The organism is Clostridium sp. AUH-JLR23 (assembly GCF_964238065.1).
In the GTDB taxonomy this organism is placed as follows: domain Bacteria; phylum Bacillota_I; class Bacilli_A; order Erysipelotrichales; family Coprobacillaceae; genus Allocoprobacillus; species Allocoprobacillus merdigallinarum.
This window is the reverse complement of sequence record NZ_CAXSKY010000006.1, coordinates 1-57,671: the sequence shown is the minus strand read 5'-3', so window position 1 is coordinate 57,671 and position 57,671 is coordinate 1. Positions and strand designations below refer to the sequence as shown.

Genomic DNA, 57,671 nt, shown 5'->3' with positions numbered 1-57,671 from the left:
TTTTGTTTTTCTATCTGTGTCATCTCTTGCTTTAAATCAGTTAATTTTTGGTGAATGATCTGCTTTTGAATTTTCATAGCTTCTTGTCCAAGATATGGTTGTTGATAGATTTTTGGATTGATAGCTCTTACAGCATAATTTTGATAAACCATGCATGTCTTTGTGATAGCAATTGGATATTGTGTCAAATCTTCAACATGTTCAACACAATGAACCTTATTTAAAATCATATTAGCATAATTTTTGGCATAGCTATTATAACTTGTCACAAACTGTGCCAGGCTATTTTCTGCTGTTTGAGAATATTTCTGTAAAGGAATCACATTTACAATACCGACACCAAAAATATGATGTTCTGCTTTATATTGTTCATAAATCTGCATGGCTTTTTGAAAATAAGCAGGTTCAATAATCAAATCAAAGCGTTGCGTATTGAGATAACCTTCAATAGCCTGACGCCATGATTCATCTGTTACTTCCAGATATTCACACAAAGGTTTGACTTCAACTTTTTGTTGAAAATATTCTTCCAGATTCACCGATAGAATATGAATCAGTTCACTGACTTCTTTGCGATAATAAAAACGATTACGATTCAAAAGTTCCATCTGTTTATTGAACTGTTGACTGGTCTCTCTAAGCTGTTTGAATTCATGATCATATTGAACCATTTTTTGCATATTGACATTTCGTCTTTCATTTAAATCATTACGGATATCAAAAAGCTGTTCACTTAAATACTGACTATCATAATCCTGATCTTGAATACGTTCAACAAAAGTCTCTTTCATCCTCAAGCGTTTTAACATCGCTATATCTTCCTGTAATTGTGATACATAGAGCTGATAGTCTTGAGATACCTGTTCAAAACGTCTTTGTTGCTGATGAAGATTTTCTTCCAGTTCTTTTTTTAAACGATAGCTTTCATTAGATTCAAGAGTACTTTCCAATTGAAAGACATCTTTTTGTAAACCATGCAACTGATTTTGAATCAAAGATATCTGTTGTTCCATATCTTGAATCATTTTTTTGTTTTTCGCAATTCCCTGTACCAATTGTCCTTTTTGATAATTTAAGCTTTCTATATAAAACACATCTTTTACAAATTCATAATTTTTTAAATGTTTCAGTGTTTTTTGATATTGTTGGTATGTTCTTTCAATTTGCTCTAATAATTCCATACGTTTTTGTTGTTCTTTTAAGACATCACTTAAATGTCTATAAGCATGAATATTATTACGTAAATCATCAATTTTGACAGGATCTTCATTCAATAAAAAATCATAAATAAAATTATATACCTGATTAATAGGCTTAAATGCCAGGGCTCGAGGTATCAGTTCAAAATATTTTGAAGAGACACCTAAACTTTGTCTAAAAAGTGAAGGAACCTGACTCTTCTTATCTGCAAAATTGGCTTTAAGCTTGCGTTTTTGTAATTCTTTTCTAAATTCGTTACGATTATAAATATGTCGTTTATGAATAAACAAATCATCCTGTATATTTTGGTCTAAAACTTGAAAAAAGAGTTCCTTTTTTATATTGGCCTGACTTAATTCAAGGACGACACCTATTAGTTGTGAACGTTTGGATGTTTCATCAAAATATTCTAAGACAATGTAAGAAACTACATCCCCAGTACGTAAAAATGGCTTACCTTCTCGTCCTAGTTTTCCACGCATATACCCTTCTATATTACGTTTTCCAGAATCATTAGCTGCACTGTTAAATTTGGCTTTCCCTGCAGTTAAAACATATTGAAGGGCATCCAGCAATGTTGACTTTCCTGTTCCATTTTCTCCAGTAATCACGACATTATTTTTGATTTCAATTGTTTCATTACTAAAAAGATGCCAGTTAATAATCTTCATCTTCACGAGCTTCTTCACTTTTGTCACCACCTTGTCTGCTGTATTCTGCTAATCGATGATCAATATCTTCTATCTGTTGAACTCGCAAAACATAGAGTATTGTTGGATAAATGATAATGATTGATTGATCATCATCACTTTGTCCTGTTGTGTCAATAATATGATAACGTCTTAAAATACGCAATATGTCTCTCATTTCACCTTTATTGATGCGTTTTTCAAATAATCCTGTGACAATCATAGCATCATGAAGTTCTTCCATTGTCATTGTAATCTGATCTATTAATGAAACTTCCTGCATCTTCTGATAATAGAATCTTCTTAAAAGCAATAAAACAATGGATTCATTTTTCTTCAATGTATAACGATTATAATTTTGTAAATTATATAAATTAATGACTTTATCTACTTGATGATGTTCTACAACATAATCCATTAATGCAAAGTATTGAACATATAAATCTAATTCACTAACAATTTTATAATAGTCATCCTGATCTTTAGGACGACTGGCACAGATATAATTATAACTCAATAATTTATTACACAAACGTGAAAACTCTTCTTTCTTTGAATCACTTAAACGTACATAGTGATTATAAAATGTTGTGGCCTGCTGATATTTATTCATGTCATCTCTCCTTTACCAAAAAGTCCTGAAAACGATAATGATTGATTATCACTTCTTCATTTAAAGGTTCTACCTGATATTTGGTCTGATAGCTAAATCCATAAAGATAAATAAAGACAAAATAAATCAAATCGTTTTGTGTCTCTAATGGTAATTGTGAACCTTTAAATGGTCCATCCTTTAATAATAACATCACTTTTTCTTCAATTTTTTTATGAGAATAATTTTCTGATCTTTTGATTCTTTCTATAGATTCCATTTTTTCCTTTTCATCTAAAATGACAGTATCTTCGATTTGTGTTTTCATTGGTTTACTTATTTGACGAGGAATATATAAAGAATCACGATTAATCATCTGATTGATATAGATATTACCTAAATCATTAACATCATTTCCACTGGCAATGGATTTTATGATATTATTGATTTTTCCTTCAATATCATTTTGATTGTTTAATAAGAATGTGATACGATGAATCGCTGATTCAATAAATTTATTATTCTTACTATCAATTTCCTGCATGATATCCTCAATATGTTCAAAAGATTGCATGATATATTCTTTCTGATTCATCAATAAATCATAAGCCTGATCATGTTCGATACCTTTTCTTTCCATAATATTATGAATAATCAAACTGACATAATCCTGATTATCCATCACTTCCTGAATACGTGAAAGAATGCTCTGGCGATATTTAGAAGGATTATCATAGGTTGTCAGATTGTAATAGGCACGATCAATGATTTTTGTCTGATATTCCTGCAGTAAAGAATTTAATAAAGCCTGCAAGTCATCTTTTATACCATCATCTAATAGTTTTTGAATATATTTTTTGATATTGGAATTCAAATTTTTTAATTTATGAATTAAATCTTTGGTATTTTCATAAGCTGTTTCAAAAATCAAATCACCTCGATGAATATCAAAGTTTTGAAATGATGTATAAATATTATATATAAGTCCTGAATATTCTTCACTTTCTCTCACATCTTCTAAATGAAACAAACAATCCATAATCTGAATACTATAATCTTCAAAAGTAATAAACACTTCATAATTTTCCCCAACTTCTTCATGAATCCATCCACAATCCTTTAAACGCTTTAATATATACAAAGCCTTATCTCTAGAATTGTTCAAACTTTCTTCACTGTCAATCGTAGTAAGATGTGTTTCAAAGTAATCTTGAAATATCGTTAATAGCTGTTCCCTTGTACATGAAAAAGAAAGATCATTTTGAAATGACTGATAAGCTAAATAGACACAATCTGACAATATACGCTTATTATCACCTATAAAAATATAGAAAAATTGATTTGGTATCACATCAAATAAATTATGCATAAATCTTCCCTTTCTCTCAATTATTCATATTATAGCATATAATGACATATAAAACCGTTCTTTTCAAACGGTTTTATAAAACAAACGTAAATTTTGTGATAAAGAAAGCAAATTCTTAGATTTCATAATTTTGCAAATGTTTATTATGACTATAGTATTATGATAACAATAAAATATATTTATTTCATATTCACTGTCCTGATGAATACGGAGAACCTTTATCATGTGAATTTTTCAGTTCAATGAAAAATTGTAACGAAATGTTAAGTAAGCATATCAATTATTAAAAACCCAAGAATAAGTTATGTCTCGTGTGATTATGAATATTCTCATCAAAGATTCTATCATTATTGTATTCGGCAATCGTTATAATCAGTTTAACATAGAAGAATCTGTCCCCTATTTAAAAGAAAAATATCATTTATTAGAATTGTATAAAGATAAAATGGAACTATGTGTCCAATAAAAATAGGCAATTGAAAATAATATCAATTTACCTACTTTTACTGTTTATTCGTCAAATGGCACGTCATATTTGCGACACCATCTGATTGCAATATTTCTATATTCTTGATTTAAAAAGCGATACCAGTCATCTTGAATTTGATGTTGATGTATTAAATTTTTAAAACGTCGAAAAGCTCCTTTGCCACAAATAGCTTTACTTAAGATATTTTGCATATTTTGATCTGAAAGCTGGGCAATAAACATTTCCATAATATGATATTCATTAATCTCATAACGTGCTGGTAAAGAAATATAATCATCATCAGTAAAAACAATTTCTTTGACATCATAATCGATTTCATCATAGACAGGTAAAACTTTTCCATCAGATTGACGATAAACCCATATTGTCCAATCATCTGACATTTCAATGGCTTCAATGATTTGTGAAAGCTGAGCCTTTACTGGTTTTTTTATTTGTATTTCTTCAATCATCGCATGTCGCTGAGGATAAAGTTGTTCTAATTCTTCAACGATTTGATGAGAAAGTTGCTCATCATAATCATCAATTTTAAAAATATAAGTTGCTATATTTTGATAAAATTCCCTGGTTCCTCTTTGTTTTAAACTTTCCATAATAAACTCTTTATACAAGGATAACATTTTTGATGTCTGTTCTTTAAAAAGAATATCTTCATACTTTCTAATTTCAATCATATCATGACTTTTTATAAAATAATTCATTAAAGAATCATACATCTTCTCTTCAGCATAAATAGCACAAAGATTGACTTGTTGTTTTTCTAAAGAGTGAATCACTTCTTGTTTTATTTGTTCCCATTGCTGTGAAGGGCAGATTTCTTTTAACTGATGATAATATTGAATTTGACCAGAATATTTATGACAAAGTAATTGTATATAAACTTTCATAAGTTTATCGTTTTGTTGTGTTTGCTGATAGATTTCTATTAATAACTTATAGAACTCTATATGATCCATCTTCTTTATTTCTTGAAGACACATATTTTCTGCTTTTTCATATTGTTGAACTTGAATATAGAATTTTATCAGTTCAATAGCAAAATTTTGATCCTGTGAATATTTTTTAACCATATCTTGAAATGATGAAGATTGGTAATAATAAATAATATAGATATATTTTTGATAAAATGGTTTTAATGAAAAACGAGTAAATCTTAAATTGATTTTATTTTCAAGTTGTTTGATAATACTTTCAAATGAATAGTTTTGTTTATAGAGATGATTCATAAAACGATAAATGACAGGTTGATGATATTGAATGCAAAGATAATCATAAAATTCTCTTTTTTCAAATTGAGTAAGAGTATATTTTTCTATGAGTTCAATCATGTTAAAAAAGAAGTCTTCTTGAAAAGATTCTAAAGTCGGAAAAACATTAAGCATATGACAAAGTGCTTCATTTGCTAAAGTTGGAATAGATTGTTCCTGGTGAAAATCTTGAAGGTTTTGAATGGCGAAATATATTTTTTGATAATTCTCTTGTTGAATATGATGAGATAAAGATATGTGTGTACGAATCATATTTTGAATAGATTCTAATCTTTGATCATTATGTAAAAGGTTCAAAAAAATCTGATATGTTCTTGAATCTTGTATAGCCATAGAAATGATATCTAAAATATCAGATTTTGACTTTTTCTCTAAAGGCTCTAAAATTTCATGCCCTTTATAAACTCCTGGCTCGTAGAAATCATAACCCTCTTCCCAATCATCATCGTATTCTTCATCATCATATTCATCGTAATCATAATAATCATCATACTCATCTTCCATATCTCCCATTACAGCTTCTACACCAAAAATCTCCAATAATACAGCCGCTTCATGTTTACATCTCTTTCCATCTTGAGCATATGGACATGTACAATGCATTTGTGTAACTTTAAACTGATCAGAAATCTGTATCTCAACCTGATAATCAGTTGTTCCTTTTACAGTTCCTTTATAAACTTGTCCTTCTTTCACAACATTGTAAACAGAACCATCTAAATAATATCGATAACCTCGTTCCAATATTCGTTTTGCAAAAAGATTTCCATATAGCATATGCATTCCTCATTTCTTTGATATGTATTTTACTTCTATTTTCAACATTCACCTTAAAGATAATTTTAAAATAAAAGAGTAAAGAATTCAATTTAGGAAAAGTAATTCTTTACCCTTTTCAACACATTAATAATCTTATTCCCTCGTAACTATTTCTGAAAGTATCGATTCTAATCTTGAAATAATTCCAGTAACCAGTGCATTCCCCATCATAAAGTATCTTCTCTTCAAAGGCATTCCAGTATCTGTCCAATCATCTGGAAATCCTTGTAATCTTTCCGCTTCTATTGGTGTAATAAATCGTTTAGCATTTAACACCTCATCCATAATAATATGTGTACTTCTATTAACACTCGATTCACTCGTTAACATAGTTCTACCAGGTAAATCTAAGCTATCATATGGAGACATTGAACCTTCAGTATATAAATATTCACTTCCATCAGGAGCCTTTCTTTTTTTACTTTTTGCACCTCTTAATTCTTTAAATTTTTCTATTTGATTTTCATTTAAAACAAAATCTTCAAGCTTACTCTTTTCATCAAGAATATCTCTCAATGGTATAAAGCGTTCATATTGTGGCTCTATTCTTTTAGTAAAAACATTTCCATTCATCATAACACCTGCATTTTCAAATGTTTGATGAAATTTTTCAGTCATAACAACAGTATCTTGATAATCATTTTTTGTTATACTAAATTGATGTTCTTTGTTATCCAAAGTTTTTTCAATATTTATAGGAAAACTTCTAGCAAAAACACCATTTTCATAAATTATATCACTTAAATTCATATTAAGAAAATTTTGATTATAAACCGTATTTCTTTTCCATGCAAATATATATACTCTACGTCTTCTTTGTGCAAAACCATAATCAGCTGCATTAATAACACGCCATTCCACATTGTAGTTTAAATCATGAAGAGTTCTTAACATAATACCAAAATCTCGTCCTCTTTGTTTGGAAGGAGATTTTAATAATCTATCTACATTTTCCAATAAGACAAATGGAGTTTGTTTTGCTTTTAAGGTTTCCGCAATATCCCAAAACAAAACACCTTTTTTACCTTCTATTCCTTTTTCTCCTGACAAAGATCTAGCAACTGAATAATCTTGACATGGAAAACCACCAACTAAAAGCGCATGATTAGGTATTGTTTTTTTATCCACATCAGAAATATTAACATTAGAATGATTTTCACTTCCAAAACGAGTGCAATAGCAATCAAAAGCATGTTGAGCTTTTGTAGAAGGTTCCCATTGATTAGCCCATACAAAATCCCAATCACCATTTTCAATAGCTCTTCCATTAGCATCAAATTCTTGAATATGATTCAATCCAACACGGAATCCACCAACACCTGCAAATAATTCTACAACTTTCTTTTCCATGATATTCTCCTTCTCTTAATAGTTTTGCAGTAGCCCATTAAAATGTATATTCACTCACAAACATACGATAATTATTTTAACATTTTTTCAATCAAAGATCAAGCGTTAATTCATTGTTTTGGCAATTAATGATAGCATGGATTTTTTATTTCTTCAACCAGTTGTTCCATCCTATATTCAAAAACATCTCTTATTTCACACTCCCATACAACAATAACTCTATAATCCATATCTTCTAATTGTTTATAGTGTTTAATATCATTATCAATATTTCTTTGAATTTTAGGAATCCAATAATCTTGTCTAGATTTTGGTATAGTCGCATATTTACAATTATAGTGATGATGCCAAAAACATCCATTTACGAATATAGCAACCCTATATTTTAAAATGACAATATCAGGCGTTCCAGGCAATCTTCTATCGTTCTTCCTATATCTAAATCCATGGTGGTACAAATATTTTCTTACTTTTATTTCTGGCTTTGTATCCTTGCCTCTAATATGTGACATAATCTTAGAACGCATTTCTTTATTTTCCATAATTCAATCTCCAAATTGAAAACTTTTATCAGTATATCATTATAAATTCTTCAAAACATCTAATTGCGTGTACAGATAAGTATTATTAATCCAAAAACTTTGCGTTGTCATCCATTGTCCATCAGGCAATTCATTTGCATTTGACAAATCACCAATTTGAGTACCATCTTTAAATAGGAAAGCAGATTTTTTAGCATGTGGTCGTATATGTAAAATTGGGTTATCTTTTTTCTTAGGTAATGAATTTAAATAAATAATGCCTTTTTTTGTTTCTTTGGGCGTAAGAACTACTCCTTTAAGTATTGATTCTTGTATATTTTCCCAACCAGCTCTTACTATGTTATTCAAATCATTATATGGCATATTCCATAACTGAGATCCTGTTAATCTATAACAATCACCTTCAGCTTTATAAATTACAAATAAAAATTTGGTTGTATCAAAGTATTTGAATAAAGTTGAAGTTTCCCATGTTTCTTTCACTAATTCTTTAAATTTAAATGGTGGAAAGGACATATTCTCTTTTATTGTATTATTTTTTTCTATTCTAATCGCCTTAACGACAATACCAGCTTTTTCAAACTCCTCAGCGTGATTACCCTTTATCCCTAACATTAAATATGCTAGATGAATCCATTGGGCTTCATTGTTATTATATTCTCTTTGAAATAAATCACATAATTCTTTATCACTTTTTCCAACATATTTGGCAATCTTATTAGTAATATATTCTTCAAAAGTAACATCTTTTAAAATATTTTCATCTTTAACTATCGCTTCACAAGGCACTTTATTTTTTAAAATATAGTTCTGTAAGACATAATTCATGTAGCTTTGCTTAAAACAATAATTTCGTTTCTTAGCTGGTATATGTTCGCCATAATACTGTGGTTGCAAACTCTTTATCGCTGTACTCCCTTTTGTACAAGCTCCCAAATATAAAGTATCACTTTCACTTAACTCATGAGCTTTTCCTTGTTTAATTTTATCATTTATTTTCTTATAATCTTGAATAATAATATTTAAATCCTCTTGGGGAGGTGTAAAAAGATTAACAAATTTTATTTCATAATCTAACCTATCTTTTGATTTATCTCTTAAATACTGTACAAGTAAAATTAATTTCATTTTTTCCCATACATGACTGGCATAGAAATCATCAACAACAGGTTCTTTATAAGAAATATTTGTTATTGATAATCTTTCTCCTGCTCTATAACCACCTTTTTTATTTTGATCAATGCATGTTTGTTTTAATTCAATACCTACTTTTTCAAAATCTGCTCCTTGATGGCTATTTGGTTGATATCCAAAATAATATCTCTCTAAAAATCCTCCTAATTGCCCCTTCGCCTTAATATTAGTAATATACCCTGTTTCATTCTCCTTAACAGAGAAAACATTAGAATGTTTTTTAGTTTTTTCTTTTGGATTCACATAGAAACTCAAATCAGAATTATCAAATTCGTTTTTTATTTCTCTAAAAGTATGTGATTCTAATTTTTTTGCATAATTGTAAATACTATGAATATCATTATCATCATAATCGAAAAGCATTGTATTCCCACTCCTTATCCAATTTCTGTGAGTAAAATACCTTTATATCATTTTGGTAAGTTAATTCCATATGATTAATATATATTTTCATAAAAATAAGATTGACAAATATGAATTATTATAATAATTCATAACTATAGTATATATACTCTACAATAAACCATTTAATATAAAATCAATATCCTCCTCTTCAGTAGAAACTTTTTCTAAAACATTTCTATCAACAGCATCTAGCATTCTTTGTTCTTTATATAATAAACGATTATAAATTTTGTCATCCAAAGAATAATCATTTTCATCTATGCAGTAGTTAATTTCCATATAATAATATTGTGTATATTGACCTTTTGGCAACCCTAGTCGATGTATCCTATCTTTAGATTGTAGTAAATGAACCAGATTGTAGCTATATTCAAAATATATTGCATCATGGCAACACTTATGCAAGGATATTGATTCTGCCAATGTATGTGGATTTGTAATCAATACATCTATTTTACCTTCTTTAAATTGGGAAATCAAATAGTCCCTTTCTTCAACAGGAATCGCGCCATTAATTACACAATTTTTTATCTCCAATTCGTTTAAAAAATCCGAAAATTGATTCATTGTATCTTTAAATATGCACCACAAACAAAGGTTCTTACCACTTGAAACCAACTTTTTAATTTGGCTAATAGTTTCATTAAACTTTGTAGTCTTGTCAACTTCGTCAACGATGTTTTTCAGCTCACCATTAAAATCCACAAAATCAATGTCATTAATATCTTGCACGTTGATATCTAAAACTTTAGATAAATCTTCTGTATCTATTTTTTTTAATAATAAATGAGGATTGGATTCCATTTGTAATATTCTTATAATTAAAGCCAATGGATTTTTTCGATATGTGGCCCTCAAGATATATAGCATCCTATTTTCTAAGTCTGAGGCATCGTTCTTTAAAATAATATCTGGATTTGCTGGTGGAACCATAAGTTGTCGTTTTGTCGTTCTACAGAAAAATGGATACATTGCTCTATTAACCTCTTCCATTTTCTCTTCAGAAATATTTTTTAATTCTTGAACTGAATAATGAAAAAAAGTATTATATTCATCATTGAACAGGAGATGCAGGTTATTATAAATATCACAATAAGAATTAGGTATTGGAGTCCCTGTCATTGTTATAACTCTTGTTGCTTTACTTGCAACATTCAAGCAATTTTGAGCTATTTGACCAACTGGTGATTTAATTCTATGAACTTCATCAAACACTAACAGAACATGATTATTTATAATCTCTTTTAATTCATATTTTAAAGATCCAACTGATTCGTAATTAACCAGTATAAGGTTGTATTTTTTCTCAGGAAATACAAGTGCTGCTTTTTTCTTTTCTAACGTATTAAAACGACGATCATGAATATTTAAACATCTTAATTTTTTCTTTTCACCAAAGCAAGCTAAAAATTCATCAATCCAAGAAACAAAGGAATTCAGCGGCCCAATCATGACAATTTTATCCACTTCTTCATATTTATTCATATAAGCATACGCGCCATAAACGGAAGATGTTTTTCCTGAACCAGGAACTGAAAAATTGCTTGATTTACGCATCATGGCCATAAAGAAAGAATCCCACATTTGTTGTTCTCTTAGCTGTCTATCCATCAAACCATTAACTATTGACTTGTATTTTTCATATCTATCTAATAAATATGAATCTTTATTCTTTATGGCAACACCTAAATTACGACGCTTATCAATATACAGGTTATGCTCGTCAATATATTTTTGAAGTCTAGATGTAACAGAACACTTCAATTGCAATTTGTCACAAACATTAATAATTTTCCCAATTATTTTTTGATATTCTAGATATCCATATTCACCTTTAAAAGTGATATTTTTTTTCAAATCTATACTTTCAACATACCTACGAATATTTAATTTGAATTTTGGGCTATTAACAAATGCTCCCTTGTCTTCCAGTTTGTTATATCCCATCATTTTTCCGTCAACATAATCCAATATTAAACAATTATCCATCAAGTATACCTCATCCACAATAATTTTTCCCTTATTATAAGATAATATTTTATCATACAACTTGTCTGGTATGTTCATAACATAAACACCCGTCATCATATTATTCCATAATGCAGAAAAATATTTTTTCGTTTTATATATTTTTTCTTTATCAAAATTGCTCGATAACCAGCTGCAGGTCAAATCAAACGATTCATAATTATCTTGAATTGCTGCTTGTGATTCATTATTTGACCCTCTCATACAAATTTCATTTCCAAGCTCATCACAAAAAATAGCGCACTTGTCATGAAAGATTCCCTTTTTTGTATATGCAATCTTAATCTCAACAATTCCTTTTGCAATCAAATATGATAGATTTGATAGGTTTTGAATATCCTTGATTGTCAAAAAATCATCAAACGATTCTATCATACTATCTATAAATTTTTTGTTAATCTCGTAACCTTTTTTAATGCTTTCAAAATCTTCAGATGATATTTCATTTGATATAATTAATCTATATTTACCATTTTTATTTTCAAAGACTTCAAGTCCTTGAGCATATTGCGACAATGCTTTTCCTGTAAAATATGCACTAACTCTTTCCACTAAAATAGAATTAGAAAACACAGGAATATAGAATTCATTTAAGATATCGTCTTCATATGAATTATACACTGGCAAAAAATTATAATCATTCAGCATTTATAACGTCTCTTAAATTATTAATAAGTTCCTCAATATCATCACAAAGCGATTGCATTTCTGTCAATTGATTTGATTTCATTTTTGGAATAATGTCAAGGTTTATTTTTTCTAATGTCTGCAACGAATCTCTTAATTGTTTGAGTGGTTTTTCTTTCAATTCAGTCTTTTTTAGCCTTGTATCATATTTTTCTACATTTCTAGCCATCTTATCTACTAGTTTTCCATCCCCATCTTCTCTTAGTACTGTATTGATAGTCTCTCGAGATAATTTATCAGGAAGTGTATCTAACACTTCTTCTGCCAATTCGTTTTGAGATTCAATGAAATCATTTTTATATTCAGACAATAATATAGACTTAATTTCATTTCTAATATAGCGTGTGATATCATTTTCTGGTCTAAGTAAGATGGCATTGAATCCCACAATTTTAAAGTCTTCACGTTCATCCTCATTTGTTGCCTTGTTCATAATATTAACCAATTCAATCAAAGGTCCATCCAAATCCATTTCTCTAGCTAAATAATATTGTTTTGGTGCATTGATATATTCTAAAAAATCAACCATTAGTTCAGCTTCACTTTTCTTTTTCTTAAATTCACTGGGAGTCATGCCAGTTGAGTCTATATATTCTTGGGGTTTAATTAATTTTCTTTCAATAACATCATGATATAAACCAACAATTTTCTCAATAGGATCATAATCAACCTTAGATTCTTCACCATGTTGTATCATTAATTCCAGCAATTTTATTTGCTTGGCATTAGCATATATATCCGCATCTAAAATCACTGCTTCAAACCATTGAAAATCCAGAGAATTATCGCCATGTAACATTCTCAAACAAGTAAAACGACGATTACCATCAATAATTCTACCATCTTTTAAAACAACCCCTGCTTCTCTTTGACCAACCAAAGATATATTTTTTTTCGTTTTATCAATAGCATCCTTATTAGATTTAACAATAAAATCCTGAATAATATCATTATAATGTTCAATATCATTTACATCTAAATTACCATGTTCAGAAATATATTTGCTTATCCATGTGGCAATCCTATCATTTTGATCATTATAAAATAATTTATCAATTCTAATTTTATATACCTGATATGCCTTTGTTATTCCATCTATTGTCAACTTTCTACTAAGATCAGTAGGGACAACATATCCTTCATTTAATCCATTAAATAATTCAAAATTCATACTAAATTTCCTCCAAAAATAAATCATATGTTATGTAAAATTTATCCATAACATCACAGTAGTAACCGTTAAAGTGATGCATGGCATTTTTCAATTCAAATAATTCAAGCTCAATTCCATAATCTTCAATAAGAACATGATTCAGATTGTATCTGCTTATACTTTTTTCTTTTCTCAATATATCTTCAATTAGATTATTAACGCTAATTGACTGATCTGTTATCCCAAACAGAATCGTTCCATTAACAGATACCATCTGTACATCATTATCGTATATAAACATGCCTTTATAAAAACAATCTTTAAAATCATAGTCTTGAAATACATCTTTATAGCCATTCTTATAAGCATATTTCATAGTAAAAAATATAGTTTTTGAGAACATATTCTTTAGCTGATTTTTTAGATTGATAAGATTTTCTTTCGTTACACCAATTCTCTCATTCAATCTTCTATAACTAATATAATGATTTGGTTGATACTCAAAGATATCTAAATTACTTTTTAACTTATTTAAAACACCATTGAACGTCATATTATTCCAAAAATCAAGAAAATCGTTTTTATCAAATACATCTTTTTGACTTATGATTGATGTAAAGTATTCTTTCAATGTCGAATACTTTAAACTCAAATAATACTTTTCATATTTCTTGTATCCTATCATTTTTGTGTTGTACTGTGTCATTTTATTAAATGGCATACCCATAGACTCCACTTTTGATTGAAAATCTTTTAGACTGTAAAAATCATCAACTAAAATAGACTTTAATCTATTAATCTCTTCTAAAGATAGAGAATCATATGCAATAATTTTCCCATCTTCAATATATCTTGAATATGAAGAAGAAAGTATGGTACCAAAGGTGTCTTTTCGAAAACCATATTCTTCATATAAATACTCAAGATAATCATCAATTGTCTTTCCATAAAAGTTTTTAATTGTCTGACTCATTATAGCCTCTTTTGTAACACTATTAAACTCAATTATGGGCATTCGTTTAAAACAAATATATTCATAATTTAATAATCCATTTTCATAAAAATATCTTAAAATATTATGCAATTCATATTCATTTTTAATACCATAATCATTCATAACAACAATATAATCTTTAAAAATTTTTAACGAAGAAACGCACTTATATTTATAATTTGATAAATCAATACGCAACAAAAAATTTCCATCTATTAGTTTATCCATATCAAAATATCTAAATCCATTACGTCCAGAATTAACAATAAAATCCAATCTTTCCATTTTGGCTTCAAAATTTCTTTCACTTAAATTCGATTCTGGATACTCAGCTATAAACAATTGATAAATGCTTTCTTTCGAAAAATAATCATTTTGTTCTTCAACAATCTTTTTTATTTCATTATAATACTTGATACTTGTTTTATCCTTGTCAGGGTAAAGATAGTTGTCTATTTCTTGTTGAGTCAGTTTTTCTAATTTTAAATCAGTTTCAGTAATTTCTCTTTTCCCTGATTTGTATTTGGTAGATAAATAATTATACTCAACAGGGCAATATCCAAATAATTTATAATAATTTTTTCTAGTTATTCTACAGTTTGTATAGATTTTATAGTGAATGTCTTCATTTAGCAATGGGAATTTATCAATTTCTTTCGAAACTATTTGTCTTATTCTTTCTCTAGAAACATTATATTTCATTCCAATTTCTTGCAAGGTCTTTCCTTGTAATAATTTCATTTTTATAATATCAATTTTTGGATTTTCATTAATAGATTCTAAATATTCTTCCAGAGAAATTCTTACAACACTAAATCCTAAAGAAGTCGCTTCTATTTTCTTTGCCTTGATTAAATATGTTATAGCTTTATTTAAATCATCCATAGGGGTATTTAATTGTTTGCTTAACACAAATAAATTAAGTGGTTCCTTGGTATTGCTCAAAACCTGCATAATGTTATTAGCACAAAACTCACAAATATATTTCCTGTTTTTTTGTTCAACAACTTTTTGCCGTGCTTCACATATTTCCTTAACAATTAATTCTTTATTATTGATTTTAGTTGCTTCTTCAAAAAATTTATCAAGTACATTGTCTATTTTTTTGACAGTAGATTGATTAAATCCATATTTAATTTTCATTTGTTCATCATTGCAACTTGACAAATCAATCATTGTTATATTATTATTCTTTAAATTTCTCACCAATCCTTTAGATAACCCTAAATAATCAAGAATATGAACTGAACATTCCTTATATACTTCATCACCTTTTTTAGCAAGTATTCTCGATATTTTATTTACATGATATGAGCTGATGTGATAGTCTGCCATTTGTACTATCAACTCTATATCAGATGTTTTTATTTTATCCAAAGTGATGTTATATTCTATCAATTTATTGATAATTGAATATTTAACTCCATAATCAAATAAATTATTAATTCTAATAATCTCACCAAATTCCATATGATTCCTTCTTCCCCAAAACAAATTATTTGATTTTTCAGACATATTGATACGATATTATTCAATACAATATTAATCTAAACTTCCTAGAAATATATCATAATTTACAATTAGTCCTATCAAAAATTTCATTTAAAGTAATAATTTTTTCAAAAGCAAAACAAATTTTCTTTCATCTTTCAATCCATTGTAATCGTTAATATTTCAAACATTATTATAATTAAAGTAGCTATTAGGCAATATTTCTACATTTTTTACATAAACTATTAATTTTCTATTTGAAATATCATAATTATATTCTAACACCTTTTTTCTCTTTGTTAATAAAATTTACATAAATATTTTGCTGTTTTTAACAATATAAATCTTGATTTGACAAATGAGATACATGTACAGAAAAATCATTTAAATAAGTTAAACTAATATTCAACTTTCATACAACACAAAAATAAAATCACTTATATTATAAAAATATACATATACAAATTTATATTAATAAAAAAACCATATTCCTTGACATAAATATAAGAACACTTTTTTTCTTCGATAACATAGCCAATGCACTTTCATTCTTTCCATGATTTTAATAAAAAAGCTCATATTCATCTTCATATCCATATCTGTATATGAGAAACTCGTATTTGTTATGTCCCTCATTTTTTTCTTGTTGTCTTTAGGCTTATATCTGATTGCGTCATTATACGTTTTATAATTGTGACATTATCAAGCTACAAAAGACTCAGTTTTTGAATCTATCTCAACATTGATAATCATTTTGAGTTGTACTGAGAAGTTTGATTATGTTGTTGTGGTCCTCAATCAATATCGAATTAATCCTGTTCTTCTATCCTAAAACCGTATCTGAAAACTCAATCTTCTTTATTGAACATTATATGTATTCAATGTCGATATTTTCCAGTTCCTTCCTACTATTATCATGTGTTTCTTTTCTATAAAACTTTGAAAACTTTTCGTTAAGGTAAATAGTCTCTTTTACCTTATCTAGTTTCATTTTTTCTTCTTTATCCAGTGTTTCAAGAAATCTTTTAAGCAATTTATTGGAGATTTTTTGTATGTTTATGACATAAGCCTTTACTTGTGATATTCTTTTTGACACCAGAAGCATAAAACTTAGGACAATTCTTGACTTAAATTTATTTTATATGTTTTCCATAAATTATATGAACAAGTATATAATATCTTTTATTTCTTCATGATGAATCTTGAAGAAATAATTAGAGAATGTACGGTGTTAGTCTTTGAATCATATTCATGAATCGCACATATATTTGCTGTCCTTACTTTTGAATGTATATCTCTTATCAAAAAATACATATTCCAAATGAACTTCTTTAAATATTGACATACTTGCCATGGATGGAATCAACAGAAGATGAAAAAATATGATACTTTAAAATAGTCATTGAAAATGATTATAGAAAAATTCTTGAGCATTCCAAAAATATTCGATGCATCCATAAGAAAGAATGGCAGAATCTTTGCAGGAAAAAGGATTGTCCGCATAAAAAGTATGTAATGGACTGATAACAATATCTTGTCCTGTATCTAACGATACAAGGTATGCTATTGTAGACAGAATAGATGATGGTCTTTTTATAATATACCTTTTATCATTGATAAAGAATATAAACATACAGCACATTTCTATTTTTTTGAGTTAAAGTTCAGTTCGATAATGAAGTCATCATAGACATGATATATCTTAGTAAAATTGATATTTACACAATCTGTATCAAGATATTTTTGATATCATTTTCGCTTAACATGTTCTCACCTCCGTTTTATTGTTTACATCATCATTATAAGACGGTGAACATGAAAATACCAAAAAGTCATGTGGAAATAAAATGACACATGAAAAAGATCGTTTTGAAATAATACACAGAAAAAAATATGAAATGTTCCTACGAGTATTACACTTATTCTTCCAGTATGAAAGATGTGAATCATCAAGGCCAGAATGATCAGGATTGACGATTGCTTCAATGATGTTAGAAGAAATAGTTGTGGAATAGGGTACAAGAAAATCAGGAAGGATAGAATGAGTTCTTCCGCATTCCATGCAGATAATTCTTGTAATAGTAATCTTGAAAGTACAATTACTCATACAAAAAGATCTCTGGTAGTAGGCATGGAAACACCAGTGGCATTTTCCACAATAAGGGCAAGGAATCATATCCAAATTGATATTGGAAACAGACCGATTATAAATATGCTGAAGTAAATGACTTGATAGATGATGAATATGCTTAATATTTATTTTGATTTTAGTTATTATCATATTGTTCTTATGGGCGGAGATAATTAAAACTTTAGTCGAGAAATTTAATTATCTTTTTTTCTTTCTACAGATTTCATCATTAAGTGATGATAATAAAATTATATATCAAAAAAGAGAAACCACAAAATATATCAAACAAATAAGAGGAATAAATCAAAATTTTTAGGATTTGTATCTATATTAATAATATTTACAAAACTTCTTCCTATTATATTTGATTAATAAACTACCCCGTCGCAAATGTCCACCGGACATTTGCGACGGGGTAGTTCAAAACCTTTGTGATTACAACTTTAATAGTATTTGTTCATAGGAATCTTGTTTACCTTGATTTTTCACATATTCTTTTATTGTTTGCTCACTTACGTAGCGCCCCACGCTCGATGCAAAAAAACCGCCACTCCAAAAACTTCCTCCCCAAAGCTGTTTCTTCACTTCAGGATGTTCAGCAAATATGCGTTTTGCTGTTATACTTTTGATTGTTGTTATAATCTTGGTTGGACTATAATCTGGTGTTGATTGCACAAGAAAGTGCACATGATCTTTATCTGCACCTATTTCAAGAAATGTTTTCCAATCATATCTCAGCTCTATTCCTTCGCATATTTGCTTCAAGCTTTCATCCACTGTTTCTGTTATGACTATGCGGCGGTATTTTGTTGGACAGACGAAATGGTAAACAAGATTCGATACATTATGTGAATTATGAATATAAATACTATCTGGCATTTGTAATCACCCCAATGTTATTTTATAACATTGGGCACTACGCCGCAAGCAGCGGGGAAATGCCCAAGAGTAAAAAGTATTCACTGGATACTTTTTACTTATTATAAGAAATTCTAAAATAATCTAATGACTTTTTCATTGCATCCTGCGCTGTCAAGCATGTATCTCTAAAAAAACCTTTTTCTCTATACCATTCTTTAATTCCCCTATAATAAAACCACTTTAATTCTTCAGTAATAATAAAAGGTACAATATGGTGCTTTAGACATTCTTTAAACATAATAAGTCTTCCAATTCTTCCATTACCATCCTGAAAAGGATGTATTTTTTCAAACTTCACATGAAAATCTAATATGTCATCTAAAGATACATTTTTCAAATGATTATAGCTATAAAGAAGTTGTTTTATTTCTAATGAAACATTCTCTGGTAAAGTTGTTTCTTGTCCTCCTACCTCATTAGGTATTATTTTATAATCACCTACTTGAAACCAATCTTTCTGACTGTCCAAAGTTCCAACTTTCAACATTTTATGTAGCTTTTTTATAAAAGTTTCACTCAACTGATAATGAGCCTCTTCTATAATCATATCAATACATCTAAAATGATTTGTTGTTTCAATAATGTCATCAACATTAATAGCTTCTTTAGATACACCTATTGTATGTGTTTCAAAAATATACCTTGTTTGATCATGATTTAATTGACTTCCTTCAATATGATTAGAATTATAAGTCAAATCAATTTGTATCCTATGATATATGCCGCCAGATAAGTGGGAAGCTTTTTCTCTTTGTAAAATATCCAATAAACTTTGTTGCTTATTTCTTTGTCTAGGCTTTCTTTCAGGTTTCATAGCATTTTCAGGTATATTCCATGTTTTACCTGTTATAAATGCACCATCAATTCGTCCTTGTGCACAATAATTTCTTACTGTTCTTTCGGATAAATTCCATTTTTTTGCTATTTGAGATACTGATAAATATTTCATAAAATCACCATTTATATTATATACCTCTATCGGCAAAAAACAAACATTTTTTACATGTATATTTTTAAAATGTTTTGCCGATAAAACATCTTTAAAACACAATAAAAAAATCCCTTATTCATTAAGGGATTGTCATTGTTTATAATGATTTATATTAAACAAGTTCACTATCAAAATAATCAACATCTAATTGTTTGATTTCATAGGTTTTTACAACACTGACTCCTAGATTATATTTAATCATTAAGTCTGTTAACATTTTTCCATCGACCAAAATCAATTTCACTTGAAGTTGTTTTTGAGCATAATCAATAGCTTCTCTTGTAAATGTTGATGTTGTAATAAATAATCCTTTTGTGCCTCCTTGACCAGCAACTGCACCATAAAATTTTTGAATTTCTGGTCTACCTACAGCACTTCTATTCCATCTCTTTGCCTGAACATAGATATTACTAAAACCAAACTTATCTTCTTTGATGATTCCATCTATACCTTCATCTCCACAATAATCTGTTGAAATAATAGAGTCCTCATCATATGCATATCCCATTCTATCTAACAAATCTAAAACAAGTTTTTCAAAAAAGATAGGTTCTTTGGAAAGAATCATATCTAATAATTCATCACTTAATCGTGAAGAAATCATTTTAATAGACTGATCAATATTTTCTAATGGTGTAGGTTTTTTGTTTTCATCTTTCTTATCATCATTTTCATTATGACGATTTACAAAATCTCTAACATCATCATATTGCATTAAAAACTGATCATCTATATGAACTTGCGATGCTAATACTTTTTCTCCTTGAGGTGTAATCTGATAAACACCTCTTTCAACCGATCTAATTAATCCTGCTTTTGTGAGATAAGTTTTTGTCCATCCTATACGTTGATAAATAATTGTTTTATTACTATTTTCAAGTGTTTGTCTTCTTTCATCTTCAGATAAATTGAGTACATCTGAAACTTCTTGAACAATATCACGTACTCTTAATTTCTGATGTTTATTTAATACATCTAAAACTTCATTATACATTTCATTATATTGTGGTATCATTTATAATCTCCTTCACTTCTTTACAAGATATATAATACTTCTACTTTATTTTATAAATACTATGATCGGCATCTACAAATGTATCATAATAACTCTTTATCACTTGCTTAAAGTGGGCATCTCTTTGATGACATCTACGAATCTGGTCTTTTAAAATAGCATTGATATCATAATCTTTCATAAATTCTTCAACACTATTCATATGTCTTAATTTTCCATATTCTACTAAAGATTCAATAATTCCCAATATCTTTTCCTGAGCTTTGTTTTTTGGAACGTAATCAATTTCATCTATTCTATCCATGATAAACCATGGATCACATAACGTTTCTATATCATAATGCTTTTTGACTATTTTACATATGAGTTCAAGCAAAGCATCAGAATTCAGCATTTGTGCCCTATCATCAACAACTTCCCAACTAAGTCGATCTTTTTTAAAAAAATAATCATCAGTATCTGTTACACTCATATATTCTTTATACTTAATCAATATTTCTTGTTCAGTATACTGAAAACCCAACTTATTGATTTCTTTTAATAAGTCATCAATAGATAATATTTTTCAAATACTCTTCTCTTTGCTGATATCTCATAAAACCATCTTGCATTTGTCTCAACATTGCCATTTCTTCTTCGTAACTTAACTTCATATTAAACAACCCCTTTTTAATTCTATCATTATTATAACAGATTTTTCTTCTATATCATCTGATTTCCTTCGTTTTTTTGATCCAATAAATATTGAAAAAAGATCATCACAATAAATGATCCCTTAATAAGTTGATGTAACACTTTTTAATATTTTCCATATACCCTTTGTTTTTTTCCTTTAATTTTTTCTGCTTTATATTCTAAAGTTAAAAAGAAATCAATGATGATTTCTTTTTATTTTTCATAATGCTTTTTCGCAAGTTCTTTTAATTCTTCAGAAGTCATCATTTTTGTTTCTTGTCCTGTACATAAGGCTTCAAAATTACGATAAATATGTTTACTTATAATTTCTTGTGCAGGTTTCGCAATCAATGCTCCTAGTGCTTTCGCAATAAAATGAACACCTGTATTAATTTGAACTTCAATATCCAACTGTACTTCCTGATCATCTAATGGTATAAGTGTCAAATAAATAAAATCATGTTCATGCTTTTTTTGACTTGTACCTTCTATAACGACCTTCTTTTCTGCTTCATCGAAAGATGCTGTATAAACTGTGACAGAGTCAGATTCCTCATTATGTGCTTCCCACTGTGTATCAGAGATAACTTTTACAGTACTTCCTGGCTCAACATCTAATTGACTTGCTTTATGTAAGGCTTCCCAGGCAACATCCATTGAAAAATGAAATTTCTTTGAACTACTTAACTTCATAATATTCCTCCCTTAGTTATTATTCTAGCATAAAAGAGAAAACATAGATATCAAAATCATTTTTTGATTTTCCATTTAATCTATTTTTTTAAGATTCAATGCTTCAATAAACAATGTAACACCATCAACCAATAAGTAAAAAGCAATGATGTAATTGATTGCTAAAGCAGCAGTCACTGGCAAAATAAAGAAAATAATAGCAACAATAATCATGACAATACCACTAAGTGTATATGGTTTTGTATCCATAATTCTAAAATATTTTAATCTTTGTGCAAAAGCAATCTTTTCTGCACCATAAAACAATAAAATGAATGCAAGTATATATGTTAATGTCACTGCTGTCAACATAGATGGCATTATCATAATGAGTATACCAAATAAAATATGAATCATGCCATAAACAACATCAAATGGATTTTTAAAAAAACTGATACTCATATGATAATTGATAAGAGAATATATTCCATATCCAATCATCACAATACCTGCTATAATCTTGATAATATCATATATCTGAGAAGGGAAAAATAAACAGACAATACCAGCTAAAATCATGAGAATACTTAGCACAATATAAATAGTTTTCCATTTTTTTATTTTCTCATTCCAGTTATATTTAAATTCATCTATAAAATCAAAATCCCACATCATACAAATAACCTCCTTACAATTATTATTCTAATCCCTCATTGTGAAGATTAAATAAACAATCTTAAGGTTTTGTCTATGAAAGTATTATTTTATCTTATAAATGCTATAATCTGCGTCTTCAAAGGTATCATAATAACTTTGTAAGACTTTCTTAAAATGAGCATCTCTTTGATGACATCTTCTGATTTCATCCTTTAAAATGACATTGACATCATACATTTCTAACATGCCTTCAATTTTATATATATTTCTTTTTTTCGCATATTCTACAAGTGATTCTATGATCCCTAAGACTTTTTCCTGATACTGTTTTTTAGAAACATTATCAAGAGCATCTATTCTATTCATAATGAAATAAGGATCACATAATGTTTCCACATCATAGTTCTTTTCAATAATTTTACGAATCAACCATGTTAAAGCATCAGAACTTAAAAATCCTTTTTTATTTTCCAAACAATCCCATAGTTCTAAATCTCTTTCATAAAAATAATCATCTACATCTTTACTATTAAAGTATTCCTGATACTTATCAAGAATCTCCTGTTCACTTAAAATAATCCCATGTTTCGATAGTTCAAGTATTAAGTCATCAATAGAAATATTTTCATAATAATTCATTGTTTCCTTTAAACTTTCAAAAGCTTTTTGTATTTTTAACAACATTTCTAATTGTTTATTTGATTTCTTCATAGTTTACCTCTTTTCTTTTTGATATATTATAACAAAATTTTGATTAAATCATATCACCTTTAAGGAAATAAATCGTTTTATTATTCATTCTACACTTTTATTTGAAAACTATTTTTCCATCTTTTATAATTTATATATAAAAATAAGAGGTGATAAAATCATGATTATCTTTTTAACAAGTAGTCCTACTGGTCCATTAGATGGCAGTAGAATAGTAGATGGTTTAGATAAGAAAAATCATTTTGTAGAACAATTGAGAAAATATTGGAAAGAGCATAGTCGTTGTTGTATCATTGCCGCTAGTCCTGATGCCTATGAACAAAATGATGAGATGTGTGACTTCTTTAGAGAAACTTTTTTAAAAGAAAATTTTTCTATTCAATGTTTTGATCTGATTGATAGAAGATATAGTGACTTTACCAAAGATGAACTTCAACAATATGATGTTATTTTATTAGGCGGAGGTCATGTTCCTACTCAAAATCAATTTTTTAAAGATATTCAACTTCGAGAAAAAATTAAAGATTTTGATGGAATTATCATTGGTATTAGTGCTGGTAGTATGAATAGTGCAGACATTGTTTATTGTCAACCTGAAGAAGATGGCGAAGCTATAAATCCAAAATTTCAAAGATGGATAAGTGGTCTGAATCTCACAAAAACGAATATCATTCCTCATTATCAAATGGTTAAAGATAGATATTTAGATGGTATGAGATTATATGAAGAAATCACTTATAAAGATAGCATTGGTCATCCATTCATTGTATTAGTCGATGGAAGTTATTTACTCATTGATAAACATGAAACAATATATGGTGAAAGCTATCTCATTATTGATGAACATATTCAACTGATATGTCATGAAGATGAAACAAAATGCATAAATGAAATAATATAAAATCACATCATCAAAAAGTATATGGAAATGAGTTATTTCATATACTTTTTTGTTTTTCACCCTATTTAATAAGAATCAACAAACCTTTCTTTACAAACAAATACAATCTTTATATATGTATTTTATTTTTTGGTAATCGCCCATCTTTCAAGAACATAATCATCATAATATAATCAATAATTTCTAACAACAAGTTTATCCAATAATAAGTATACACAGAAATTAATTTACTCATTTCTAGAAACATCTCATACATCATATTTGCTTATCTTTTATAGAATTTACATTCTAAAAATCTATATTTCAAGATCCAAAACTTTCATAAAATACTGCTTTGAAGAAATTAAATGCAACAATCTAAACAGTTACAACATTTTCAACTAAATTTCAATACACTATATGTTGATATTAATCTCATCCAACAACGTGGTTGAACGGAGAAAGATGGCTATTTCAATACATCATATGTTGATATTAATCGGTCTTCAGAAATATCTATCCTACTGCCAACAACAATTTCAATACATCATATGTTGATATTAATCTGAAAGAACAGAAAAAGTTCTAAGGTTATTGGAAGAATTTCAATACATCATATGTTGATATTAATCTTTAAAAAGTATCCTGAAAGTGAGTTTGTTATATGATTTCAATACATCATATGTTGATATTAATCAGTTATTAGAAGAAACGAGAGACCAATTAAAAGACAATTTCAATACATCATATGTTGATATTAATCATTTTATGTTCCAACATCTTGCGAAGAACAAACATATTTCAATACATCATATGTTGATATTAATCATCCAATATAGGTTCGTTGAGATTATCCCAAGATGTATTTCAATACATCATATGTTGATATTAATCTTGATGGCAAAGAGTAAAATAGCAGGATTGGCAATATTTCAATACATCATATGTTGATATTAATCTAGATGAAAAAAAGCAGTCAAAAGAAACTGAAATCATTTCAATACATCATATGTTGATATTAATCTTCACAACCAAGAATTGACAGAGTGGTATTAAGACAATTTCAATACATCATATGTTGATATTAATCACTCAAATGGCTTATATCATGTTCCAATTTGAAGGATTTCAATACATCATATGTTGATATTAATCGAATAGAGAGGTTAGAAGATGGAAGAGAAATTCAAATTTCAATACATCATATGTTGATATTAATCAAGAACATGGACGGAACATTCAAGAAGTTTAGATTATTTCAATACATCATATGTTGATATTAATCGTGAAATAAGAAAAATGTTTGAAATTCATTGCCCATTTCAACACATCATATGTTGATATTAATCTACCTTATGGGCTAAGAAGTTAGGACATTATTATCCATTTCAATACATCATATGTTGATATTAATCCGATTTTAGCTGTGCCTCTTCGATAATTCAAGATATTTCAATACATCATATGTTGATATTAATCTTATTGCTTTAAAGCGTAAACATGCAAAATGTTTTATTTCAATACATCATATGTTGATATTAATCGATGTAGATGGCAGGAAAGAAGCATAGAAGATATGCATTTCAATACATCATATGTTGATATTAATCCCAGTAAAATCACTACCTTCTTATTTCAAAAAATGAAATAATAGTGATTATAACGATATTTTTTTAATTTTTTACCAGATAAAACAATAACATCTGATTATTTCCTCATAATTTAAATTTACACTGATATAATCAATGTTTTTTGAATTATAAAAAGAATAAACCCTGGTAAATTTAAATAATAAGATTATCACTTTCAGTTGTTTTATGACCTAAAATTTCTTCCTCAAACACACTATTATTGAATGTTTTAATAATACAAACAAAATCTTCCTCTTTATTTATAACGTCATTTAATTCATTTTTCAATAGTATAAGTTTTGAAGGTGTAATTTCTCCTCTAAATACTGAATATTGGTAATGGGATAAATATTTCTTACATATTTTAAAAACTTTTTGTACTCTTTTTTCTTTTATGTCATAAAAAACTATTGCATAATTATAATTGTACTTTTTCATCAACAACCTTCTTTCAATGAAAAAAATTCAAAATCTTTGTCTTCAAGTAGATATTTGATTAACTTATAACAATCCATCTTTATAGCTGTTTTATAAGTCATTTTACGTTTTAACTTCTTATGAAGGAAAACCATATCTAATCTTTTTTCAAATGCTTCAATAAAAATTTGTCTACCTTTATCATTAAGAATACAATAATTAACTTTCTTTTCAAAGTGCTCAGTAACTTTTAATTTTTTATTGTTAACAAGATCAAAGATAGTTTTAAAAACAATGACAGGTTTAAAAGATTCACTTATATCTAAGCTTAAAGAAAATCTAGCTTCACTTGGTTCATGTAAATAACTAATTGTCTGGTTTAAATGTGTCTGATAAATAATAGAAATACATTTTGTATATAAAAGAGAGTTGCCAAAAGAAATCAAAGCGTTAATAGGATTATCTGGTGGCCTTCTCACACGTTTATTCATTATAAAATCTTTAGGTAAGATATATTGAAATGAAGAATAAAACATTTGCCATAATGCTCCTTCTAAAAGCATCAATGCTTGTATATCTTCAACTTCAGTTAACTGTTCATGAAAATCTCTTCTTATCCAGTCTATAATTTTTTTAACTTCTTTATGATCATGTTTATAATAATGATAAAGTACCTGGTCAATATTCTTTGCAATTGCTGCAACAATCTTCTTTGCAATAATCAACCTTTTTGCAGAATTATAACTTTCCACTTCCTTTATCAATAATCTTCCACTTCTATACTGATCTTTAGGATAAAAAGTACCAGAATAATTTCCATAATAATTAAAGAAATGCACAACAATATGTTTTGTTGAAAGATAATCCAATAATTTTGTATTTATAGATATCTCATTCATACAATAAATTTCACTAATATTCTCAATAGGCAAATACACATTTTTACCATTTTTTCTAAAACATAATGAATTATCTTTTCGGCTTAATTCACCCATACTTGTAATATATTTTGTCTTTCCCATACACTTCACCTTATTTTATATAAAACAATAATCATAATAAGCACATTTCTTACAGTGTTTATTTACAACAACATTTGGAACTTCATGACTTTGTATGAGTTTTTTCACTTCTTCTATTTTATTTAATAACTCTTTTTCTATTTCCACATTTAATTCTACAATCATAACTTTTTTATCTTTATTTTTCTGAATAAACTCCAATTTTCCTTTTCTATCAATTCCTTTTTCTTTTAACACATATAAATAATAAATAAGTTACCATCGACTAGCTTCAACATCAGCATCACTTTTCTTTGTTTCAGTTAAATAATCTTTTGTTAATTTATCTAATTTAATATTGTCAATTGCTATTTCACTACTATCATCATCTTTATATTTTTCTTCATGCAATGCTTTACCAATCTTCACATCTTCACTATTATTTTCCATGTTTAATCTATTTGCATGAAGATAACATTGTCTAGGACAATGAATATAATAATTCATTAATGTTCCATTTATTTTCATAATCAAGACTTCCTTTAAAAATTATTCATTAAAGAATATCATAATCTATTTGTTCAAAGCGTTCTCTATTTAACTTACCATTTATGAAATAATCATCAGCATCCCAAATACAAAGAAGATCACCTATACAATCATTATAATGAATATCCATATTTTTAGAAAATTGATAAGTAAAGTAATGAAGTAGACTTCTAGTTTTTATTAACTCTATCTGCTTTTCAGCATAATCCATTTCATTATTTTCTAGCAACTCTTTATAACGATTCCATACTTCCAAACCATCAATTATTTTCCCATCATCAATTTCAATTTGTCTGCACAAAACCACAGTCACGATCCATTCATTATCATCTATAAGCTTCATTTTATTCGCAACCTCTCTATAATTCAATCTATAAACAATATCATCATAGAAATATTTCAATCCTTCTCTATCTGTATTTTGATTTCTATTAACCTTTAATGCATTTAAAACTTTTGTATAATAAAGAGAAAAATTTTTGTCTTCAAGAATCATTCTCATCTCTTGATTTTTTAATGTTAATGAATTGTCTGATCTATAATCATAACGATAAATAGTATGAAAATTATCAATATCAAAGAAATATATATCCCCACTTCCTAAATGTGATCTATTGATTCTACCAGAAAATTGTTCTTCATTATCTAATAATGAAATATTTTTATAACCTATATCCATATCAATATCAACACCTGCTTCTATAACTTGTGTGGCAACTAAAATAATCGGTTTTGTTGTTTCTTTACGAATCCTAGAAAGAATTCTCTGTCGTTCTATCATAGAATCATCACCAGTCAAACATTCAATAATAACATTACTTTTATGTGATTCTAAAAGTAGATAATAAAATTGATGAGCACTTTTTTTAGTAATAAATTCAATAAGAATTTTCTTACCAGAAGATACATTCTTTAAGACATGATCCTTTAAATCCTTTAATGATATTTGATAATCTAATAATTCATAATGATAATTTACTCTCTTTTTAAAAAGTGGATGCTGATAATATAGTTGTGAATCAGGTAACAATCTTGTAACACCACAGTTCATGTGAAGAAGCTGATCTAAATCAGGTAATGTTGCGGACATAATAATTATCTTCATATTCATAAGATCTGCGCACGCTTTTAACATTTCAATCATTTCAGACCAAATATAATTTTTATAACTTTGTATTTCATCTAAAACAACTACTGAATCAACTAATTGATGAAAACCTATAACATCTTCTTTTTTATTGCCAAATAGGATTTGAAAGAAACTGACATGTGTTGATAAAATGAATGGATAATTTAAAAACTGTCTGTCTAACAACATCTGTTGATATTTATAAGAATCATCTTCATCTTCTTTTTTATCTGGTGGTGGTGTTATTGAATTCACAACAACAATTTGATCTTGTAATTTCTTATCATTAAATAACTTTTCCAGATTGTATTTATTTTGTTCCACAAGTGTATTATACGGATAGATGTAAAACAATTTTTTTCTATCTTTCATTAAAAGGAAACTTAAATGAAGTGCCATGTTACTCTTTCCACTACCCATAGGTGCCTGCAAGAAGAAAATAGAATCAGTATTATGTTTTTTTAAGTTTCTATCAGCATCCAAAAACATTTCACATCTTAAATCATTAATAGATTGAACATGATCCAATGTTTTATTATTTTCATGATATTTTTCTTTTTCATAACAATGAATACTTTGCATTATTTCTGAACAATTATACTCTTTTTCAAAATCTTCAATACTTGTTATATCTCCTGACAACTGTATAGGTTGTCCATTTTGAATCTCACTAGTTGCATAATAATCACTCATCACCAACATAGAATATGCTAAACGGTAATAGAAATATTTATAATGTCGATTCTTTGTTAAAGAATCTTTTTCTTCAAAATAGTCTAAATAATCACATATTGATTGCATTTTCTCTTTTGTAAGATACCTTAATCCCTTATACCCTTTTATTGGTTTATGAAATAGATTGTCAATCAAGTTTTGAGTATTAGCACTTTTTAGTTCCTCAATAAATTCATAAAAATAATCCAAATGACTATGATGCTTAGAAATTAAATAAGTATGTTCGAGTACTAATCTTTCAATAAAACATCTATTTTCATTAGATAGATTTGGAATTTTGTCAAGTTCATTTAAGAAATAATCTATGTATATCAAAGATGATAAAAATGAGTGATGACTGCTAGTAAGTCCTTTATATTTATTTCCAATATTATTATTCATTTTTGCCTTTTGAAATATTGGATTGATTTTACCAAAATCATGAAAGGTAACTATATTGATAAACATACTTGTAAGAAATTCAAAAGTAACTTTTTGATCTTGGAATTGCATTCTTTCATAAAAAGTATAAATAATTTTTTCAATATCTTTATAATCATACAATTTCATAAAGTACTCTTGACTTAAATATATATGATCTTGTAAAAGCTCTTTTTTTCCTTCTTTCATATGAGCAAAAAAAGTATATTGATTATCTATAATATCATTATAATCAATAAAAGATAACATTTTTTTCTCCATCAGTATAAACTGGTTCTTTACCTTCAATCATTATAGCATCAGTTAAAATCATTTTAGCTAACTCATAATGGTTTGTACTTTCCTTCAGAGATATTGGTAAATATTCTTCATATTTAAATTGAATTCTAAAGAAATCAAAATGAAAATCATCTGATTTTGCTAGACTATCTATATGAATATTTTGAGATTCGTTAACCTGAAGATCAACAATATTAACATTTTCAATCGTCGCAGGATGATCGTTTTTACCCAGATAAGGTATATAAACAGCCTTTCTTTCAAGTAGATATTCACAAAGTTTTTGACTTTCATCATTATTCACCAAAACATATATAGTCCAACTTGGATTTTCCAACCATTGTTCTTTCACAATCAGATTGCCACCTTGCTCCTGAGAAGCATATCCTACAGAATTATTAAATCTCTGTACTTTCTTATCAAAACAACCATGAGCTTGATTAGGAATAATAGCAACTTTTAATTCTTTTAGCTTTTCATAATATTCAGGATATACATCAAACTGACTTTCATATCCATGGTACCCTAAAATTGCACCAAACACTCCCAAAAGAGCTGGTTTATGTATATTCCCATAGGTAAAGTAAAAATAACTATTCACTTCAGGATTTTTAAAGAATGCAGTTTTTCCTTTAAGAGTAAATTTTACTGCCTTCATGTTTAAACCTCTTTTCTTGTCACAATGTGATAATAATGAACGTTCGTCAAATCACAGTCAATTGCTGTTGTATTAGGATTATAATAAATTTCAACTGTTTGCACTTTTGATATAACATCTTCAAGAAGATCTTTTAAATGAATTGTAATCGTATTTTTATCTTCACCTTTTACAAATTCAACATATTCAGTTAAATTTGGTAGATATAATGTTGGTTCAGTTTCTACAAATAATCCAAACTCATTTTCACAACCTTCTTTTGAATTTGTAGCAAATGCTGTTGCACTAGATAAAGAGGTTTCTTTAAATTGCAGATAATCTTCTTCAGTATATCCATCTGTAATACCTAAACCAACAAACTCATTATAAGCATTAGGATTAATAACAAAAGGATAGAAATAATGTGCTTCATCACTGACAATCTTTGTTCCTAAAGTAGAATTTTTTGCATCAGCATCAGTTGCATCTCTAAATGGTGATAAAATCTGTTGTTCCTGTGCTTCACTATCTGGATATTTATTAAAGCCTTGTCCAAACTGGACAGCACCAGTGATAGAAATATTCATACCTGCTTCAGCAAATGTTGCACCAAAATTTTTGACATCAATAGCTTGAAACAAATTTTTTAATACTTCAGAAACATCTTTGCATTTTGTTAAATCTTCAACTTCAAATAGATATTCGTATCTTTCTCGTAATGTTCGAGGAACCAATGATACTTCTCCTTTTTTACCCTCTGATAATTTCATTGATTTAATGTATAAAACTTTTTTGCCTTCATCATTCCATTGCTTTTTCATAGGATATTTGAATGCCTTATCACTTCCATAAACATCACCTGTAGAAGTCGTTTTTGGATAACCTGTAAAATCAGCATTCCAATTTGCCATAACCGAACTTACACCTAACACACCATATACTCTTTTATTCATCTTTATTTTCCTCCTTATTTTTTTCTATAATCAATAACTGTGCATTAAAACCAGAAACTATATACTCTGGTAAAATACTATGAGTATCATATTGCATAATATGTTCTATTAATTTTTCACTTCTACTTTCAGGATAATAATCAATTGCATATGAATACTTTTTATACATCTGTATTAATTTCTGCTTGAGTTTTTTTACATCTTTACAGTTTAAATATTGATTTACATATGCGTGTGTCTTTTTTGATGATTTATTTAAGAACAAGAAATATTGTATTAACTGCCCTACTGCAAAATTAAATTCTTCATCCCCATCAAAATCCCAATCATATCCTTTAGGAAGATTAATATGTACTCTTAATTGATTTTTTACATTCATTATTTTTTCACCTATCTTTCTCTCATCATTAAAATAATCTAATAAAGACCATCTTAAATTCAATTGATGTTGAACCATAAATTGACTATTTTGACTCATGGTATTTGTTATTATATCCCATGACATTTTATCAACTATAGATTTTAAAACCAGTATATCTCCAGTATTCTTAAACAATTTTAATTTATCTCTATAGGTTAACAAACATCTTTTTAAATGCCCATCTATAATCTGAATATTATCAGCATCACTATAAAGATTTCTACTTAATTTATTTGCAAAGAAAACGCGATCAATTATATTAAAGATGCCTATAACACTATCTATATACTCATCATATTGAAAACCACTCTTTTCAATAAATTTTTCAGGTATTTCCATGTAATTTTCTAAGCAAAATGATTTGTTAAGTCTATTTGAAAACGATGAAACAACTTGACTATCTATAATCTCTGCTTCATTTTTTCCTTTTTGACAATGTATATAATAACCTTGAATATTTCTTCCAATGAGTTGACTATCATTTGAAATAGGTAATAATTCATTTTTACCTCCAAATGTATTAATATAAAAATCATAACATCCTTTAGAAACTTGACCCCATAGATAATCAAAAAACTGTGCTTGTAATAATGCTTGTTCCTGATTAACTAAATAGGGTGTCTTTACTTTTCTTGTCTTATTTAGTAAAAATGGCTTCTTAGAATTAAGATTCATATTGTTATTAGGTAGACCTAATATATCTTTTCCATCTTCAACATTGTAATCATTACTATTATAAAGATTTGGTAAAAGATATCTTTTGTTTTCTCTTTTATAATAATCCAAAGTTTTACTTTGATCACCAAATACAAAGAACACCTTAACGTAATCTTTTTTATCCAGATTGATACCTTCAAATATATCAGTATGTAAAACATAATCTTCAATACTATCAATAAGTTCGATATCAACTTGACCAATTTCTTTTTCTACTTTTTCATATAGTTTTCTTGAATTTGCTTTTTTCTCATACTTAGACATTGGATTTTTAAGAATAGCATAATACTTTTTTATAATATCATTATTGAGTTTTCCTGAAAGAATACTATCTTTTTTTACTGCCAAAGATAAATAATGACAAGAATGAATGACTTTTTTAGGATCTATAGGTTTATTCATTTCTAAAAGTTTACTGTAATAATCTAACTCTCGTATATAAGCATAATTTGAATTTTGTGAACCATTTGTTTGTTTTGATTTTTTATCATAGAAAATATCTATCGTTTCATTGATTTTCCAACCATCTTGATTATTCATTTCAATAAGGCGATATGTACCATCTTTAAGACTATATGAATCTGTAACAATTCTACTATCTTGTTGAACAATTTCACCAAACACTTCTAAAATTTCTTGAAGCAACTTCCTTACCTCCTTCCTTTATAAATATTCATAATTCATAAATCCAGATCCTCGAGAGTTGTTCTCTAAAACTCCCGTTCCCAATGCTAAATATGCTAATTTTTGCGCTCTTTCATTTTGTGCAATTTCAATACTTATTTTATCTCCTAAAAGATGAATATTTTTGTATGGAATTTTCACAGGAACTTTATTTTTAAATTCTATACAATCATAAATCATAAAATTCTCATCTAAATCTTCATCTAGAAATAGTTTATATTTTTTCATCAAATTATCTTTTAATCTTTTTTCAAATTCTTCTAATGACATATAGTTTTTCCAATACCCTTTTTCATCATTTTTAACGATAACTGGAGTAATAGAATATATTCTCTTTATTAATCTTTCAGAAATGATTTTCACTTCTCCGCCTAATGCCTCTATTTCATTAGTTTCATAAAAAGATAAACGAGACAAAAAATATTGAATCAAATTCTGTTCTACAGATCTTATTCTCATCGTATAATGATGATTCTTTTTATAAATTCCATCCTTTTCTATAGGATACAGAAAATCATGCACATAACCTTTATAATGATGAGCATTATGATATTCTTTTAGTTTTTCATCTTTGGATAAAGCACTGTCGATGAAATAGTTAAGTACATTGACTAATTGCTCATAATGAATATCATATTTCAATACTAATTTAACTTTGTATTCATATACTTTCATTTTCCAACCTCACTTCATTTGTAATTTTTTTGAGTAAAAATACTATATCAAAACATTCTCATATCCAATACTAATGTAAAATGATTAACCATTTATAAACATATTTTATATATCTCCCACTTCCCTATCTATAAATAAAATTGATTAATACAAATATCAAATATAACAATCATCAATAAGCTTACTGCTATTAAAACATATAAATCACTTTTTAACATGCTTATATAAGTTGTTTTGATAAAGTAAATTGTTATTAAGGTTCATATGAACTTTTACATTTCCATAATTTCAAAACATCTCATGTTGTTATTAAACCTCCCTCGTGCGAGAACTCGATCGACCTCTTCCTGATTTCAATACATCATATGTTGTTATTAAACTCCAAAGGCACCAGACCATTGAACGGTATTTCTTCCATTTCAATACATCATATGTTGTTATTAAACGACGTTATAAAGTGCTTGTATTCATAGCAAGTCAGTGACTTCAATACATCATATGTTGATATTAACCCTGATAATTATAATCTTTAAAAAGTATTTGAGAATTATTTCAATACATCATATGTTGATATTAATCAGAGAAATAGATGGCATGATCCTTTCACGTTATTAATTTCAATACATCATATGTTGTTATTAAACGTAAAAAAAGCCATGAAGCTAAAAGAGGTAGTTTAATTTCAATACATCATATGTTGTTATTAAACGTATACTGATGCAGGAGAGCAATATATAAAAGGTGATTTCAATACATCATATGTTGTTATTAAACTTATTAAGCTAAGAGATGGCACAGAATTGAACATATTTCAATACATCATATGTTGTTATTAAACAGGTGCTGGCTGACAATGTTCAATTTTGACAGACCATTTCAATACATCATATGTTGTTATTAAACCAAGTTATTTGGTGGCGAATGGAAACAAGGGTGTTTATTTCAATACATCATATGTTGTTATTAAACGCAACACGTTATCGAAACATGAATATAGAGCTATATTTCAATACATCATATGTTGTTATTAAACTTGACCTCTTTGATTAACCTGAAAATCAGGATTAATATTTCAATACATCATATGTTGTTATTAAACAGGAGAATTATTGGATATCATCATAACCTTTAACAAATTTCAATACATCATATGTTGTTATTAAACAGCCGGTGTTGTCAAGGTTGGTGAAAACCTAAAAATATTTCAATACATCATATGTTGTTATTAAATCCCTGGAAAATAAACATTTTCTTAATAGATAATTTTTAGAAAACTAAGGTAGATAAAGGATTTTCTCTATTTTTTACCAGCTATTAGGCGAAAAACTAACAAATATATAAAAAAGCAAAAATATATAGATAAATACAATACTTTTTTATAACAGGAAGGAAATCCACTTGGTAAAAAATAATTCTATATATGCATAAATCCTTCAGTATCCAAGCAAATAAACAATAAATATTTATAATCTCATTCCTACATTAACATTTTTGCTCTTGACGATTGTTTCACTATTCTTATCAAGAAGAATAATCATTTTCTCTTTTGTAAAATCACATTTCATTAAATGTTTCTTTTTCGAAGAAAAAATTTTTTAATAAAAATGCCTAGTTCAATCTTCAAGCAAATTATCATCTCCCATCCACTTTCAATTTACAAAAAGCATACTTTAGATGTTGATATTTAATTAAAATTCTTAAAAAATATAAATATTTAAAAAGATCTTATGTTGAAGTTCTATAAAATATTATTTTCTTCTTACTTATATGATATACCTATCACAAAAATATTGTCAATTTATGTTGTTTGATTTAAAAAATAATTTAATAAAAGTTTTCCATACAAAACATTAATATTCGTGTATAATAGACAATGGACATTTTATTGGAGGATTATAGACATGATATTAGAACAAATTCATCCAGATATACTGGAAATGGCAAAAGAATCAGATAGTATCTTAAGTGATATTTATAAAAGAATAGATGAAATAGCTTTAACAAACTCTAATCGTATTTTATCAGCATTTATAGAAAATAGAGTTTCTTATTCTGATTTTGCAGATATTAACGGATATGGAAATTATGATGAAGGTAGAGATAAATTAGAAAAAATCTTTGCGACTGTTCTTGGATGTGAAGATGCTTTAGTTCGCCCTCAGATTATGAGTGGAACAAACGCATTATATTTAACGCTTTCTGCTTTATTAAAACATGGCGATACCATGATTTCTTTATCTGGAGCTCCTTATGACTCTTTACAAGAAATGATTGGTTTGAGCGGAAATTCTACACAATCATTAAAGGCTAATGGTGTGAAATATGAACAGATTGAATTAGTCAATGATGATTTTGATGATGAGAAGATTGTAGAGAGATTAAAACAGAATAATGTCAAACTTGTTGAAATTCAAAGATCTAGAGGGTATTCACATCGTCAATCTCTTTCTATTTCAAAGATTGAACGTATAATTTCAAAAATTCGTGAAGTGAATAAAGACGTCATTATTATGGTCGATAACTGTTATGGTGAGTTAGTAGAAGAGAAAGAACCTGGTCATGTTGGAGCTGATGTGGTTGTAGGATCTTTAATGAAAAACCTCGGTGGTGGAATTGCACCTACTGGTGGATATATAGCAGGAAATCAGGAACTTATTCATATGGTTGCTGAACGTTTAACTGCTCCTGGTATTGGAAAAGATTTAGGTGCTAATTTCAACTTAAACAATACTTTCTTTAAAGGTTTATTTATGGCTCCTAATGCTGTTAAAAACGCTTTAAAAACAGCTGTATTTTCTGCGTATATGCTAGAAAAATTAGGATATTCTAATGTATCTCCTCGTTATGATGAACCACGCACAGATATCATTCAAACTTTAGAACTCAAAACAAAAGATAATTTAGTGAACTTTACACAAGGGATTCAACAGACAAGCCCTATTGATTCATTCGTTCAAGTTTTACCTGCCCCTATGCCAGGTTATCCTTTTGATGAAGTTATGGCAGCAGGTAGCTTTACACAAGGAAGCACCATTGAATTAAGTGCTGATGCCCCTGTTATTGAACCTTATACACTTTACATACAAGGTGGATTAACATTTGAATATGGAAAATTATCTATTTTACTGGCGTTATCAAATATGAAAGGGAAGTTGGATTAACAACTTCCCTTTTGTCCACCATCAATACGTATGACAGTATTATTAATAAAATTAGCTTCATCACTTATTAAGAATTTCACTAAATAAGCCACTTCTTGAGGATCACCATATCGATTGACCATAATTTTTTCAACTTCTTCTTTTAAAAACTCTTCATCATATCCGTCCAACTCATTTTCTGTTCCGATAAAACCTGGAGCAATACAATTGACATTAACATATGGAGCAAACTCAAAAGCAAGATTATGTGTCATGGAAATCAATGCTGCTTTAGAAGCATCATAATCTATACACATAGGATAATATGTATTGATACCATTGGTTGAAGAAATATTAATAATTCTGCCATATTCCTGATCTAACATATGTCGATAAACACGTTTACTGCAATTAAATGCACCTACAACATTGACATCTAAAGTCTTTCTAAATTCTTCAGCATTTTTCAAATGAAAAAGATTAGATAAATCAATAGCGGCATTATTAATTAAAATATCAACACCACCCAGTTCTAGTTCAATAGAAGATATCATCTGATTAACTTCATCTTCCTTAGAAACATCACATTGGATAGCCATACATCGTACACCATAATTGTCTATAATCATATCTTTTAATGCATGAGCTTCCTTTTTGGATGTGAGATAATTAATCACAATATCATAACCTTGTTTTCCTAATTCTAAAGCAATGGCTTTTCCAATACCTTGTGCTCCACCTGTAATTAATACAACTTTATTCATCTTTGAAAAAAAGAGCTTGATTAAGCTCTTCCTGCATACTTACCATCTGCTGTAAAGACAACAATTTTTTCTCCAGGTTCAATGAACTGAGGAACACGTAATGATAATCCTGTATCAGTCACAGCATCTTTTGTTTGATTAGATGGTGCTCCTTTAATAGCTGGATCAGTTTCTACAACTGTTAATTCTACTTTTTCTGGTACAGATACTGATAATAAATCACCTTCAAAGAACATTAATGAAACTTCTGAACCTTCAATAATATAATATTGAGTATCTCCAACTTGATCATTAGCTAATTCATATGTTTCATATGTTTCCATATCCATGAAATAGAATGTTGATCCATCCTTATATGAATATTGTGCTGTCTTTCTTGAAATATTAGCTTGATCAAATTTTGTATTTGCATTAAAGTTTCTTTCTTGAATTGCATTTGTCTTTAAGTTTCTCATTTTTGTTTTTAAGATAGCTGCACCTTTTCCTGGTTTCACATGTTGAAAGTCTAATACCTGGCAAGGATCACCATCAACAATTAAAGTTAATCCTGTTCTAAAATCTCCTGCTGATATAGCCATATTTTTCACTCCTTATATTTTTTAAGATTTTCTTTCATGCTTATTTTATCAATTTTATAGCCAATCTACAAGACTCATGCAGATATTTGGGTCTGTTTTTCTTATGAATGTGACTGAATATACTTACTCCACTTGATATAACCATATGTTGTATTTGTAAAGTAACCTAATTTAAGAACTAATAAAACATATTGTCCAGAAATCACATTAATAACAGCTTCAAGGAATGCACAAATATACCATGCAATCCATTGTTCCCTTAATCTAAAGAAAATAAACAATCCGTTCGCAATTCCTACAGCTGATGCACAGGCATCAATATATATAATGGCTGTTTCTAATAATTGGTTGTTGTAAAAATCTGTTGAGATATCTAAACCACTAATAAAATATCCTACAACAATTGTCCAAACAACAATACCTACAATAACCAAAACTTCTTGATATCCTTTGAGTTTTCTGACAACTGTCAATTCACTTTCTTCTTCATCTTTATGTCTTGACCAGTTAATATAACTAATAATATCAATTGGTAACCAGAACAATAATGTTGTGACCATTGTCGCAAAACGATACATTAAGACAACGCACATTGCTATTTCTACGATTTCTACGAATACAGAAACAAGGAAATTGTATCTTGATTGCTTAGAAATAAGTAACTCACAAAGAATATTCAAGAATGTATCTAGTAAATAAAGCAACATGATGATAATTCCATTAACACCATTTGCACTTTCTTCTGGAAAAATAACAGAAATAATTGTAGCCAATACCATGATTGATAAAAACCATGATTTTTCATATGTTGTAAACTGTTTTGCAAATAATGTCATAATTAATACAGATATCATCAAAATAAATGAAGCAATTCCAAAGTTAAACACAGGTGTTAATTCATTGGCTTTGACTTGTCCATATGAATGTTGTATTTCCTGATTTGTTATATTTTGATGATCAAAATAGAGCTTTGTTCCATTATCTGTTTCATACTCATATGCTGTAATACTATCATCTTCTAATTGAACGTACTCTTCATATGAATAAGAAACAACTAATTCCTTATCCCCATTTACATATGTAACATCACAAACTGTATTATCCTCACTATAATCTTCCAGTTCCCTATCCCTAGTCATTTCTATACTTTGGATAAACTTTGCATCATTAACATTAGCATTCACCTGGAACATACCGTATCCAATAGATACAATAGAAGCAACACATAATAAAATGGAAATAATAACTTCTGCAATACGTAACCCTTTTCTAGGCTCCATATTGGCTTTAAAAAACTTTATCATATCAAACCTTCTCCCCCCCTATCATTTGCATTTATAACATGCTTTCCTATTATAAACTATTTAGATGGAAGATGGTATATTATATTATGAAATTTTATGAATAAAAAATTTTTTGTGAATTGAAAAATTAAATTCCATATCCCTTTGAATAATAATATATTCTTATTTCTTTCCGTTTTTGTTTTATTTCATTTGCAATCTAATAAATTCAGGTGTGAAATAGTTATGAGTAAAGAATATATATAAATTAGAGCAATAAACTTCACTATTTGCTGTTCTTATCTATATCAGTTACATCATCAGTTACATCATTTTATACACTCCTACAATCAATTATATCCCAATTTGCAAAAGCGCCCTTAGATTTTACATATGTGGATTCTTGAATAGCTAAACAAAGTAATTTATTAGGTCGACTCATCCCTACATAAACACACTTGCGACTTTGTTCGACTTCTTTTCCTGATCCTAACTTTCCAACACCTAAATATGGCAATATACGTTTTATATCTGATGATCGATTTTTCTCTGTTTCCAAATATAAGGTCGCATCATGAGTTTCACCTTTAACACCATGGACCGTATCAAATACTATTTTTCTTTCATAACTTTCATCAAAAATAATATTCTTTTGTAACTTGTACTGACTCTTTACAGTTGATTTATCCATATAGTAAAACGGAATTTTTGAAATTACATCCCCATCATTGCATTCCTTTCCTATAATATTGGTAACTATATATTGTATTTCATAATTAATTTTTTCTATATTATAATCCTGCAGCATAGACAAGTTAATCAAACAATCCGTATATAAATCATAATATTTGTCAAAGAGAATCTTTTTTATAGAAGTTAATGTATATTTAGAACCTGATTCAAGGTTAATTCTCCCCATAAAATTAAATATTTCACATAAGATTTTTCGAACTTCTTTTTCAGCTAAATAAAGTTTTCCTTTCTTCATTTCTTCTGCAATTATATAAAGATGGTTCCAGTATCTGTTTGTTTTTCTTAAGTTCTGATTTGGATCAAAGCCATCCCAATAATCACCTATTTTCAAACCTTTTAATTCTTCTCGTTTTACAAGTCCAATGACTTTATAAACACCATCCGAATCAAACAATTCATATTGGTTCAACACATCAATAAATACTTTAATAACTTTATTTTTTGAATTGTCATTAAATACAATTAGTGTCGGAATATATTTTAAATATCCTCTTGTTGACTCAATTTTTCTTTTACCCGTCCTTAAATTCACTAAAAAATCAGCAATTTCTTGACCATATCTATTAGAACAAGCCATTTCAATACTATCCTCACCTGGATTCCAATCTTCCCTATCATTATTATCCAAATCATATATTGCTTGATCAGGATCTCCAACACGAAATATACAGGTTACATTTTTATCAAACAGTTTATTCAAAACTTGTCTTTGTAATAAATTACAATCTTGATATTCATCCACAAACACATATTGAAACCTTTTTGAAAATAAGTCAGTATATTCCGAAGTTAATTGTGAAATCGCCTCATTTGCATATTTATAAGCATCAGAATATGTAATTATCCCATTGTCTTTTAGCAAAGATTCTTTTGCTTGAATATATTGTATTGCTGATAAAGAATCTCTACCTGCAATAGCTTTCTTTTGACCATAGACATACAAAGCACCATCTTGGCAATATAAATTTTGAATATAGTCAACTTGATTACTAAACTTGCTAGAACCATCTTTAACTTTATACTTTATAAAATAACGCAAACTATTATATGGAGATGTCTTGCGCATATCTTCCCAAATCAAATTATAAAAATAATTTGCGTATGTTATATCATCAACAATCTGAATTGATGATTTTATTATATTTTTCAAATAAGGTCTCGTGACATATTGATCAATAAAAGATTGTATAGTCCCTACATAATTTGGATAACCCATTAACTTATCAGCATACTTACTTAATTTTGTTTTTATTTCATTAACTGCAACATTTGTATGCGACAAAACACATACTCCTGTTCCGTCAGGAAAAGGCATTTTTTCAGCCAATACTTTTAACTTAGCAAGTAATACTGTCGTTTTTCCACTCCCCGGGCAAGCTACAATTTCAGATGATTTCCAACAACGGATAACGTTTCTTGCATCATCTGCAAAATGACATGATTTAGGTAACAAAATTTTTTCAATTTCTTCTATTTCTTTATCGGAAATATGTATGTTACACACTCAATTATCATTCCCTTCTTTAAATTTCAATGTTAACTGAATATTTTATAGCTTCAATCAAGTATTTAAGATAAGGATCAGTCATAACTCCATTTTTAAATTTCTGCTTCTTAGACTCATCAATCTTGTATTGATATAGATCAAGGTCAAACATATCTAATTCTGTAATTCCTTCAGGTAGTATAGAAATATTTATCTTTATCAATGCAGCTAAACATTGTGCAACAATAGCTTTTAGATTGCTTTTTCCAGAATCATCTAACATCAGCTTATATATCTTATATGCTTTTTCAGAATCAGATAAATCCTTCCATTTCTCGCAATCTTCTTTAATTTCACTTTCTATTTCATCCATTTTATCTTTTGTAAGTATATATTTATCACTATTTTTTATTTTTTTCCCACAGCGGATTGCTTTATGGAATAATTTTTGAAGACAACTCAACGCTAAGCAATACTCCAACGTCCATCTAGGTGAAACAAAGCCTTTAACTGATCCCATTGTATATTTATTCTCTTTTTTTAAAACAGCTTCTTTAGTTTCTTGTATTCTTTCATCAAAAATCTTATTGCTATCATCATTTTTATAAGTAGGCTCAATATCACAATCTGTAAGCACTGATACGGGTATGTCTATTTTATCACCATCATTTCTTATAAAAATTTTAGAATATCTTAAAAAAGCTGTACTTCCAACATTAACTATAGAAACACCATATTTTTCAAGTGGACAATCTATAAGATCAGCTAAAATAGGAAGTAATAGATTCTCGGCATCACCTTCAACCATTAGTATTCCTCTTGCAAAAAATAGATTTGCTTTTGTTGCGTCTAAAAATCGTTGTAAAAATAAATAGTCTCCTTTTTCTAATCCTGTATTTTCATACGCCATATCATAGGCAGCTTTATTCTTTAGTAAAATGACATTTTTTAGATTTATTTTTGAAGCCAAAATTGTACTATGTGTCGATATAATAATTTGTGTGCCCGTATGATCATATTCTTTTTGTAAATAATCTATTAGCCTAAGTTGTGCTTGTGGATGTAGGTGTGCTTCTAGTTCTTCTATTAAAGCAAGTCTTAATCCACCAACCGAATCAGAACTTAACAGCAACAATTCTGCTGCAATAAATAGTAGATTTAATTCTCCCAATCCTGGATTCACCTCTGAAACTCTTAAAGATAGGCTCTCTAATATTTTCTTTAAGTGAATATCAGTAACTTTCACTTGCGCTTCCGACGATGTTTCTGCAACATTAAAAGCAGATAAATTATTTCTAATGGTATCTAAAACAACTTTTCCTTCATCTTTAGTAAAATAATTTTCTATATCTTGATTAGCCTTTGAAAGAATTTCCATAAGTTTATGCTCTTCTTTGTTGATAAACAGCGAATGTCCAGATAATATTTGGGCAAATCTTGAATTCCTCCCAGCACTCATTTCTCGCTCAGCATCCCTAAGAGGTTTTAAGTATACAGCCTTGAGTAATTCTCTTGCTTTTCCATCTAAAACAAGACCATCTTCAATAGAACCAACGCGTAATTCAGAATATATTCTATTCTTGTCTTTCCAAGCACGATAAAATAAATTCAAGGAATACTTTATTATCTCTCCACATTTCTTAAAACATAAATATTCGATAAAATTTTTTGCTTCATTTTGAGAAAAATCATCAAGTAAACACTTGATTTGAAATTCATTTACCGCATTTCCATTTTCATCCACATAAAAATCTTCATCCATCGGACGAATGTATTCGTTACTTTGAGTAAGAAGGATAAGTTTAAGAGCATCTATAATTGCTGTTTTACCTGCATCATTTTCTCCAATTAGTGCATTTAATCCTTTATGAAAACATATTGATAAACCGGGTGAATCATCTTCTGACTTAAACTGTCTAAAATTGTAAAGTTCCAATTTTGAAACAATCATACATTCCCTCCTTTTTTCATAATCTTCCAAATGAGATATGATTAATATTTCTATTTACTCATACCGGGCTCTATTCTCAACCAAGTGTTAAAAGCAGAATTCAATCATATCTCATCATGTGAAATCAAAATATATGTCCAAAGATTGCCATCACTCCATGCATTCCATTATAATACAGCCTTACAATATTCTTTAGCTATTTTTTACTTTTTATATAACATGCTCACTCTTAAAATCGCTATTTATTTTTATATCAATCATAAAAATTTCGTTGTCTGTTTCTACAATAAAATATGGTTCGTATCCATTTATTTCACTCAATCTATAGTATATATTAAACTGTTTCGGTGAACAATTCAGGGCTTTTGCGATATTTCTTATGCTAATACCTGAATTTTTAAATTGGTAGATACAGCAGCGTTCATCGAGTTTTTATATTATGTTGAACTTGTTATGATAAATTATCCATCAAAAATAATTTTAAAAATCATCATATTATGTCTTAAGAACAATACAATTATATTAAAACATAAAATATTAATTGATAAATATTTTATGCAATACATATTTTATCATTTGATAATAAATTAAAATTGAAAATATTCTTATTAAAATAGATAATAATCCTTTCATTTAATTTATCTATTACATCTCCCATTTCTGTTACCTCTTTAATTCTAGCAATAATCTGTCTCCTTTTTAAAAACTTCGTTTGTGGAATTGATTCATTAATACTATCTGGCTCATACCAATGAATTATCAAAATCCTATTATTACTTTGTTTTAACCAATTGATTATATATACCCACCAATCTTTATCTGTAAATCCTATAGATAACCCGTAAGTAACAATTATTAAACTGTTATTAATAAGTTGTCGTGCTCTCAAATCATTGCCATTTCCTGCAGTAGCGTTCATTTCCTTTTTTATCATTAAGCTTGAATAATCACTGTTTTTTAAATCATCACTATATATTTGACTTAAATCATTTACACCTAGAATCAATCCATTATCCAAAGTACCATGAACATGAACTATATGTCCTATTGATTCGTTATAACTATTTCTTTGGAAAGTATGCTTTGATATAATTGAAGAAGTTTCATTACATATTTCAATTAATCGATCTAAAATCATTGTATAATTAAATACAATAAAATTAAAAATATATGGTTGATTTTGATATTGATAAATTTTTTCGCCGATTAACTGTTTATCAGCATTAGATCCTAATTCTAAATAAGATTCTAATGATTTTTGCATTTCTTTAAATATTTCCGCGCTGTGTTTTTTATAATCAATATGATTTATTTGCTCTTTTAAATAATTTATTAGTAGCTGTATCAACTCTAAATAATCTTCAGTATACTTTTGTTCTTGTCCTTTATTTAAAAATTTAGTATATTTTCCCAATGTTTCTTCCAAATCAGACCATTTATCATACAGTTGATTATTTTTTTGATCTTTTTTCATCCATGATTTTATCAAACTATCATCACGCGAATTTTTAATATAATATGGATAAAAATCAGAATATTTGGTTTTTAAACCTATACTAATATCAAATCCATTTCCTATTAAATACGTGATATTCATTACTTTTCCTCCTCACTTATCCCAATGCAAACTAATTAAATCATTAAATATCATAAAAATTATAAATGTCAGTCACTATATCTTCCTTAGGTAAAATTTCAATTAATTTTGTGCCTTCGAACAATTAGATAAAAAATTTTTCTCTTATAATACTTTTTGCATTTTAAATAAAAGAAACACCGCAATATTAGCAATTCAATTATCTGTTAAAGTGCAAGACATATGACAGCTTTATTAATATTTTCTAATAAAAAGATGAATCAAAAACAGTCCAAAAGTAAATATTCACCATTCATTATAAATAATATATCATATAATGCTATATATTGTCACATAATTTAAACATTCGCGATAGTGTAAAATAGTTGGGAATATGACATAAAAAAGAAATCCTTTATAATTTTTAGTTGTAAAACACAAATTACTGAGGATTTCTATGTCAACTAATCTATCATAATCTCACAATTTCATAAATGCTTTTCTAAATTTTCATTCTATGATTCCTACATCTTTTATCCTTATATTTTTATCCTTATATTTTGAGAATCTAACTTCCTCAATTTGTAGTTTCATAGGATATAATATCTTTTTATCTCTTGTACAGAACAAATTGCTAAAGTCTTCTTTTTATTTAACTAAAGAAAATAATCTTATCATTCAAAAAACAAACACATTCGAACTCTTGTCAATACTCTTGGAACGATTTCTTTTCCCAGAGGAAGATATGTTAATAAATCTACGAATAGAGCTTTCTATTTTTGAGTTTCGGCAAGAAATAAGAGGAACCTGTTATAGATTCCTCTAACTTGCGTCCTTGAGCCATTTTCTATTTTACTGACGATTCAAACCCGTCACTCGTCATCATAGGATGCCTTGAGGTTGAACATCTCATCATTAATGCATATTATACACATTTAAATAAAGTCCATAATTTTCAATATTAAAATCAACCATAAAATTTTTCAAAAATGAAAATATTATTTTTGGAAATAGATTAATAAATGATTTACCTTCAAAGTAAAAAGGAATTCATTAACAATCACAAAAATTGATTATTTTAATTCATAGTTCAAGTCTATTTTTACAATAATAGTTTTAACTAGGAATCATTGATTTTTTGACACTAGACTAAATTTCAAACATAGTAATAGATGAAGTTACTTCAAATTTTCTAACTCCTTTATTGCATCTAAATAATCTCTTTCTACATCACTTAATGTTCTTGCTTTATATTTTTTATACTCTGTTTCAGCTTTTTCCATAGCTTGTTGGTGAGAAACCGAACCATTACCAACTAATAATTGTTCTCCAGTAACTGTTAGAATATTATCTAGGTGTTTGACCCAGTCTTCCATTGTCATCACTTGTTCACGCTGTGCTTGTCTTTCTGCAAAATCAAGATATCCTGACACAAGTTGTCCCATTGCCTTTAACTCTTTTTCATTGAGATAATTCTTTGCAATTTTTGCTTCTCTTAGTGTTGGTTGATTACCTGCAAAAGTAGTTAAACCCATAAATTCCTTTTCAGCATCTGCTCTATGATAAATAACTTCAGCTGCAGTCTCACCATGAATAGCATAATGAATCTTATTTTGTACTTTTTTAAAGAATTGGATAGAAACATCAGCTGCTGGATCATAATCAATACTTGTAGCATATATTTCAAGTATCTGTCTATAAAATACTTTTTCAGATGCTCGAATATCTCGGATTCTTTCAAGCAACTCTTTAAAGTATCCTCCACCGCCTAATTCTTTTAAACGATCATCATCAAGCACAAAACCTTTTTTCATATATTCTTTAATAAGATTAGTTGCCCATATTCTAAATTGAACTCCTCGTTTTGATTTTACACGATAGCCAACAGAGATAATTACATCTAGATTATAATATTCTATATTTCTTTCTACTTGCCTATTACCTTCATTTTGAACTGTTGCAAAATTTGCAACAGTTGCCTCACGAACTAGTTCTCCCTCTTTATAAATATTTTTAATATGTCTAGATATAGTGGATTTATCCCTCTGAAATAATGATGACATTTGATCTAACGATAACCAAACTGTTTCATCATTAAAAGTTGTTTCTATTTTCACCAAATCATCTTCTGTTGTATAAATAATCATTTTTGAATTATTAACCATTGTTATATTTCTCCTGGTATATTATATTTAGTCTCTTATTTAAACATTATATCATAAAGTGAATTAACTATCATTTGCTTTTATTTTAATTTAAGTTTTTCATCCTCTTTTTATAAATCAAAAATTGTTCTTCAAATTAAATTTCTATCGATTTTAGAAAATAAAAAAAGTGCTAACACATTCTTCGAAAATATAATTATTTATAAAGGTTATTCGAACTCCATGAATTCATATAAATTTATTAATCTTTTTAAATTAAGATATAAGTTCTATTTCTCTAAGTTCACAAATTCGTTATAAAACTTAAATTACAAAATACAGTAGGGTCATTTTTAGATCAATACTTATTTAAAAATTCTAATTCCTAAATTACATCTAAGTAATCTCTTTTTACATTGTCTGTGTATGTTTTATTGAATATAAAAGTTATTTTTATACATATACATTAAACTCTCTCATTCAAAATTAATATGATTTCATTTTTGATTAACAAAAAATCCATTACATATAAAAAAGGTATCCATTCAAGGATACCCAGATATAGCACTGCATTTTATAACGCATAATCTCTTACAGCTTGAACAACACTATTTGAATTCCATCCAACCATAACATTAGCATTCTCACTAACTTTACTTGGGATTCTTTCTTGCCCTCTAGGTTTCACACCGATAATAGGCTTTTCTAACTCAATTGCTACATCAATTTCATAATCAATCCATTCACTATATGAAACATACATTCCTGAGAGAATAATAATACAACTACACTTTTCTATTCTAGTTCTTAGCTTATTCTTAAGTTCCTTCTTACTATTCACATCAAGTGGATTTGAAAGTGGTACAGAATAATTTGACCACATAAAATATTTCGCATCATTTAACCATCCTTTTATGGTTTCATAATCAGAATTGTAATCCCATGAATGACTAATCAAAATATGATAATTTCTTAAACTTGACATTTTACTTTCCTCCTTATATTCTACCTTCTTTTACTAATCGCCAATATTGTTTTCCTACCGCTGTTAATTCACACGATTTTGAGTTCATTGCGGCAAAATACATATGTTCTTCACCAACAGGAACAACTAAACCTATACCTTCTAGTTTTTGCAGATCAGCAAATATAGAAGTGTGTTCTGTATCAGCATATGGTTCTATTATGTTGTGAATTTCTTCTATTCTATTAGTTGGTTCAAATGATGGATCTAAATTAAATTTAAAATCTTCTGTTTCAAAATACGTACTTATTTTACGGAGAATAGAAATATCAACTTGAGGTTTTACTTCTCTTAATGATGTAAATCTAGTTACATTAGTTTTAAATATTGGTCTTTGTTCCCAAGGACCTAATGCTTTATCAATAAATGCATATACACCAGCAATTGAGATATGACCTGTAACATCAGCCGCACCACCTTTTAACGCTTCTATTAATAAAGTTGTAAATACTCCATGTCCGTTAACTTCCATAGAAGGTTGATTATTTCGACTTGCGGTCATAATAGTAACTCCCTCATTGATGACCGCCGTATTTTGCCCATTTGTATTAATACTCCCCATAAATCCAGAATAACAACTATCTAGAATGATAATTCGCTCCTTACATTTTGAATTATTTGCAATTGTTAATATATCTTGTAAAGATACTCCATAGTCATATTTGGAAAAATCAGGTGTTACTAGATAACCACCTACTGAATCAATGTGTCCATGTCCTGAATAATAAAATAAAGCAACATCAGCATCTCCCTCAAAACATTTTTCAATTAATTTTCTTAATTCGCCTTTCGTCATGACATTATTCTTCTTCCAAACAGAAAAATTAGGATTTCCATTTTCATGATTGCTCAAAAGATCTTTTATTGCTTCAGCATCATTGCAACAACCATGTAATGGACAAGAAGGATAATCATCTATCCCTACTACAAGTGCTTTTCGTTCTCCCATATATATTCTCTCCTTTCTGTTATACATACTTTCACTCTATTCCTAAAATCAAAAATAGTTTAATTTTGGTAAATAGAAATATTTTTTGATCAATTTTTCCAAAAAATAATCAAAATTTTTCTTTTGATAATTAGATTAATTGACCTAACAATTTAAAAATGCTATTCTTAATAAGAAATCATTATGCAAATAGCATATTTGAATCTCAAAACACATTTTAAGTTATTGGCAGTAACTTTGTAATGTGTTTTTTATTTACACTCATTTTGCACCACCCCCTTAAAGCAAAGCTCCATACTAATACCATGAATCTCGTTCACTTTGTAATTCTTCCTCCATATATGGATCATAATAATCAGCCCTTTTAGGTGCAATTAAATCAATAAACAATTTATATTTTAATAAAATACTTTCATCTATAATTTTTTCATTTAATGATCTATTGCTAAAATCTATCTTTCGGAGTGTATCTAATCTTTTTTGAGCAGCTACCCTAGATACTTTAAACCATGACATTAGATTATCAACAGTAATTTGTTTTCCTCTTTTTATCAATTCATTAATTATTTGTTCAGGCATTAACATCTGAGCCGCAAAAAAATTTGTCTCTATTTCATATTTATCATACATCCTTTTATTGTTCAAATCATGTTTCATCAAAACATGTCCTAATTCATGATTTAAACTAAATCGTTGCCTCTCTTTAGAAGTAATTTCATCATTATAGAAAATAATTCCTTTTCCATCTAAATCATGATAAATTGCATCTGATGATCCGAAAACATTCATATCTATACCATACATTCCAGCTTTTAAATAACTTCGGCACACAATATTTGTCTTTTCTTTAATCACTTTTTTAATCGAAAAAGGGAAAGTATTGATTACATTAGAAGAAACCAAAACATCATTAGCCTTCTCGATTGCTTTTTTAAAATCAGGTTTTACATCATTATTACAAATCATCTTCTTCCCCCTCATCATCTTCAAAAATATCTTCAAAAACAACTTTTAGCATTTTTTCAGCCTTATCGATTTGCTTATCATCAAGTTGCTCCAAACCACGCTGAATATATGAAAGTTTTTTATTTACAGGTTCTATTTCACCTTCGATTCGATTACCTAAAAGTTTATCAATCGACACATTATACATTTGTGATATTTTCATTAAAATATCATCTCGTGGAACTATCCCCTTATTTTCCCACATACTTACAGCGCCCTTTGTTACACCTAATTGATCAGCAATCTCTTGCATAGTTAATCCATTGTTATTACGTATTCGCTTAATTGCAAAACTAAAATCCTTATTTGCCATAATATCCTCCTACTTTAACTTTATTTCATGTACAATAAAATTATACATGTTTAGCAACGCTGTGTCAATGGTTATTATACTTGTTTATTATGTTAAACAAAAATCTTGATTCATATCTATCAATCAAGATTTTGCAACTAAATAATACAAAATGTGTTTTCTATCAAAGTTTTTTAACTCACATAAACTGAACACATGGCTTGAACCAAACAAGTGGATAATTCAGAACTGCGCGTAGCTTTAATAAATAATTTTTTTAATATCTTTATTTTTTCTGAAAATAAAAATTCATAAAGCTTTACATTTAAGTAATCCGAAACATCTTCTATTAAATTAAATAAAATATTATAAGTTTCTTTTTCTTCGAAATTTTCCATTAGAAAATCTGAAAAAAAATATATATTTTTGCTTTATCCAATGGTTTTAAATTATACCTACAAACAGATCTAAAAAAGAGGTCAAATTCTTTTTTATATTCGTCCTTAAGATATTTGTTTTGAATATGTTTTCTTAAAAACTTCATATATGTTTTTTTCTCTTTTGTATGTGTCCGATTGTATACTAATTCCTTCGTTACATTTTTAATTGCATATATAGTGTTTAGAAAAATATTAGGATGACATTGAAGAAAATCTCTCGAAATACAATCAAAATCCAAAATTAAGCCATAAACTTCAAACCTTAAATATCCTTCTAAATTAATAAGAGAGCTTTTGGTATTCTTTACATAACTACTAATTCTTTTAAACTGTTTATTATAATCTTCCATAAATTTTACCCTCTTTAGAAAATCGAATTATTACGCTTTGACTGAATTTTCCGGTGTGACGGAGCCATGCTTTCCATTAAAGGAGCCACCTATCATTCCAGTGGCGAGAGCCATCTTATCCATAAATGAGAGCCAGTAACTTTTCAGCACTGACTCATTTTTTATTTGATTTTTGAGCATTCTTCTCTCTTGGATTTAACTTACAGTAAAATTATGTATGAACTGTTAAGGACACGGTATAAAATGGCATCTGCTACTGGTCCTTCCCCTAACTTCTGATACCATCCTTCTGAAGACCATTGGGCTGCACAGTATCGTAGATTTTTGTTAGAAACTAAAAAATTAAAGCAACTATAGTAGGAAGTGTTGGTAATATTACTAACCATATCATCTCTAGACTAAGGAATAGTAATTTCTTTAATATCGTAACGCTTAACAATGCGATTCAAAAAGAATTGATTCAACGATAAAGCAATTTGTCGTTGGCTTTTTGTTGTATAAAAACACCTCCTGACTATGCAAGATGTAGGAGTCTGTCCTATAAAATAATCTCACACCAAGAGGTGACTCTATTTACGGGTTAATGTATTTTTAAACATTGGCTCGCATTATCGGATTGTGTGGCTCCCAATTCCGGACGAAGTGGCTCTATGTAAGATTCATCCGTAAAGAAGCATATATTATTATTTTATAATACCGCAGCTTCAGTATTAATCAGTAGTTTTCATTTGTTTTAAAACAAAAAACGTAAAATTGCAGATGAACCCTATGTGAGTGGAATACTCACTTTGATAAATCCACAATTATTTTTATCGCATATATTTTGCTTATTTTTTGTTAAATCAAGTATATCTCTTTTATTTTTTAGTCATTTTTTAGTCAAGAGCATTAAAAAAAGCCCATAAAATACGGACTTTCTTACATTTTATACACTATTCAAATTCGACAAAGCCTAATCAATTTTGTTTAGAGATTATTCTCTGTCGTATTCGTGGTGCTTTTGAATATTTGATGTATCCATATTATCCTGCCTATATGGGCTAATGTTATCAATTTGTTATCGGGGTTGATAACACTGGCTCTGAAACTGCGGATAATAACAATATGTTCTGGCTCACATTATAAGCGATTTTGTTTAGAAAATCAAGATATTAAAATCGTTTCCCAAAGACATTCTATAACACAAATAGAGCTCTTTCATAGTCTTTAACATAGTATCTGATATTTTTCCTGCCTTTTTGGACAATCGTATGTCCTTCCGCTTCCAACTTTTCTTTCTGAGCTTCTATGCCGCCGGGATATTTGGCGTTTAATTCCCCATTCGCCTTTAAGGTGCGCCAATAAGGTGTTACATCCTTGGAACGCTGATAGCTCGCCCACGCAACAATCGAAACAAATATTCCTGCTGTAATCGGCTCTGTAAAATCGGCTCCATTTTCATTTGCAAAATATTCTCTTATCGCACCAACAGTAAGCAGTTTTCCATACGGCACAAGACGCATAACCTTATCATAATCAATCGGCGGCGCAAAATACATTTTGTTTCCGCCATACTTCTCTATGCTTTTTTCATCTGTGATCGTCTGAAATTTGGGCATATCCTTACTATCATGCAGCATCGCATTAAAATCTTTTTTATCTTCATTTGCCATTGTAAGCACCTCCTGTACACAAGTATAAGTCAATGAAAAAACCTATGCAATGAGACGGTTTTAAAATTTCCGTTTTTAAATTTAATACTCAGTTCTCCAGCTCTGCATCTTAGCTGATAGCAATTTAATCCCTGTTACCTTTTTCTAAATAATATAATTTAAGACTACCAAATATAAGGTATTAACCTGTATTTAACTTTCTTTTTATAATCTGCATATCCGTCAAGTTCGGTTTCAAGTACCTGTTCTTCGTTTTTTATTCTTTTTGCGATAATCAGAGGATAAAAGAGAAACACAACGAAAGAGAGTATTGATCCAAGCATCAATGGCATTGTAAGGAAAAGAATAATTGTTACACTATACATTGGATGTCTGACAATACCGTAAAGTCCTGTATCAATTACCTTTTGATTTTCCTGCACCTCAATCGTTCTGGAGAGATATGTATTTTCCCGTAAGACTTCTGCATAAAGCAAATACGCAATCAAAAATATAGCAGCCGCTATGTAAGGCACTGTTTTAGGAAGCGACAGCCAGCCAAAACGAAAATCAAGCCCTGCCAATACAAAGCCAACAACAAACATCAAGCCGCTAAGTTTTATTACAAGACTTTGCTCGCTTTGCTGTTCCTTAGCGTTAAGACGCTTACTTAATAATTGGGGGTTTTTGAACATCATCACAATACCGGCGACAAACATAGGAACAAACAAAACTCCCATAAGCAACCAACCGTTGGGATATTGCACTGTTCCCGCAGGCAGAAACAGAAGTAGCCCTACAAGAATAATTCCAAGCACAAATTTTATGATTGCATTGCAAAATAATTTTATTGTCATTGTACCGCCCTCCTTTGTCGGCTACTATTATTGTTTTTTCATCTGCCGCAAAAATAAAAGCACAGCCCCTGCAACAGCCACAATGGTATAACCGAGCACCCACCAAAGGTGCGGCAGGATACCCGAATAATCCGCACTAAAGACAGCCCGTTCCAATTCAACAGCATGGATGAAAGGCAAAGCATTTGCGATTTTCTTAAATACGCCGCCTACAAGGTCTACATCAAACCAAATCCCCGACATCCAAGCGGACAAATTGGTAAGTAACGCTCCACAGATACCGCCGACCTGCTTTGAATTAAAAATGCTTCCGCAGATAAGCCCCAAAGCAATATAAAACAATGCTACGGGAATGAGAAACAGCAAGGCATATAAAACAGTGATTGTCAGCTTCAAGCCGAGCAGAGCCGCCGCTATGTAGCAAATAACCCCCTGTGCTACTGCAATCGGTAAAATTGGCAGGGTATAGCCGAAAATAAAATCCGAAGCGGTAAGCGGAGTAGTATAAAGCCTTTGCAGCAATGCACTTTCTCTATCCTTTGAAATAAGGACAGCGGCAAACAAAGTCATAAAGGATAATCCAAATACCGTTATGCCGGGGGTTAGATTGTCAAGCTCAAACATCGGCACAGGAATATTTGCCTGTATTGCAGTAAGCAAACCGATAAGGACAAGAGGAAAGCCTAAGCCAAAAAACAGGTTAAGCGGGTCACGCAGTATTTCTTTTGCCGTTCTACCCGAAAATGCAAGCAATCTCATAATTTTTTACTCCCTTTTACAATAGCAACAAAAGCGTCCTCGAATTTTTCCGTTCCCGCCTTTGCTTTCAATGCCTCCGCTGTTCCGAGCGCAAGCAGCTTGCCGTCCTTCATAATACCGATACGGTCTGCAAGAGCTTCCGCTTCCTCCATATAGTGCGTGGTCAAGATAATGGTTATTTTCCCTTTAAGTGTACGAATGGTATCCCATAAGTCGCTTCGTGCCAGAACATCAAGCCCTAATGTCGGTTCGTCAAGAAAAAGTATCTGCGGCTCGCTGATAAGAGCCATTGCAATGCTTAACCTGCGTTGCCAACCGCCCGATAATTTACCTGCCCTTTTGCTCAAAATAGCGGTTAAATCAAATTGTTCGGAAAGCTCCTTGGTTTTAGCATGCATCTTCTCTTTTGTAAAACCGTGAACACCGCACATCAGCTCAAGGTTTTCCCTTACACTTAAATTTGGGGCAACGGCTGTCTCCTGCGGAGATACGCCTATGATACTTTTCACCGCAGCCACATCAGTAACAATACTGTTGCCGTTCACAAAGGCGTTGCCGCTGTCGGGCTTTGTCAAGCAAGTAAGCATTTTAATTGTGGTCGTTTTTCCTGCCCCATTTACGCCAAGCAGAGCAAATAATTCGCCTTGCCGGGCCGTCAAATCAAGGCCGTCTACGGCGGTTACATCCTTATATTTTTTTGTAAGCTGAACAGTTTTAATTGCCTGCATTGTCTTTTCCCTCCGTATAGCGGTATTTAAGTCCCATATAAGCATCGGTAAGCACTCTGCTGATAAATTCATCGTCCCAATCAAGATAGGAAGTGGCTATCATCGTAGCAATACCGTGAACATAGAGCCACATTTCCAGATGAAACAAATATGCTTCATCTTCACTAATCCCTAAATTTTGCTGTATTAACTGCATAAGGGGTCTGATTTCTTCTTTGTTTTCTTCTATTTTTTCACGGCTTCGGTCACGCATAAAAAGCAGCTTGAAAAGCTCCCTTTCTTCTTTGGCAAAGCGGATATATGCCATGCCGCTTGCCTTATAGGGGGGATATTTTCCCTTAGCCATATCTTCACGCAAATAATTCTGATACAGCAGGTCAGAAGCTATAAAAACCTCCTGCCCGACTTCCTCCATATTTTTGAACAGTCCGAAAATCGGTTTGACAGAGCATCCAAGCTCCGCAGCCAACGCTCTTGCGGTCAATCCAGATATTCCATTCTTCCGTGTTACATTCAAAGCGGCATTAGTTATTTCATCTCTTGTAAACTTAAATTTCGGGGGCATTTGTTCATCTCCTTAAGGCAACATTTATTACGCAACATCTGTTTCTTATTATACAGAAATAGCTACTTTTTGTCAAGCAGCTATAACAGTGAAACGGAATATGTAACGCTTTTGGGTGTCAAAACGCCCTGTTTAAGCGTTTAAGAGAATTGAATAGGGGCTAAGAATTAATATCTTTCGCCCCTTTCACAACACCGTGCGTAGGGTTCCCTACACGGCGTTTC

45 protein-coding genes, 1 pseudogene and 2 CRISPR repeat arrays (1 of these 48 running past the window's edge) are annotated in these 57,671 nt (G+C 28.8%); of the genes and pseudogenes, 3 read left to right on the top strand and 43 right to left on the bottom strand.

All coding sequences use genetic code 11. The features are described from left to right. The 3 genes in view from ACESR5_RS04450 to ACESR5_RS04440 are tightly spaced (at most 1 nt apart) and all read right to left on the bottom strand, a layout consistent with a single transcriptional unit that may run on beyond the window. On the bottom strand, positions 1–1,889 hold the 5' portion of the coding sequence (locus ACESR5_RS04450; RefSeq protein ID WP_373154446.1) for an ATP-binding protein. The gene continues 1,324 nt to the left of window position 1, outside the view; only the first 1,889 of its 3,213 coding nucleotides appear in the window; it begins with the start codon at positions 1,887–1,889; its stop codon lies beyond the left edge, outside the window. Continuing rightward, positions 1,858–2,502: a DUF4194 domain-containing protein gene (locus tag ACESR5_RS04445; protein ID WP_373154445.1), complete on the bottom strand. Its 645-nt coding sequence runs from the start codon at positions 2,500–2,502 to the stop codon at positions 1,858–1,860. Before ACESR5_RS04445 ends, ACESR5_RS04450 begins: the two co-directional genes overlap by 32 nt. Position 2,503: 1 nt before the next feature. Next, the gene (locus ACESR5_RS04440; RefSeq protein ID WP_373154443.1) at positions 2,504–3,850 is read right to left on the bottom strand and encodes a Wadjet anti-phage system protein JetA family protein; all 1,347 of its coding nucleotides are present in this window, start codon (positions 3,848–3,850) and stop codon (positions 2,504–2,506) included. Positions 3,851–4,154: 304 nt separating this feature from the next. On the opposite strand from ACESR5_RS04440, the gene ACESR5_RS04435 reads away from it, so the two are divergent. After that, positions 4,155–4,316, top strand: coding sequence for a hypothetical protein (locus ACESR5_RS04435; protein ID WP_168081394.1), 162 nt, complete (start codon positions 4,155–4,157; stop codon positions 4,314–4,316). Between the two features lie 44 nt (positions 4,317–4,360). Here the strand turns inward: ACESR5_RS04435 and ACESR5_RS04430 are convergent, their stop codons facing one another. From ACESR5_RS04430 to ACESR5_RS04360, 15 genes are all read right to left on the bottom strand, one after another. Then, the gene (locus ACESR5_RS04430; RefSeq protein ID WP_373154441.1) at positions 4,361–6,385 is read right to left on the bottom strand and encodes an SWIM zinc finger family protein; all 2,025 of its coding nucleotides are present in this window, start codon (positions 6,383–6,385) and stop codon (positions 4,361–4,363) included. A gap of 135 nt (positions 6,386–6,520) precedes the next feature. Next, a complete protein-coding gene (dcm, locus tag ACESR5_RS04425; protein WP_168081390.1) occupies positions 6,521–7,777 on the bottom strand; it encodes a DNA (cytosine-5-)-methyltransferase in 1,257 nt (418 codons plus the stop codon). A gap of 125 nt (positions 7,778–7,902) precedes the next feature. Beyond that, positions 7,903–8,319 (bottom strand): very short patch repair endonuclease, encoded by a 417-nt coding sequence (locus tag ACESR5_RS04420; RefSeq protein WP_168081388.1) that lies wholly within the window; start codon positions 8,317–8,319, stop codon positions 7,903–7,905. Positions 8,320–8,358: 39 nt separating this feature from the next. Then, on the bottom strand, positions 8,359–9,876 hold the full coding sequence (locus ACESR5_RS04415) for a Sau3AI family type II restriction endonuclease (protein WP_168081386.1): 1,518 nt from the start codon (positions 9,874–9,876) through the stop codon (positions 8,359–8,361). A gap of 150 nt (positions 9,877–10,026) precedes the next feature. Then, entirely contained in the window at positions 10,027–12,594 is a 2,568-nt protein-coding gene (locus ACESR5_RS04410) for an SNF2-related protein (protein WP_168081384.1), read from the bottom strand. After that, complete coding sequence (locus ACESR5_RS04405; RefSeq protein WP_168081382.1) at positions 12,584–13,804, bottom strand: hypothetical protein; 1,221 nt, start codon at positions 13,802–13,804, stop codon at positions 12,584–12,586. The genes ACESR5_RS04410 and ACESR5_RS04405 overlap by 11 nt, the downstream gene beginning before the upstream one ends. Before the next feature lies 1 nt (position 13,805). Beyond that, complete coding sequence (locus tag ACESR5_RS04400) at positions 13,806–16,250, bottom strand: sigma factor-like helix-turn-helix DNA-binding protein (protein ID WP_373154439.1); 2,445 nt, start codon at positions 16,248–16,250, stop codon at positions 13,806–13,808. A 1,780-nt stretch (positions 16,251–18,030) separates the two neighbouring features. Then, positions 18,031–18,447: a DUF6431 domain-containing protein gene (locus tag ACESR5_RS04395; protein WP_370519872.1), complete on the bottom strand. Its 417-nt coding sequence runs from the start codon at positions 18,445–18,447 to the stop codon at positions 18,031–18,033. Between the two features lie 390 nt (positions 18,448–18,837). Next, a complete protein-coding gene (gene tnpA / locus ACESR5_RS04390; protein ID WP_373154437.1) occupies positions 18,838–19,281 on the bottom strand; it encodes an IS200/IS605 family transposase in 444 nt (147 codons plus the stop codon). Positions 19,282–19,375: 94 nt separating this feature from the next. Next, complete coding sequence (locus tag ACESR5_RS04385) at positions 19,376–20,272, bottom strand: Fic family protein (RefSeq protein ID WP_373154435.1); 897 nt, start codon at positions 20,270–20,272, stop codon at positions 19,376–19,378. Positions 20,273–20,426: 154 nt separating this feature from the next. Continuing rightward, complete coding sequence (locus tag ACESR5_RS04380) at positions 20,427–21,329, bottom strand: restriction endonuclease (RefSeq protein WP_373154433.1); 903 nt, start codon at positions 21,327–21,329, stop codon at positions 20,427–20,429. Positions 21,330–21,369: 40 nt separating this feature from the next. Continuing rightward, positions 21,370–21,852, bottom strand: coding sequence for a hypothetical protein (locus ACESR5_RS04375; protein WP_373154431.1), 483 nt, complete (start codon positions 21,850–21,852; stop codon positions 21,370–21,372). A gap of 365 nt (positions 21,853–22,217) precedes the next feature. Further along, entirely contained in the window at positions 22,218–22,697 is a 480-nt protein-coding gene (locus ACESR5_RS04370; protein ID WP_373154429.1) for a hypothetical protein, read from the bottom strand. Positions 22,698–22,772: 75 nt separating this feature from the next. After that, positions 22,773–23,351 (bottom strand): HdeD family acid-resistance protein, encoded by a 579-nt coding sequence (locus tag ACESR5_RS04365; RefSeq protein ID WP_373154427.1) that lies wholly within the window; start codon positions 23,349–23,351, stop codon positions 22,773–22,775. An 84-nt stretch (positions 23,352–23,435) separates the two neighbouring features. Continuing rightward, complete coding sequence (locus ACESR5_RS04360) at positions 23,436–24,044, bottom strand: hypothetical protein (protein WP_373154425.1); 609 nt, start codon at positions 24,042–24,044, stop codon at positions 23,436–23,438. Between the two features lie 160 nt (positions 24,045–24,204). Between ACESR5_RS04360 and ACESR5_RS04355 the strand changes: the two genes are divergently transcribed. Next, a complete protein-coding gene (locus tag ACESR5_RS04355; protein ID WP_373154423.1) occupies positions 24,205–24,945 on the top strand; it encodes a Type 1 glutamine amidotransferase-like domain-containing protein in 741 nt (246 codons plus the stop codon). A gap of 384 nt (positions 24,946–25,329) precedes the next feature. Next, positions 25,330–26,534: a CRISPR direct-repeat array (repeat unit 30 nt; unit sequence ATTTCAATACATCATATGTTGATATTAATC). A gap of 174 nt (positions 26,535–26,708) precedes the next feature. On the opposite strand, the gene cas2 is transcribed toward ACESR5_RS04355, so the two are convergent. The 8 genes and pseudogenes from cas2 to cas6 all read right to left on the bottom strand — a co-directional run bounded on the left by cas2 (position 26,709) and on the right by cas6 (position 35,172). After that, the gene (gene cas2, locus ACESR5_RS04350) at positions 26,709–26,996 is read right to left on the bottom strand and encodes a CRISPR-associated endonuclease Cas2 (RefSeq protein ID WP_373154483.1); all 288 of its coding nucleotides are present in this window, start codon (positions 26,994–26,996) and stop codon (positions 26,709–26,711) included. After that, positions 26,993–27,994: a type I-B CRISPR-associated endonuclease Cas1b gene (gene cas1b / locus ACESR5_RS04345; protein WP_373154421.1), complete on the bottom strand. Its 1,002-nt coding sequence runs from the start codon at positions 27,992–27,994 to the stop codon at positions 26,993–26,995. The genes cas2 and cas1b overlap by 4 nt, the downstream gene beginning before the upstream one ends. 15 nt (positions 27,995–28,009) lie before the next feature. Next, positions 28,010–28,480: pseudogene (locus tag ACESR5_RS04340) on the bottom strand (CRISPR-associated protein Cas4). A 49-nt stretch (positions 28,481–28,529) separates the two neighbouring features. Beyond that, on the bottom strand, positions 28,530–31,055 hold the full coding sequence (gene cas3, locus ACESR5_RS04335; protein WP_373154419.1) for a CRISPR-associated helicase Cas3': 2,526 nt from the start codon (positions 31,053–31,055) through the stop codon (positions 28,530–28,532). After that, complete coding sequence (cas5b, locus tag ACESR5_RS04330) at positions 31,039–31,743, bottom strand: type I-B CRISPR-associated protein Cas5b (protein WP_373154418.1); 705 nt, start codon at positions 31,741–31,743, stop codon at positions 31,039–31,041. The genes cas3 and cas5b overlap by 17 nt, the downstream gene beginning before the upstream one ends. Before the next feature lie 2 nt (positions 31,744–31,745). Beyond that, positions 31,746–32,675, bottom strand: a complete 930-nt coding sequence (locus ACESR5_RS04325; protein ID WP_373154416.1) for a type I CRISPR-associated protein Cas7 — start codon at positions 32,673–32,675, stop codon at positions 31,746–31,748. Further along, positions 32,668–34,458, bottom strand: a complete 1,791-nt coding sequence (locus tag ACESR5_RS04320) for a hypothetical protein (RefSeq protein WP_373154414.1) — start codon at positions 34,456–34,458, stop codon at positions 32,668–32,670. The genes ACESR5_RS04325 and ACESR5_RS04320 overlap by 8 nt, the downstream gene beginning before the upstream one ends. An 18-nt stretch (positions 34,459–34,476) precedes the next feature. Then, the gene (gene cas6, locus ACESR5_RS04315; protein WP_373154412.1) at positions 34,477–35,172 is read right to left on the bottom strand and encodes a CRISPR-associated endoribonuclease Cas6; all 696 of its coding nucleotides are present in this window, start codon (positions 35,170–35,172) and stop codon (positions 34,477–34,479) included. A 285-nt stretch (positions 35,173–35,457) separates the two neighbouring features. Then, positions 35,458–36,403: direct repeats of the CRISPR family, unit length 30 nt; unit sequence ATTTCAATACATCATATGTTGTTATTAAAC. Between the two features lie 670 nt (positions 36,404–37,073). Between cas6 and ACESR5_RS04310 the strand changes: the two genes are divergently transcribed. Further along, on the top strand, positions 37,074–38,333 hold the full coding sequence (locus tag ACESR5_RS04310) for an aminotransferase class I/II-fold pyridoxal phosphate-dependent enzyme (protein WP_373154410.1): 1,260 nt from the start codon (positions 37,074–37,076) through the stop codon (positions 38,331–38,333). On the opposite strand, the gene ACESR5_RS04305 is transcribed toward ACESR5_RS04310, so the two are convergent. The 17 genes from ACESR5_RS04305 to ACESR5_RS04225 all read right to left on the bottom strand — a co-directional run bounded on the left by ACESR5_RS04305 (position 38,330) and on the right by ACESR5_RS04225 (position 57,447). Next, on the bottom strand, positions 38,330–39,076 hold the full coding sequence (locus tag ACESR5_RS04305) for an SDR family NAD(P)-dependent oxidoreductase (protein ID WP_373154408.1): 747 nt from the start codon (positions 39,074–39,076) through the stop codon (positions 38,330–38,332). The two genes, ACESR5_RS04310 and ACESR5_RS04305, sit on opposite strands and share 4 nt — an antisense overlap. Before the next feature lie 20 nt (positions 39,077–39,096). Further along, positions 39,097–39,654 carry an elongation factor P gene (efp, locus tag ACESR5_RS04300; RefSeq protein ID WP_087244004.1) on the bottom strand — a complete coding sequence of 186 codons (558 nt, stop codon included), beginning with the start codon at positions 39,652–39,654 and terminating at the stop codon, positions 39,097–39,099. A 101-nt stretch (positions 39,655–39,755) separates the two neighbouring features. Continuing rightward, positions 39,756–40,958 carry a nicotinamide riboside transporter PnuC gene (gene pnuC / locus ACESR5_RS04295; protein WP_373154406.1) on the bottom strand — a complete coding sequence of 401 codons (1,203 nt, stop codon included), beginning with the start codon at positions 40,956–40,958 and terminating at the stop codon, positions 39,756–39,758. Between the two features lie 313 nt (positions 40,959–41,271). Beyond that, positions 41,272–43,194, bottom strand: a complete 1,923-nt coding sequence (locus tag ACESR5_RS04290) for a UvrD-helicase domain-containing protein (protein ID WP_373154405.1) — start codon at positions 43,192–43,194, stop codon at positions 41,272–41,274. 19 nt (positions 43,195–43,213) lie between these two features. Beyond that, positions 43,214–45,127: an ATP-dependent endonuclease gene (locus ACESR5_RS04285; protein WP_168081350.1), complete on the bottom strand. Its 1,914-nt coding sequence runs from the start codon at positions 45,125–45,127 to the stop codon at positions 43,214–43,216. Between the two features lie 553 nt (positions 45,128–45,680). After that, a complete protein-coding gene (locus ACESR5_RS04280; RefSeq protein ID WP_373154403.1) occupies positions 45,681–46,724 on the bottom strand; it encodes an AbiH family protein in 1,044 nt (347 codons plus the stop codon). Between the two features lie 1,157 nt (positions 46,725–47,881). Beyond that, positions 47,882–48,868 carry a virulence RhuM family protein gene (locus ACESR5_RS04275; protein WP_373154402.1) on the bottom strand — a complete coding sequence of 329 codons (987 nt, stop codon included), beginning with the start codon at positions 48,866–48,868 and terminating at the stop codon, positions 47,882–47,884. A gap of 553 nt (positions 48,869–49,421) precedes the next feature. After that, positions 49,422–49,832, bottom strand: a complete 411-nt coding sequence (locus ACESR5_RS04270) for a TIR domain-containing protein (protein ID WP_168081344.1) — start codon at positions 49,830–49,832, stop codon at positions 49,422–49,424. Positions 49,833–49,845: 13 nt separating this feature from the next. Next, the gene (locus ACESR5_RS04265; protein WP_168081342.1) at positions 49,846–50,820 is read right to left on the bottom strand and encodes a caspase family protein; all 975 of its coding nucleotides are present in this window, start codon (positions 50,818–50,820) and stop codon (positions 49,846–49,848) included. Positions 50,821–51,117: 297 nt separating this feature from the next. Continuing rightward, positions 51,118–51,786 carry an ImmA/IrrE family metallo-endopeptidase gene (locus ACESR5_RS04260; protein WP_373154400.1) on the bottom strand — a complete coding sequence of 223 codons (669 nt, stop codon included), beginning with the start codon at positions 51,784–51,786 and terminating at the stop codon, positions 51,118–51,120. Continuing rightward, a complete protein-coding gene (locus ACESR5_RS04255; RefSeq protein WP_168081338.1) occupies positions 51,776–52,138 on the bottom strand; it encodes a helix-turn-helix domain-containing protein in 363 nt (120 codons plus the stop codon). Before ACESR5_RS04255 ends, ACESR5_RS04260 begins: the two co-directional genes overlap by 11 nt. 376 nt (positions 52,139–52,514) lie before the next feature. Beyond that, positions 52,515–52,907, bottom strand: a complete 393-nt coding sequence (locus ACESR5_RS04250; RefSeq protein ID WP_168081334.1) for a hypothetical protein — start codon at positions 52,905–52,907, stop codon at positions 52,515–52,517. Between the two features lie 1,175 nt (positions 52,908–54,082). Beyond that, entirely contained in the window at positions 54,083–54,559 is a 477-nt protein-coding gene (locus tag ACESR5_RS04245; protein WP_055273812.1) for an MGMT family protein, read from the bottom strand. Positions 54,560–54,723: 164 nt separating this feature from the next. Next, positions 54,724–55,395 carry an isoprenylcysteine carboxylmethyltransferase family protein gene (locus ACESR5_RS04240; RefSeq protein ID WP_055273814.1) on the bottom strand — a complete coding sequence of 224 codons (672 nt, stop codon included), beginning with the start codon at positions 55,393–55,395 and terminating at the stop codon, positions 54,724–54,726. Positions 55,396–55,422: 27 nt separating this feature from the next. After that, a complete protein-coding gene (locus ACESR5_RS04235; RefSeq protein ID WP_373154397.1) occupies positions 55,423–56,154 on the bottom strand; it encodes an ABC transporter permease in 732 nt (243 codons plus the stop codon). Further along, a complete protein-coding gene (locus ACESR5_RS04230; protein ID WP_055273818.1) occupies positions 56,151–56,882 on the bottom strand; it encodes an ABC transporter ATP-binding protein in 732 nt (243 codons plus the stop codon). The genes ACESR5_RS04235 and ACESR5_RS04230 overlap by 4 nt, the downstream gene beginning before the upstream one ends. Further along, positions 56,869–57,447: a TetR/AcrR family transcriptional regulator gene (locus ACESR5_RS04225; RefSeq protein WP_066557107.1), complete on the bottom strand. Its 579-nt coding sequence runs from the start codon at positions 57,445–57,447 to the stop codon at positions 56,869–56,871. Before ACESR5_RS04225 ends, ACESR5_RS04230 begins: the two co-directional genes overlap by 14 nt. Positions 57,448–57,671: the final 224 nt, after the last annotated feature.

What these genes read in the sequence shown, in the direction of transcription:
- ACESR5_RS04445 (WP_373154445.1), bottom strand. Translation starts at nt 2,502, where the DNA reads ATGAATAAATATCAGCAGGCCACAACATTTTATAATCACTATGTACGT.
- ACESR5_RS04440 (WP_373154443.1), bottom strand. Translation starts at nt 3,850, where the DNA reads ATGCATAATTTATTTGATGTGATACCAAATCAATTTTTCTATATTTTT.
- ACESR5_RS04435 (WP_168081394.1), top strand. Translation starts at nt 4,155, where the DNA reads ATGTCTCGTGTGATTATGAATATTCTCATCAAAGATTCTATCATTATT.
- ACESR5_RS04430 (WP_373154441.1), bottom strand. Translation starts at nt 6,385, where the DNA reads ATGCTATATGGAAATCTTTTTGCAAAACGAATATTGGAACGAGGTTAT.
- dcm (WP_168081390.1), bottom strand. Translation starts at nt 7,777, where the DNA reads ATGGAAAAGAAAGTTGTAGAATTATTTGCAGGTGTTGGTGGATTCCGT.
- ACESR5_RS04420 (WP_168081388.1), bottom strand. Translation starts at nt 8,319, where the DNA reads ATGGAAAATAAAGAAATGCGTTCTAAGATTATGTCACATATTAGAGGC.
- ACESR5_RS04415 (WP_168081386.1), bottom strand. Translation starts at nt 9,876, where the DNA reads ATGCTTTTCGATTATGATGATAATGATATTCATAGTATTTACAATTAT.
- ACESR5_RS04410 (WP_168081384.1), bottom strand. Translation starts at nt 12,594, where the DNA reads ATGCTGAATGATTATAATTTTTTGCCAGTGTATAATTCATATGAAGAC.
- ACESR5_RS04405 (WP_168081382.1), bottom strand. Translation starts at nt 13,804, where the DNA reads ATGAATTTTGAATTATTTAATGGATTAAATGAAGGATATGTTGTCCCT.
- ACESR5_RS04400 (WP_373154439.1), bottom strand. Translation starts at nt 16,250, where the DNA reads ATGGAATTTGGTGAGATTATTAGAATTAATAATTTATTTGATTATGGA.
- ACESR5_RS04395 (WP_370519872.1), bottom strand. Translation starts at nt 18,447, where the DNA reads ATGATTCCTTGCCCTTATTGTGGAAAATGCCACTGGTGTTTCCATGCC.
- tnpA (WP_373154437.1), bottom strand. Translation starts at nt 19,281, where the DNA reads ATGCCAGATAGTATTTATATTCATAATTCACATAATGTATCGAATCTT.
- ACESR5_RS04385 (WP_373154435.1), bottom strand. Translation starts at nt 20,272, where the DNA reads ATGAAATATTTATCAGTATCTCAAATAGCAAAAAAATGGAATTTATCC.
- ACESR5_RS04380 (WP_373154433.1), bottom strand. Translation starts at nt 21,329, where the DNA reads ATGATACCACAATATAATGAAATGTATAATGAAGTTTTAGATGTATTA.
- ACESR5_RS04370 (WP_373154429.1), bottom strand. Translation starts at nt 22,697, where the DNA reads ATGAAGTTAAGTAGTTCAAAGAAATTTCATTTTTCAATGGATGTTGCC.
- ACESR5_RS04365 (WP_373154427.1), bottom strand. Translation starts at nt 23,351, where the DNA reads ATGATGTGGGATTTTGATTTTATAGATGAATTTAAATATAACTGGAAT.
- ACESR5_RS04360 (WP_373154425.1), bottom strand. Translation starts at nt 24,044, where the DNA reads ATGAAGAAATCAAATAAACAATTAGAAATGTTGTTAAAAATACAAAAA.
- ACESR5_RS04355 (WP_373154423.1), top strand. Translation starts at nt 24,205, where the DNA reads ATGATTATCTTTTTAACAAGTAGTCCTACTGGTCCATTAGATGGCAGT.
- cas1b (WP_373154421.1), bottom strand. Translation starts at nt 27,994, where the DNA reads ATGGGAAAGACAAAATATATTACAAGTATGGGTGAATTAAGCCGAAAA.
- cas3 (WP_373154419.1), bottom strand. Translation starts at nt 31,055, where the DNA reads ATGTTATCTTTTATTGATTATAATGATATTATAGATAATCAATATACT.
- cas5b (WP_373154418.1), bottom strand. Translation starts at nt 31,743, where the DNA reads ATGAAGGCAGTAAAATTTACTCTTAAAGGAAAAACTGCATTCTTTAAA.
- ACESR5_RS04325 (WP_373154416.1), bottom strand. Translation starts at nt 32,675, where the DNA reads ATGAATAAAAGAGTATATGGTGTGTTAGGTGTAAGTTCGGTTATGGCA.
- cas6 (WP_373154412.1), bottom strand. Translation starts at nt 35,172, where the DNA reads ATGAAAGTATATGAATACAAAGTTAAATTAGTATTGAAATATGATATT.
- ACESR5_RS04310 (WP_373154410.1), top strand. Translation starts at nt 37,074, where the DNA reads ATGATATTAGAACAAATTCATCCAGATATACTGGAAATGGCAAAAGAA.
- ACESR5_RS04305 (WP_373154408.1), bottom strand. Translation starts at nt 39,076, where the DNA reads ATGAATAAAGTTGTATTAATTACAGGTGGAGCACAAGGTATTGGAAAA.
- efp (WP_087244004.1), bottom strand. Translation starts at nt 39,654, where the DNA reads ATGGCTATATCAGCAGGAGATTTTAGAACAGGATTAACTTTAATTGTT.
- pnuC (WP_373154406.1), bottom strand. Translation starts at nt 40,958, where the DNA reads ATGATAAAGTTTTTTAAAGCCAATATGGAGCCTAGAAAAGGGTTACGT.
- ACESR5_RS04285 (WP_168081350.1), bottom strand. Translation starts at nt 45,127, where the DNA reads ATGATTGTTTCAAAATTGGAACTTTACAATTTTAGACAGTTTAAGTCA.
- ACESR5_RS04280 (WP_373154403.1), bottom strand. Translation starts at nt 46,724, where the DNA reads ATGAATATCACGTATTTAATAGGAAATGGATTTGATATTAGTATAGGT.
- ACESR5_RS04275 (WP_373154402.1), bottom strand. Translation starts at nt 48,868, where the DNA reads ATGGTTAATAATTCAAAAATGATTATTTATACAACAGAAGATGATTTG.
- ACESR5_RS04270 (WP_168081344.1), bottom strand. Translation starts at nt 49,832, where the DNA reads ATGTCAAGTTTAAGAAATTATCATATTTTGATTAGTCATTCATGGGAT.
- ACESR5_RS04265 (WP_168081342.1), bottom strand. Translation starts at nt 50,820, where the DNA reads ATGGGAGAACGAAAAGCACTTGTAGTAGGGATAGATGATTATCCTTCT.
- ACESR5_RS04260 (WP_373154400.1), bottom strand. Translation starts at nt 51,786, where the DNA reads ATGATTTGTAATAATGATGTAAAACCTGATTTTAAAAAAGCAATCGAG.
- ACESR5_RS04255 (WP_168081338.1), bottom strand. Translation starts at nt 52,138, where the DNA reads ATGGCAAATAAGGATTTTAGTTTTGCAATTAAGCGAATACGTAATAAC.
- ACESR5_RS04250 (WP_168081334.1), bottom strand. Translation starts at nt 52,907, where the DNA reads ATGGAAGATTATAATAAACAGTTTAAAAGAATTAGTAGTTATGTAAAG.
- ACESR5_RS04245 (WP_055273812.1), bottom strand. Translation starts at nt 54,559, where the DNA reads ATGGCAAATGAAGATAAAAAAGATTTTAATGCGATGCTGCATGATAGT.
- ACESR5_RS04240 (WP_055273814.1), bottom strand. Translation starts at nt 55,395, where the DNA reads ATGACAATAAAATTATTTTGCAATGCAATCATAAAATTTGTGCTTGGA.
- ACESR5_RS04235 (WP_373154397.1), bottom strand. Translation starts at nt 56,154, where the DNA reads ATGAGATTGCTTGCATTTTCGGGTAGAACGGCAAAAGAAATACTGCGT.
- ACESR5_RS04230 (WP_055273818.1), bottom strand. Translation starts at nt 56,882, where the DNA reads ATGCAGGCAATTAAAACTGTTCAGCTTACAAAAAAATATAAGGATGTA.
- ACESR5_RS04225 (WP_066557107.1), bottom strand. Translation starts at nt 57,447, where the DNA reads ATGCCCCCGAAATTTAAGTTTACAAGAGATGAAATAACTAATGCCGCT.